Below are 50,793 nucleotides of genomic sequence, written 5' to 3' on the forward strand. Positions count from 1 at the left end.
CTCTGCCGGCGTTCTTCGGCGATTTGTTCTGGTTAGTTCGTTGCTGAGTTTTGTCCATCAGTGTCATCGGTTAGCGACGGGCAGTTGGTCCACTGGGCCGTAGTCCAGTCGGCCACACCCACTGGTTTCGGGCGCGCCGCCGGCTGGGGGGGGCGGGCCGGTCCGGCCCGCGGACCCGTCGTACCCCCGCAGCAGCGTTCGCCGCGGGACGCCGAGGTCGTGGCCTCCGTCCCGTCCGGCCCGTCGGCGCAGATCCAGCTCATCCCCGCTTCGGTGGACGGCGCCCTCGACGCCGCCGACGAGGCCGTCGACCTGCTGCTGGACAGCGGGCGCGCTCCGGGTGAGGTCCTGGTGCTCACCACCGGCGAGCAGCACCCCTGGGCCGCCCACGAGCTGAGCTTCGGCGAGACGTCCTACTGGGCCCAGCACGACGCCGGCGACGACGTGTTCTACGCCGCTCACGACGCCGACCGCGCCAAGGGCCGGCCCGTGGTGGTCGTGGCCGTCAACGGCGGCTCCGACGAGACCGTGGCGCGTGTCCTGCCCTCCGCGATGGCGCGGGCCGGAACCCTGCTGGTCGTCTGCGGCGACCCGCAGCGGATCAACGCGCTGCTCGGCGTCAACGCCTGATCAGCGCGCCGCCGCGCGGCGCAGGGGCGGCGTCCCACTGGGACGCAGGCTCACTGCGCCGCGGCTCGTGGCCGACCAGGAGGTCGCGTTCGGGGAACGACCCGAACGGTCCTCGCCCTGCACCCGCCAGCCGTCTTCGGTCAGGGTGATGTACGAACCGGGGCGCAGCCCGTACAGCGAGCAGGCGTCGCGCAGTCCCCACATCCACGCACCGTCCACCTCGGTCCACCCCGCTCCGCCGTCGCGGCAGACGAGCAGGACCGCGGTGCGCACGGGCCTGCGCCGCCGCAGGTCGTCCGCGGTGATCCGGCGCAGGTGGACGAGGATCGCGTTGCGCCGTTCCCAGCCGTCGGTGACGCCGGGGCGCTGCGCGAAGGACGCGCTGGCCGTCAGCCGTTCGTCCGGGGAGTAGACCGCGACCACAGCGGTTCCCGGGGCCGGGAGGTGGCGTGTGTGGAGGTCCGTGACCACTTCGCGGGGGTTGATCAGCAGGGGGATGCCCGCGGCCGTCCATTCGGCCGGCTCCAGGGTGCGATGGCGTCCGGCACGGCGGGAGGAATTCACGGAAGCGGTTTCCGGAGCGAAGCCGATGGCCACGGTCCTCCCTTCGGGTATGCGTCCGCGACCGGGCGTGCGAGGGCATGCCGGTCGTGGGGCTCCAAGAGCCGATGCGGGGATCCAGACTCAATTGTTCCTGTCGCACACGCAGGCGGCAACGGTCATTTTGTCGACCTGTCTGTTATCTGACCCTCCGCCGCTTAGATCCCGTCTCCGTCTCACATGGTGACTACCGGTCAGCCCTGCAAGGCCAGGACCAGCGGAAACACCGCCGTAACACCGGATCGGCGCAGCAACCGCGCGGCGACGGCCACGGTCCACCCCGTATCGGTGAAGTCGTCGACCAGCAGAACCGGTCCCGCGGCCGCGGCGAGGGCCTCGGAGAGGGCGGGTGGAACGGTGAACGCCCCGTGCAGCGCCCGCAGTCGCTGTGCGCTGTTGCTGCGCGGCACCCGCGAGGGCTCCAGGTCACCACTGTGCGCCACCTCCCCGAGCAGCGGCATGCGGCCGATCTCGGCGATGCGCGCACCGAGCGACGCGATGAGCTGCGGCCGGGTGTGCGAGGCGACGGTGACGACGCCGACCGGCCGCTGAGGGGCGTCGGGCTCACCGCTCGCCCAGCCGCCCGGGCCCTTCGCCCAGTCCGCGAGCACCTGCACCACGGCCTGCGCCACGTCGTCCGGAACGGGGCCGTCCGTCGCGTTCTCGGCGAACAGCGGGCGGAGCCGGTTGCCCCAGCCGATGTCGGAGAGCCGTCCCAGTGCCCGTCCGGGCGCGGCCTGTTCGCCCGGCGGGATCTTCCCCTTGAGGTCGATGCCGATCGCGGGCAGACCTGTCGGCCACATCCGGCGGGGCTCGACCTCGACCCCCGGGCGCCCGAGGGCGGCCCGTGCCGCCTCCAGGGCCTCGCGGGAGACCTCCGCGGTGAACCGGGGCCCGGCGCAGTTGTCGCAGCGGCCGCAGGGGGCGGCCTCCTCGTCGTCGAGCTGACGGCGCAGGTACTCCATGCGGCACACCGAGGTCGTGGCGTACTCACGCATCGCCTGCTGTTCGGTCTTGCGCTGCCGGTCGACCCACGCGTACCGCTCGGTGTCGTACGTCCAGGGCAGGCCCGTGGCCGTCCAGCCGCCGCGCACCCGGTGCACCGCGCCGTCCACGTCGAGGACCTTGAGCATGGTCTCCAGCCGGTTGCGGCGCAGGTCCACCCGGGTCTCGAGCGCGGGCACCGACATCGGGCCCCCGGAGGCGGCCAGCGTCTCCAGGGTGCGCCGCACCTGTTCCTCACGGGGGAAGGCGAGCGAGGCGAAGTAGCGCCAGATCGCCTCGTCCTCCGGCCCGGGGAGCAGCAGCACCTCCGCGTGGTCCACACCGCGTCCGGCGCGTCCCACCTGCTGGTAGTAGGCGATGGGGGAGGAGGGCGAGCCCAGGTGCACCACGAAGCCCAGGTCCGGCTTGTCGAAGCCCATGCCGAGCGCCGAGGTGGCGATCAGCGCCTTGACCTCGTTGTTCAGCAGCGCGGACTCTGCGGCCCGGCGGTCGGCGTCCTCGGTGCGCCCCGAGTAGGCGGCGACCCGGTGACCGCGCTGCCGGAGGAAGGCGGTGACCTCCTCCGCGGCCGCCACGGTCAGGGTGTAGACGATGCCCGAGCCCGGGAGGTCGCCGATGTGGTCGGCGAGCCAGGCGAGCCGGTGGGCGGCGTCGGGCATGCGCAGCACCCCGAGCGACAGGCTCTCGCGGTCCAGCGGCCCGCGCAGCACGAGGGCACCCTCGTGGTCGCCGGTCCCCAACTGCTCCGCGACGTCGGCCGTCACGCGTGCGTTGGCGGTGGCCGTCGTGGCCAGCACCGGAACGCCCGGAGTGAGATCGGCGAGCATCGTCCGCAGCCGGCGGTAGTCGGGCCGGAAGTCATGGCCCCAGTCGGAGATGCAGTGGGCCTCGTCGACCACGAGCAGGCCGGTGGTGGAGGCCAGCTTGGGCAGCACCTGGTCCCGGAAATCGGGGTTGTTGAGCCGCTCCGGGCTCACCAGCAGGACGTCGATCTCCCCCGAGGCGACCTCGGCCTGCACCGTGTCCCATTCCTCGGGGTTGGCCGAGTTGATCGTGCGGGCGCGGATCCCGGCCCGGTCGGCGGCCTCGATCTGGTTCCGCATCAGCGCCAGCAGCGGGGAGACGATCACCGTGGGACCGCTGCCCCGCTCGCGGAGCAGCGCGGTGGCCACGAAGTACACGGCCGACTTGCCCCAGCCCGTGCGCTGGACCACCAGGGCGCGGCGGCCGTGCGCGACCAGCGCCTCGACGGCACGCCACTGGTCCTCGCGCAGGCGGGCGGTGCCCGTCGGGTCCCCGACGAGCCGGCTGAGGATCGTGTCGGCGGCGGTGCGCAGTGCGGTGGTCATGCCCCCATGCAACCTGATGGCACCGACACCGCGCCAACCGTGGGGAGGCGGCCTGTGGACAACCCGCCCCGGATAATCGTGATGATATGCGCGAGTTATCCACAGGTTTTGGAGGGGTCTGGCGGAGATCCACGGCGTACGGGACCTTCGGATCATGACTCAGCACACCGAATCCCCCCGTCCCTCGGACGACCCGAAGGTCACGCTGCGCAGCCCGGCCGAACTCGCCGCCGCGCTCCCCTACCTGTGCGGTTTCCACCCCGACGACAGCATTCTGATGATCGCCCTGCACGGCGAGCACGGCCGTTTCGGCGGCCGGGCCCGGCTCGGCATCCCACGGGACGCCGCCGAGTGGCCCGGCGCCGCCCAGCAGTTGGCCGAGTGCCTCGTGAACGGCAGCGAGCAGCGCGGCGCGCGGCCGGACGCGATCGTGCTCTTCCTCGTCCAGGAGCCCGCTCCCGGCGAGGACCCCCACCAGGTCATGGAACGGCTGCGTCCACTGGCGCAGCGGCTGAGGATCGCCTGCGGCACGCTCGACATCCCCGTCGTCGAGGCGCTGTGCGTCTCCGCCGGCCGCTGGTGGTCGTACTGCTGCCCGGACACGGAGCGGTTCCCGCGTGAGGGCATCGGGATCACGCGGTCCGGCGATTCCGTGATGGCCGCGGCGGCCGCTTACGCGGGCCTGCGGATCAACGGCTCCCTCAAGGAGATGGAGGAGCGCCTCACCCCGCCGCCGCCCGGCGCACCGGCCTCCGCGGCCCGCGGGGACGCCCTGGACGCGGCGGCCGCCGCACTCGTCCCCCGCATGCTGGAGCGCGACGACTCCGAAGAGGTGCGGCGCACCACCCTGCGGCTGCTGCGGGAGGCGCTCGAGCGCTTCCGGGCCGCCACCCCGGTGGGGGACGGACCGGAGGCCGACCGCGGTGACGACGCTCTGCTGGACGACGACGAGGCCGCCACGATGATCCTCGGCCTGCAGGACCGCACCACCCGCGACGAGGCCGCCGAGTGGATGGACCCGCCGCACACCGACCCCGCGGTGCGCCTGTGGCGGGCGCTCGCCCGGCGCTGTGTCGAGCCGTACCACGAGCACGCCGCCGCGCCCCTGACCCTCGCCGGCTGGGTGGCCTGGTCCGCCGGGGACGAGGCGGCGGCGCGCGTGGCCTTCGGCCGCGCCCTGCACCTTGCCCCCGACTACACCTTCGCCCGGCTGCTCCACGCCGCGGTCAACAACGGCCTCTCTCCGGAGCCGCTCCGCCGTTACCTGCGGCGGCAGAGCATCGGACGGGCCCGCCGTGCAGCGCTCCTCACAGCTCGCCGTGGGCCAGGCGGATCAGCCGGTCGAGGACCCGGCCGCCGCTCACCCGGAGCCCGTCGTGCTCGTACTCGTCGGTGACCCAGGTGCGCAGGCCGCGGACCGAGCGTGCGGTGGCGAGCGAGTCGGCCGTGTCCACGTACATGTCGTCGTGGTAGACGGCCGCCGCCACCGGCACCTCGTTCCGCGCCAGCTGATCCGGGTCGTACAGGTCGGGCCACTCCTCGTGCTGCGCCAGGTGGTGCGCCGTCTCGCGCAGCGGCGCCAGTGCCGGGTCCGTGGCGAACATCCAGGGGTAGATCATCTCGCCGGTCAGCAGCACCGGCGCGTCGTCCGCCAGCGGCTTGTCGACGTCGAACTGGGGGAACTCGGCGCGGACCGACTCGGCGGCCCAGCCGGTGGCCCGCGGTGAGACCGAACGCTGGCCGTAGATCGACTCGTGCAGCACCGCGTAGAGCGGATTGCCCGCGAACGACAGATGGCCCTGGACCTCGGCGAGGAAGGAGTCGGAGAGCTGGAGGCCGGACCCTCCGGTCACGAAGGCGTCCTCGAGCAGGTAGTGCAGCGTGTGCGAGCCGGTGCCCGTGCCGAGCAGCATCCCGGTGGTCTGGAAGGCCTCCGCGGTCAGCAGTCCGCCGCCCGGGAGCCTGACCTCGCGCTCGCGCAGGTGCCGCACGATCGCGCGGACCGTCTCGACGTCCTCCGGGTAACGCGCGTAGTGCGCTGCTGCCTTCCGCTCCACACGGGGGTAGGCGGCCCGGTAGACGTCCTCGGCCGTGCTGCGCAGGCCGGCCAGCCCGCCGGTCACGAAGGCCTCGCGGACGCCCTCGGGGGCGAAAGACAGGTAGGTGAGCGTGCAGAAGCCGCCGTAACTCTGGCCGAGCAGGCTCCACTGGCCGTCCTCGCCGAGCAGCTCACGGCGGATCAGCTCGCAGTCGCGGACGATCGAGTCGGCCCGGAAGTGCTCCAGATAACGGGCCTGTGCCGAGGCGTCCCCGCGCAGCGGCAGGGTCTGCCGGTTCGCCGGGGCGGAACGGCCGGTGCCCCGTTGGTCGATCAGCAGCACCCGGTAGTCGTCCAGCGCCCGGGTGAGCCAGCCGTCGCGGCCCAGCGGCCGCGGCGACCGGCCGCCCGGCCCGCCCTGCAGGAACAGCAGCCAGGGCAGCGGATCTCGTTCCTTCCCGGCGGCCACGACCTCCCGTGCGTACACCTCGATCCGTTCACCGCCGGGGTCCGCGTGGTCGAGCGGCACCTGGAAGGTGTGGTCGGTGATGACGGTTCCCGGCTGACGGTAGACGGCCATGGCTCTCTTTCCGGTGATACGGACGGCTTCCCGATCAGGAACGGTAGACGGCGCGTGACCCGAGTGCCCACACGGCCGTTCTCGTGGGTAGTGGCGGCAGCGCCCGAGCGACCGATTCGACGAGGAGGTGGCATGAGCCCGCAGCCGGTCAACCGGCCGCCCCGGCAGGACCGGGGGCCGCAGCCGGTGCACGACGCCGTGATGTGCGTCGCGGCCCCGACCCTCGCGGTCTCGCCGGAGCACGGACAACTGGACGGAAGCGGCCTTGCCGGCTTCTACCAGGGCGGCCGCCGGGTCCTGGCCCGCTGTGAGCTGCGCATCGCAGGGGCGCCACCGGTCCCCGTACAGGGCGGGCTTGTCACGGCGGGTCGGGCGCGGTTCACCTCCGTCGCCCGCGTTCCCGGCGATACCGCACCCGACCCGGCCCTCACCGTCGAGAGGCTCCGCACGGCCGGGGGCACCGAGCGCATCACGGTACACAACACCGGTTCCCGTGCCCTGCGCATCCCGTTCGAGGTGGCCCTGGCGACCGACCTCGCCGAGCTGGCGGCGATCGCGGCCGGATCCTCCGGGCCCGAGCTGCAGCCCAGCGTCTGCGACGCAGGGCTGCTGTGGTCGGCGGAGGGCCTGCGGGCCCGGGTGACCGCCGTGCCGGCACCCGAGAGCGCCATGGCCTCCGCCGGGCTGCTGTGCTGGGAACTGGCGCTGCCCGCCGGGGCGTCCCGCACGATCGAGCTGCGCGTGACGCTGGAGCCCGCGGCGGCCGGCGTGAACGGCGGATCCGCCCCGGCGGTCCCCGTGCCCTGGTCGGCCCCGGAGATCCGCGGCGCCGGCGGCAGGGCGGAGACACTGCTGCGCGCCGCCCTCGACGACCTGCGGGCGCTGCTGCTGCGCGACCCGGAGCACCCGCTGGACGTCCATGTGGCGGCGGGCGCCCCGTGGCGGCTCGGTCCCGCCCCGGCCGACGCCCTGTGGGCGGCCCGCATGCTGCTGCCGCTCGGCACCCGCCTGGCGGCCGGCACCCTGCGGGCGTTCGCCCGCCGTCAGGACCCGGAGACCGGCGGCGTGCCGGGGCCGTTGCGCCATGCCGGTCCGCATCTGCCGCCCACCTGTTCCGGAGTGGAGGCGGGGCTGCTCTTCGTCACGCTGCTCGCCGAGGCACGACGGTGGGGACTTCCGGAGCGGGACACCGAACAGCTGCTGCCGGCCGCCGAGCGCAGTCTGTGGTGGCTGCGGTCCGTCGCGGGTGAGGGCGGATACGTCCCCGACCCCGCGCCGGGCGGCCCGCTGCGCTGCGACGTGCAGGCGCACGCCCACCGGGCCATGCTGCACGGCGCCGATCTGCTCCAAGCCCACGGACGCCCGGGCGCGGAGGAATGGCGGGAGCGGGCCGAGGCGCTGCGCCGGAGGTTCCGGGAGGACTTCTGGCTTGACGACCTGGCCGGCGGGAGCCCGGCCGCCGCGCTCACCCCTGACGGCAGACCCGTGCCCCACCTGGGCTCGGCAGCCGCCCATCTGCTCGACACCGGTCTGCTGGGAGGCTGCGAGCTCGCCCCCGGTCTGCTGGACAAGGTGCAGACGGAGCAGCTCGCCCGCCTCCTGGCGGCCCCGGAGCTCGACTCGGGATGGGGGCTGCGCACACTGTCCGCCAAGGCCCCCGGCTACAACCCCTTCGGCCACCGCGGCGGAGCGGTACGCGTCCACGAGACGGCCGTCGCGGTCGCGGGGCTGGCGGCCGCGGGCCACGAGCGAGAGGCCTCGGCGCTCCTCCTGGGCGTGCTGGACGCAGCCGGTGACTTCGGCCACCGGCTGCCCGAGATGTACGCGGGGGAGCAGCGTGACGGCTCCCGCCGTCCCGCCCCGCACCCGACGGCCTCGCGGCCCGCCGCGGTGGCCGCGGCCGGGGCCGTCCACATGCTGATGGCCCTCGCCGGGATCCGCCCCGACGCCCCCGAACGCATGGTGGCCGTACGCCCTCTGGTCACCTCCCCGCTCGGCGACCTCGGCCTCGCCGGGTTGCGGGTGGCCGAGGAGCCCTTCGCGCTGCGGATCGGCGCGTCCGGTACGGCCGTGATCGAGGAGGCGGCTCCGGGACTTCAGCTCGGTGCCTGAACCCGTCGGCGGCACCGGACGCCGGACCGGCGCCGTGACGTCGAACAACAGGCCGAAAGCAGCTCGCGTCATCCCGCCAACCTGCTGTTTATCGTCAGGCAGACGACTATGATCGCGGGCATGGCGCCCTACGACCCGTCAGCTTTCCCGCCCTTCGCCGTCACTGTCGATCTCGTCGTGCTCACAGTGCGCAGCCACGCCCTGTGCGCCCTCGCGGTCCGCCGCGGTGAACCGCCCTACCAGGGCCGGTGGGCGCTGCCCGGCGGCTTCGTACGCGGCGACGAGGACCTGTCCGGGGCGGCCGCCCGCGAACTGGAGGAGGAGACCGGACTGCGCGCGGGCAGCGGGGTCCACCTCGAGCAGCTGGCCACCTACGGCGATCCCAAGCGCGACCCGCGCATGCGCGTGGTGAGCGTCGCCCACCTCGTGCTCGCCCCGGACCTGCCCGCGCCACGCGCCGGCGGCGACGCCCGTAGCGCCCGGTGGGCCCCGGTCGAGGAACTGCTGCGCAACGGCGAGGAGGGTGCCCTCGCCTTCGACCACACGCGCATCCTGGCCGACGGCGTGGAGCGCGCCCGCTCCAAGCTGGAGTACTCGGCTCTGGCCACCGCCTTCTGCCCGCCCGAGTTCACCGTCGGCGAGCTGCGCCGGGTCTACGAGGCGGTGTGGGGCGTCGCCCTCGACCCGCGCAACTTCCACCGCAAGGTGACGGGGACGGTCGGCTTCCTGGTCCCCAGCGGCGGCACCACGACCCGTCAGGGCGGCCGCCCCGCGCAGTTGTTCCGCGCGGGTGGTGCAACCATCCTCAATCCGCCTATGTTGCGACCAGAGGTGTAAATTCCGGGCCATTTGCGCGTTATGGTGCAATGGTGATCCAGGCCATCGGATTGACCAGCGCGTCCCGGGGCGAAGAGCCCCCCGCCGTCGACGACCTCAGCTTCGACGCCCGTCCCGGCGAGATCACCGTCCTGCTCGGCGACGGCGGCGCCGGCAAGTCCACCGTCCTGCGGTTGATGCTCGAACTCGAACCGGGCCGCGGCATCACGCTGTTCGGCGGGCGCCCCTTGCACCGCCACACCCATCCGGCCAACGCGGTGGGCGTGCTGCTCGGCGAGGTCCCCGGCCACCCCTCCCGGACCGCGCGCGGCCACCTGCGCATGCTCGCAGCCGCGGCCGGGGCCCCAGCCGAACGCGCCGACCAGGTCCTGGAGATCGTGGGCCTGCGCGAAACGGCCGGACGCCGTCTGTCGACCTTCTCCCTCGGGATGGACCGCCGCCTGGGCGTGGCCGCGGCGCTCCTCGGAGACCCTCCCGCGCTGCTCCTGGACGATCCCGCCCAAGGGCTCTCCCCGCACGACACCGCGTGGTTGTACGGCCTGCTCAAGGCGTACGCGGCGCGCGGCGGCGCCGTCGTGGTCACCTGCGCCGACCCCAAGGCGGCGGGCCGGCTCGGCGACCGCGTCGTCACCCTCGACAAGGGCCGGCTCGTCGCCGACCAGTCCGCCCACGAGTTCGGCCGCCGCCGGCTGCGCCCGTACGTGGCCGTCCACTCGCCCCAGGCCGAACGCCTGGGCCTGCTGCTGACCGACGACGGGACCGAGATCACCCACGAGAGCGGCAGCCGCATCCGCGTGCACGGCGCGACCACCGCCCAGGTCGGCGAAACCGCCTTCCGCAACGGCATCCTGCTGCACCGCCTCGCGGACGAGGTCGCCGACACCGGTGTTCCGGAGGGTCCGCACGACGATCGCGACCGGCCTGCCGTGCCCCTGGCGGCCGCGCGCGCCGCGGTGCCGCCCGCCGGTCCCGCCCGGCCGGTCCGCTACGAACTGCGCCGCCTGACCGGCGTCCGCGGCCCCTGGCTCGTCGCGCTGGTCTCCGTCCTCGCCTCGGGACTGGCCACCCTGGCGCTGCTGCGCACCGGGCACGACGCCTTCTCCCTGCGCCTGCTGACCGGCTGGTCGCACTCCCTGCCCCTGCCGCCCGCCGCATTGGGCGGCGGGCTCCTCGGCGCGCTCGCCTACGGCCAGGAGTTCCGCTATCCCGCGCTGGCGCCCGCGCACGCGCCCGTGCCCCGTCAACTCCGTCTGCTGCTCGCCAAGCTCGTCGTCAACGGTTCCGCGGCGGCGCTGATCGCACTCCTGGGGGCGGGGCTCGGCCTGGTCGTGATGCACCTGGAGTTCGGGGCGGGCGGACTGCCCGCGCCGTTCGCGCTGGCCTCCACCACGGCGGCCTCGGTCGCCCTCGTGCTCGCCTGCTGCTGGGCCGGGGTGCTGGCGGCCGGGGTGTTCCGCACCACCGCGCTCGGGCTGGCCGGTGTCCTCGCGGTTCCGCTGCTGGTGGCGCCGGTGGTGAAGCGGGCGGCGTCCGCCCCGGCGATCGACGTGGTCCGCATGGCGACCCAACCTGTGCGCTATTCCTTCGGTTTGTCGCTCTTCGCTCTCTTGTGTGCCTATGCGGCAATGGTCTTGCGCCGGAGAAACCCCATTTCCTTCCGATAAAGCGTCAATTATCAGGTGATGAGTGCTCACCCTTTCGTGTGCTTTTCAGGAAAGCCCTCAAGGCCTCCCGCGCCATCGCCGACAAATGATGCGTGAGTACCCTTGCGCACACCATGATGACCGCGGCCCGCCCCGCCGACCCGAGTCTCGGCGGCGGGGACATCGACCGCTATCCGTACGCCGACGCCCCCGTCGGCCTCGACCGCCCCGGCCCCGCACCCTCCTGGGACGGCGGTGACACCGACATGGGCCGGGTCGGCCGCCGCGCCGCCGGGAGCCGTGGCCGCGGGCTGCACGGCCAACTCGTCCAGCAACTCGGCCAGATGATCGTCTCCGGCGATCTCGGGGCCGACCGCCCGCTCGTCCCCGAGGAGATCGGCCAGCGCTTCGAGGTCTCCCGTACCGTCGTCCGCGAGTCGCTGCGGGTGCTGGAGGCCAAGGGCCTGGTCAGCGCCCGGCCCAACGTCGGCACCCGGGTCCGCCCGGTCAGCGACTGGAACCTGCTCGACCCCGACATCATCGAATGGCGGGCCTTCGGCCCGCAGCGCGACGACCAGCGTCGGGAGCTGTTCGAACTGCGCTGGACGATCGAGCCCCTCGCCGCGCGCCTCGCGGCGGGTCACGGCCGGGAGGACGTCCAGCAGCGCCTCGTCGACATGACCGACATCATGTCCCACGCCGTGGGACAGGGTGACGGCCTCACCTTCTCCCGGGCGGACGCCGAGTTCCACGCCCTGCTGCTGCAGGTCGCGGGCAACCGGATGCTGGAGCACCTCTCCGGCATCGTCTCCTCCGCCCTGCAGGTCTCCGGCGGCCCCGTCACCGGCTGCGAGCGCCCCGGTGAACACTCGGTGGCCCTGCACACGCGGGTCGTCGAGGCGCTGGCCGCCTCCGACGGTGCCGAGGCGGAGACCGCCATGCGCCAGCTGCTCGCCGCCCACCCCGACCCGGGTGCCGGCGGCTCGACGGACCACGTCGTCCCCGCCCCCCGGGAGCACTGACCGCTCCCGCGCAGCACGAGACGGCACCGACTTCCGCCGCCGGCCCACGCCCTCCGGGCCCGGCGGCGGAGCCGTCCGCCATGTTTGACGCCCGCATCCGACCGGGCATGGTCGTGGCGTGCACGGGAGTGTCCCGCTATCGACGGGTTGGTGCCGATCCGGGGTGTGACCCGGCCCACGTACGGCCGGGCGTAACGCTCTCGGCGGCAGCGCGATGAGCTTAGAGGTGGCGGCCGTGCGAGGAATATCCGCGACGAACATGACGCTGAGTTGCTGAGCGGTTCCCACCGTAGTCGTTTTCCATCGTTCCGAGAGGTTGTTCGTGTCGGCCAGCACATCCCGTACGCTCCCGCCGGAGATCGCCGAGTCCGAGTCTCTGATGGCGCTCATCGAGCGGGGTAAGGCTCAGGGTCAGATCGCCGGCGACGACGTGCGCCGAGCCTTCGAAGCGGACCAGATCCCGGCAACCCAGTGGAAGAACGTTCTGCGCAGCCTCAACCAAGTCCTCGACGAGGAGGGTGTGACGCTGATGGTGAGTGCCGCCGAGGCGCCCAAGCGCACCCGTAAGAGCGTCGCAGCCAAGAGCCCGGCGAAGCGTACTGCCACCAAGACCGTCGCCACCAAGGCCGCCCCGGTCAAGAAGACCGTCGCTGCCAAGACCACCGCGGCCCCCGCCCCCACCATGGCGGCGGAGCCCGTGGCGGAGCCGGAGGACGATGCCGTGGCATCCGCGAAGAAGGCCGTCGCCAAGAAGACTGCGGCGAAGAAGACCACCGCGACCGCCAAGAAGACCGCGGCGAAGAAGACCACCGCGACCAAGACCAAGAAGGACGACGAGCTCGTCGAGGGCGAGGAGCTCATCGAGGACGCCGCCCCCGGCAAGGACGAGGACGTCCCGGCCGAGGCCGAGGCGGAGAGCTTCGTGCTGTCCGACGAGGACGAGGACGACGCGCCCGCGCAGCAGGTCGCCGCGGCCGGCGCCACCGCCGACCCGGTGAAGGACTACCTCAAGCAGATCGGCAAGGTCCCGCTGCTCAACGCCGAGCAGGAGGTGGAGCTCGCCAAGCGCATCGAGGCCGGTCTGTTCGCCGAGGACAAGCTGGCCCAGGCCGACAAGCTCGCCCCCAAGCTCAAGCGCGAGCTGGAGATCATCGCCGAGGACGGCCGCTGGGCCAAGAACCACCTCCTGGAGGCCAACCTCCGCCTGGTGGTCTCGCTGGCCAAGCGCTACACCGGCCGCGGCATGCTCTTCCTGGACCTGATCCAGGAGGGCAACCTCGGTCTGATCCGTGCGGTCGAGAAGTTCGACTACACCAAGGGCTTCAAGTTCTCGACGTACGCGACCTGGTGGATCCGCCAGGCGATCACCCGCGCGATGGCCGACCAGGCCCGCACCATCCGCATCCCGGTGCACATGGTCGAGGTCATCAACAAGCTGGCCCGCGTCCAGCGCCAGATGCTCCAGGACCTGGGCCGCGAGCCCACCCCGGAGGAGCTGGCCAAGGAACTCGACATGACCCCGGAGAAGGTCATCGAGGTCCAGAAGTACGGCCGCGAGCCCATCTCGCTGCACACCCCGCTCGGCGAGGACGGCGACAGCGAGTTCGGTGACCTCATCGAGGACTCCGAGGCCGTCGTGCCGGCCGACGCGGTCAGCTTCACGCTGCTGCAGGAGCAGCTGCACTCGGTGCTCGACACGCTCAGTGAGCGCGAGGCGGGCGTGGTCTCCATGCGCTTCGGCCTCACCGACGGCCAGCCGAAGACGCTGGACGAGATCGGCAAGGTGTACGGGGTCACCCGTGAGCGCATCCGCCAGATCGAGTCCAAGACCATGTCCAAGCTGCGTCATCCCTCGCGTTCCCAGGTGCTCCGCGACTACCTGGACTGATCCGGCAGGACGCCCGGACGGGCCCGCGACCGCCACGGCGGCCGCGGGCCCGTCGGATTTTCCGGACAGTTCTCCGGATGCGGCTCCCGTCCCGTCACGTCACTGTGGGTGTTCTGGGCATTCCGGAGGGTGAGGAGAATGCATGCGTTCCTCGATCAGCACGCTGATCGGCGGGCTCATAGCCGGGTCCGCGCTCGCGCTGTCGCTACCGGCTTCCGCCACCGCCGCGGCGGTGGAGTACGCCCCGGGCGCCCCGGGCGCCGACAACGGTGTCATAGGTGGCACGCCGGTCACCACGGAGCAGCACCCGTGGGCGGTGGTCCTGTCGAGCCGGTCCCGCTACGGTACGGCTCGCTCGGGGCAGTTCTGCGGCGGAGCGCTCGTCGGGCCGAACACCGTGGTCAGCGCGGCGCACTGCTTCAGTCCGACCGCACTGGGCGGGGACTGGGACCAGGTGCCCGACCTGCGCATCATCGCGGGGCGGACGGACCTCGCCGGTTCCGGCGGCCGGGAAGTGGCGGTCCGCAACGTCTGGGTCAACCCCGCGTACGACCCCACGACCAACAGCGGCGACGTGGCGGTCGTCACGACCGCGGAGCCGTTCCCCGTGGGAAGCGCGATACGCATGGCGGCACCGGGGGACGTGAACTCCTACGAGGCGGGCACGCCGGCACAGGTCTTCGGCTGGGGGGACACGGCGGGTCTGGGGACCTACTCGAACGTCCTGATGGCGGCGAACGTCTCGGTGCTCGCCGACTCGGTCTGTGAGCAGGCGTATCCGGGCAGTACGGAAGGCAAGTACCAGAGGAGCGACATGGTCTGCGCCGGCGACCTGGCCGGCGGGCACGACTCGTGCCAGGGGGACAGCGGCGGTCCGCTGGTGGCGGAGGGGCGGCTGATAGGGCTGGTGTCCTGGGGCGCGGGATGCGCCCAGGCGGGGCATCCCGGTGTGTACACCCGGGTCTCGGCGGTGGCGGGACTGGTCGGCCAGCACTCTTCGTGACGTGCGGCGGACAAGCCGACGGGCGGCCTCCCGGAAGGGGGGCCGCCCGTCGTGAGAGCTCGTCGCAGTGCTACGCGTCAGCGTTCGTCTTCGGCCGCGACGGCCGGGGTGGCGGTGAGCCGACCGGTCTCGTCCTGTATCTCCGTAGCGATCTTTTTCAATTCGGGCTCGAACTTACGCCCGTGGTGCGCGCAGAAGAGCAGCTCGCCGCCACTGATGAGTACGACGCGCAGGTAGGCCTGGGCGCCGCAACGGTCGCAGCGGTCCGCCGCCGTCAGCGGGCTCGCGGGGGTCAGAACTGTAGTCACGTCGCCTCTTCTCTAGCTCGACGAGCTGTCGTACCAGGGTCAACATCCAACCAGGCCCAAAGTGTTCCCGCTCAGGTCTTTTCCTTGGAAACGGTCGTTGTAGCGGCCGGATGCTACCGATTGGCGGCGAAAGATCCTCTGGCGTCTTATCTGTCGGCTTCGGGTCGTTCTGGCAGAACTGGTCAGATTGTTCGGTTGTGTCCCCCCGGCCCGGAAGCCGGTTGTTGAGGAGGACGTGCCCCGAGCCTAAATGGTTCATGCCTCCAGGGGAACGTGACATGTGTATCACTCGAACGAGGGATCGAACATGCCTTCGAAAAGGGGCTAGCATGATGCCCGTACCGGGTCGCGGCGAAACGGCCGTGCGTGACCTCGGTACCCTCTCACCGATACGGCTGAAGAACTTCATGAGGAGACGTTCGCGTGACCGCCGAAACATCCGTGCCGTCCACCGCGTTGCTGACCGGTGCAGATCGTGACGGCTCCAACTACACCGCGCGACACCTGCTCGTGCTCGAGGGCCTCGAAGCGGTCCGCAAGCGCCCCGGCATGTACATCGGTTCCACCGACAGCCGCGGCCTCATGCACTGCCTGTGGGAGATCATCGACAACTCGGTGGACGAGGCCCTGGGCGGCCACTGCGACCACATCGAGGTCGTCCTCCACGGCGACGCCTCCGTCGAGGTGCGGGACAACGGCCGCGGCATCCCCGTCGACGTCGAGCCCAAGACCGGTCTGTCCGGCGTCGAGGTCGTCATGACCAAGCTGCACGCCGGCGGCAAGTTCGGCGGCGGCTCCTACGCGGCCTCCGGCGGTCTGCACGGTGTCGGCGCCTCCGTCGTCAACGCGCTCTCCGCCCGGCTGGACGTCGAGGTCGACCGCGGCGGCCACACGCACGCGATCAGCTTCCGCCGCGGCGTCCCCGGCAGCTTCGCCAAGGGCGGCCCCGAGGCGGCCTTCGAGCCGGGCAACGGGCTGGACAAGGTCAAGAAGGTGCCGCGGGCCCGCACCGGCACCCGCGTCCGCTACTGGGCGGACCGTCAGATCTTCCTCAAGGACGCCAAGCTCTCCCTGGACACGCTCCACCAGCGCGCCCGCCAGACCGCGTTCCTGGTCCCCGGGCTCACGATCGTCGTCCGCGACGAGCGCCCCGACAACGGCTCGGAGGACGGGAAGCCGGTCGAGGACACCTTCCACTTCGACGGCGGCATCAGCGAGTTCGCCGAGTACCTCACCCCGGACAAGCCGATCTGCGACGTGCTGCGGCTGACCGGCAGCGGCACCTTCAAGGAGACCGTCCCGGTCCTCGACGAGCTCGGCCACATGACCCCGACCGAGGTCACCCGCGAGCTCGGCGTCGACGTCGCCCTGCGCTGGGGCACCGGCTACGACAGCACGCTGCGCTCCTTCGTGAACATCATCGCCACGCCCAAGGGCGGCACCCATGTGCGCGGCTTCGAGGGCGCCGTCACCAGGACGTTCAACGAGGTCCTGCGCGCCACCAAGCTGCTGCGCGTCGCCGAGGACGACATCGTCAAGGACGACGCCCTGGAGGGCATGACGGCGGTCGTCACGGTCCGGCTCGCCGAGCCGCAGTTCGAGGGCCAGACCAAGGAGGTGCTGGGCACCTCGGCGGCCAACCGCATCGTGGCCAACGTCGTGTCCCGCGAGCTCAAGGCGTTCCTCACCTCCACCAAGCGGGACGACAAGCAGCAGGCCCGCGCCGTCCTGGAGAAGGCCGTCGCCGCGGCCCGCACCCGGATCGCCGCCCGGCAGCACAAGGACGCGCAGCGCCGGAAGACCGCGCTGGAGTCCTCGTCGCTGCCGGCCAAGCTGGCCGACTGCCGCAGCGACGACGTGGACCGCAGCGAACTCTTCATCGTCGAGGGTGACTCGGCCCTGGGCACGGCCAAGCTCGCGCGCAACTCCGAGTTCCAGGCGCTGCTCCCGATCCGGGGCAAGATCCTCAACGTCCAGAAGTCCTCGGTCACGGACATGCTGAAGAACGCCGAGTGCGGCGCCATCATCCAGGTCATAGGGGCAGGCTCGGGCCGCACCTTCGACATCGACCAGGCCCGCTACGGCAAGATCATCATGATGACGGACGCCGACGTCGACGGCAGTCACATCCGCTGTCTGCTGCTGACGCTCTTCCAGCGCTACATGCGGCCGATGGTCGAGGCCGGCCGGGTCTTCGCGGCCGTGCCGCCCCTGCACCGGGTCGAGCTGACCAACCCCCGCAAGGGGCAGGACAAGTACGTCTACACCTACTCCGACCGGGAGCTGCGCGAGACGCTGCTGGAGTTCGAGCGCAAGGGCATCCGCTACAAGGACTCCATCCAGCGCTACAAGGGTCTCGGCGAGATGGACGCCGACCAGCTGGCCGAGACCACGATGGACCCGCGCCACCGCACCCTGCGCCGGATCAACATCAGCGACCTGGAGGGCGCGGAGCTCGCCTTCGACCTGCTGATGGGCAACGAGGTCGCGCCGCGCCGCGAGTTCATCGCCAACTCCGCCGCCACGCTCGACCGTTCGCGGATCGACGCCTGACGGACCGGTTCCCCGTGCCGGCGCCCTCCGCGGTCACCCACCCGTGGAGGGCGCCGAAGCCTCCCCACCCCCAGGAGTGGGGGACCATCACCCGATGAGGTGAAGGTTTCTGCTTGGAGGCTCCCGGATCTTCCCGCAATGTCCATGCTTGGGCGCACGGCCGATCGGCCCGTGAGGCGAGGAGAGTTCGTGAAAGAGCACGACCGGGCGGAAACCGGAGGGCTGTGGGTGGACGACCCCTGGTACGACGTCCTGGCCGCGGGGGAGTGGGAGGGCCCCGAGCCACCGCCGGTCTCCCTCCCGACGCAGGCCCGCCCGGCCGACGCGCACGCCCGGGTGTACCGCGAGGTGCAGGCCAGCGGCCCCTTCCAGGAGGTGCGTTCCCGGTACCGGCGGTTCGTCTTCCCGGCGGCCGCCGCCTTCCTCGCCTGGTACCTGCTCTACCTCGTCCTGGCGACGACCGCGCCGCGACTGATGGCCCGGCCGCTGGTCGGCGAGTTCAACGTGGCCATGCTCCTGGGCCTCGCCCAGTTCGCCACGACCTTCCTCCTGACCTGGGCCTACGCCCGGCATGCTCGGCTGCGCCGGGACCGGGCCGCCCTCGACCTGCGCTGGGACACCCAGGAGCGGATGCGGTGACCGGCAACCACCAGGGCCTGGCGCTGGTCCTCTTCACCGTCTTCGTCTCCGTCACCCTGGCGATCACCGCCTGGGCCGGCCGACGGCGCAGCTCGTCCGTGGAGTTCTTCGCCGGAGGCCGTCTCTTCTCCCCGCTGGAGAACGGATTCGCCATCGCCGGCGACTACATGTCCGCCGCCTCCTTCCTCGGCATCTCGGGGCTCATCGCGCTCTTCGGCTACGACGGCATGCTCTACTCCGTCGGCTTCCTCGTCGCCTGGCTGTTCGTGCTGCTGCTCGTCGCCGAACTGGTCCGCAACTGCGGCCGCTACACCCTCGCCGACGTCCTCACCGCCCGTATGCGCCAGCGCCCGGTCCGGATCGCCGCGGGCACCTCCGCGGTCACCGTCTCCGTGCTCTACCTGGTCGCGCAGATGGTCGGCGCCGGGAGCCTGGTCTCCCTCCTGCTCGGCGGTCAGGGATCGGCCGCCCGCACCTGGACCGTCATCGGCGTCGGCGCGCTGATGGTCTTCTACGTCGCCTTCGGCGGCATGCGCGCCACGACCTGGATCCAGATCGTCAAGACCGTGCTCCTCATGGGCGGCACGATCACCCTCACGGTCCTGGTCCTCGTGCGCTTCCACGGCGACCTCGGAGCGCTGCTGCGCTCGGCCGCCGACGGCAGCGGCCAGGGCCGGGAGTTCCTGGCCCCCGGCAGGCTGTACGGGCAGAGCTGGACCGACCGGCTGGACTTCATCAGCCTCGGCCTCGCCCTCGTCCTGGGCACCGCCGGGCTGCCGCACATCCTTTCGCGCTTCTACACCGTGCCCACGGCACGCTCGGCGCGGCGTTCGGTGGTCTGGGCGATCGGTCTCATCGGCGGCTTCTACCTGATGACGATCGTGCTGGGCTTCGGCGCGGCGGCGCTGGTCGGCTCGAACACCGTGCGCGCGTCCAACGCCGCAGGGAACACGGCGGTGCCGCTGCTCGCCCTCGACCTGGGCGGGGGAGCGGGCTCCACCGGTGGAACGGTCCTCTTCGCGGTCGTCGGGGCGGTCGCCTTCGCCACGATCCTGGCCGTCGTCGCCGGTATCACGCTCGCCTCGTCCGCCTCGGTCGCCCACGACCTCCACGCGACGCTGCGCCGTCGAGGGACCGCACCGGACGGCAGGCGGCGGGAGAACCAGGACGTGCGGGTGGCCCGGGTGGCCGCCGTCTGCATCGGCGGGGTGGCCATCGCGCTGAGCCTGTTCGCGCAGGGCCAGAACGTGGCCTTCCTGGTGGGGCTCGCGTTCGCGGTGGCCGCGTCCGCCAACCTGCCCGCGCTGATGTACACGCTGTTCTGGCGGAGGTTCACGACCCGCGGCACGGTGTGGGCGATCTACGGGGGTCTCCTCCCGGCGGTCGTGCTGGTGGTGCTGTCCCCGGTGGTGTCGGGCAGCCCGCAGTCGCTCTTCCCCGGCGTGGACTTCCAGTACTTCCCGCTGGAGAACCCGGGCCTGGTGTCCATCCCGCTGGGCTTCGCGGCGGGCTGGCTGGGCACGGTCCTGTCCCGCGAGCGCGCCGACGAGGACAAGTTCGCCGAGGTCGAGGTCCGTTCGCTCACCGGGGCCGGAGCGGTCTGACACCCGTTCCGCCTGGCGGAACGCTCTGATTGCCGCAGGCCCGCGGTGCCTCCACGCTGTGCGGCATGCCATCGAGCCGTGTGCGTCGGCTGCTGCGCGACGAGACGGGCGTGGCAGCGGTACTGGTCCTGCTGGTGCTCGTCGTGGGCATCGCCGAGCCCGAGTTCCTGACGCGGTCCAACCTGGCCGGGACCGCCCACAACGCCTGCTAGGTGGGGCTGATGGCGGCGGGATGGTCTTCGCCCTCGCCCTGCGCGAGGTCGACCTGCCGGCCGGCGGGGTGTACGCGCTCGGCGTGACCGTCGGCGCGGTCCACATCCGCGACGGCTGGTCCCCCTGGGCGGCGGCCGCAGCGGTGCTGGTGCTGTCGGCGCTGCCCGGGGCGGGCAACGCCCTCGTCGCGACGTATGTGGGGCGGGGCTGCCGACGTTCATCGTCACCCTCGCCTCCGTGATGATCAACTCCAGCGTCGCCGGACTCACCACCGACCCCGGCATCAGCGGCTACGCGGCGGCCAAGCACGCCCAGGCCGGGCTGATGCGCGTCGCGGCAGTGAGTGCGCCGCCCGCGGCATCCGCGTCAACACCATCCACCCGGCCCCCACCGACACCCCGTTCATGCGGCGCATCGAGACCGCCGCCACCGGGCAGCCTTCCGAGCACGCGGCCAGGGCGTTCGACGCGATGATCCCCCGCGGCCGGCACGCGGCACCCGAGGAGATCGCCCGCGCCGTGCTCCACCTCGCGGGCGACGACGCGAGCTTCACCACCGGAGCCACCGTCGCGGTCGACGGCGGCATGAGCGTATGAGAGGCGTACCCGCCATGACGACCGCCCTGCGGGCCCTGCTGGAGATCCTCGCCGACGAGGGGGTGGACCGGGTCTTCGGCAACCCGGGCACCACCGAACTCCCCTTCCTCGAGGCGCTGTCCGGGCCCGGCCCTTCGCCCGAGTACGTCCTCGGCGTCCAGGAGGGCTCGGTCGTCGCCATGGCCGACGGCTACGCCCGGGCCACCCGCCGTCCCGCCTTCGCCAGCCTGCACATCGCCGCCGGCACCGCCAACGGCCTGATCGGGATGCTCAACGCCCGGCGCTCCCGCACCCCGCTGGTCGTCATGGCGGGCCAGCAGGACCGGCGCCACCTGCTCCAGGACCCCATGCTCGCCGGGGACCTGGTCGCCCTCGCCTCCGGAGCGGCCAAACGGGCCGAGGAGGTGCACCGCCCCGAGGACCTGCCGCTCGTGCTGCGCCGCGCCTTCGCGCTGGCCCGGCAGCCGCCTCAGGGCCCGGTGTTCGTCTCCGTGCCGATGGACGTCCTCGAGGACGCCGCACCCGTGGAGGTCCCCGCACGCTCCCCCCTCGCGCCGCCCGGCCCGGCCGGCGGGCTCGACCGGGCGGCAGCCCTGCTGGCCGCCGCCGGACGGCCCGCGGTCGTCGCCGGTGACGGGGTCGGCAGGGACGGGGCTGTCGGGGCGCTGGTACGGGTCGCCGAGGCGCTCGGCGCGGTCACCTACCACCAGCCGATGAACGACCACCTGGACTTCCCCGGCTCCCACCCGCTCTACGCCGGACCGCTGCCGCCCGTCAACGCCCGCATCCATGAGCGGTTGAAGGGCCACGACGCGCTGCTCATCGCCGGCTGCCGGGCCTTCACCCCGCACCACTACACTCCCGGCCCGCCCGTCCCCGCGCACCTGACGGTCGTGCAGATCGACGCCGACCCCGCCGAACCGGGCCGCAACTTCCCCGTCGCCCTCGGCCTCACCGGGCCGCTGGACTCCTCACTGGCCGCGCTCGCCGGCCACCTGGCCCGCCTGGTCCCCGAGGACACCGCCCGCGAGCGGATACGGGAGGCGGGCGCCCGCCACGCCGAGGCGCGGGACCGGCTCGACCTGCGGGCCCGGTCCGCGGGGCGCCGTGCCCCGGTCGATCCGCTCGCCGCCGCGCACGCCCTGGCCACCGCACTGCCGGAGGAGGCGGTGCTCGTCGAGGAATCGATCACCGTCGGGGTGCACCTGCGCGGTGTGCTGCGCCGGGACCGGCCGGGCGGCTTCGTCCACACGGTCGGCGGGGGCCTCGGCTGGGGCATCGGCGCGGCCGTCGGCCACCGGCTCGGCGCGCCCGGACGCCCGGTGGTGGCCGTGCTGGGGGACGGCTGCGCGATGTTCGGGCTGCAGGGGCTGTGGAGCGCGGCGCACCACCGGGTGCCGGTCCTGTTCGTCGTGATGGCCAACGGCGAGTACCGCACCCTGAAGGACACCCTCGACACCCGTGGTGGCAGCCCCTCCGTCCCGCACCCCGGCCTCGACCTGGGCGAGCTCGACTGGCGGCTGGCCGCACGCTTCTTCGGCATCCCCGCGGTCCGTGCGGACGGGACGGAGGAACTGGCGCGGACGGTCGCGGCGGTGGGCGGGCTCGACGGCCCGCTGCTGGTCGAGGTGCCCTTGCGGGGGCACTCATGAGAGCCGAGGGTGCGACCGTGACGGAGAGCCGGTCGATGCTGGCCCGCGGGACCGCGCTGCTCGGCGCCTTCGCCGCGGGGGAGGACGGGATCGCGCTCGGCGAACTCGCCGCCCGCACCGGCCTGCCCAATTCGACCGTGCACCGGCTCCTCGCCGAACTGACCGCCGTCGGGCTCGTGGAGCGCGGGACGGACGGCTACCGGCTCGGCCTCGCCCTCTTCGAACTGGGCCAGCGGGTGCCGCACCGGCGGCTGCGCGAGGCGGCGCGGCCGTTCATGGAGGAGCTGTACGAGGCCACCCACGAGAACGTGCTCCTCGCCGTCGTCGACGGCGCCGACGCCGTCTTCCTGGAGAAGCTCACCGGCCGCCGCTCCCTGCGGATCATCTCCCGGGTCGGCGGCCGCCACCCGGCCTACTGCACCGCCACCGGCAAGGCGCTGCTCGCCTACGGGACCCCGCCCGGCCTGGCCGCGGTGCTCGGCGGCGGGCTGCGCCGTCGCACCCCGCGGACCATCGTCGTGCCGCGGCTGCTCCAGCAGGACCTCGTCCGCACCCGGACCCGCGGCTACGCCGTGAACCGGGAGGAGGCCGAGGTCGGCGTCTCCGCCGTCGCCGCCCCCGTCCACGGGCCGCGGCTGGGCCCGCGTCCCTTCCCCGTCGCCGCCGTCTCCGTCACCGGCGCCACGCGGGGGCTGCGGCCGGACCGCGTCGCGCCCGTGGTGTGCGCGGCGGCGCGGGCGCTGAGCCGTGAACTCGCCCGCCGGTGAACCGGGTCAGCCGGTGCGCGCCCACGCGTACCGGTGCTCGGGGCGGCCGGTGTCGCCGTACTTGAGGGTGAGGCTGATCCGGCCCTCGCGCTCCAGGAACTTCAGGTAGCGCTGCGCGGTGGAGCGGCTGATGCCCGCGCGTGCCGCGACCTCGTGGGCGGACAGCGGCTGCGCGGCCTCGGTGAGGACCTTGCGCACCAGGTCGGCGGTGGGTGCCGAGTGCCCCTTGGGCAGGTCCGCCGGTGCCGCACCGGCCGTGCGCAGCGCGCCGAAGATGCGGTCCACCTGCTCCTGGCCGGCCTCGCCGCGCCCGCCGACTCCGTCGAGCGTGCGGCGCAGCGCCGCGTAGGCGTCCAGCTTGGCCCGCAGCCCGGCGAAGCTGAACGGCTTGACCAGGTACTGCAGCGCGCCGAAGCGCATCGCCGCCTGCACGGTCGCCACGTCACGGGCGGCCGTCACCATGATCACGTCCGCGCTGTGGCCGAGCTGCCGCATGCGCCGCACCAGGGTGAGGCCGGTCTCGTCCGGCAGGTAGTGGTCGAGCAGGACGAGGTCGACGTGCATGCGCTCCAGCGTCGCCAGCGCCTGGGCAGCGGTGTGGGCGCGGGCAGTCACCCGGAAACCGGGGACCCTGGCGACGTAGGCCGCGTTGATCTCGGCGACGCGGAAGTCGTCGTCCACGACCATGACGTCGATCATCGTGCTTCCCCCGCGGACGCCCCGGAGGCCGCGGACGCGGCCGAGGTGAGTTCCGCGCCGGCCAGCGCCTCCGGCAGGACGACGGTGAAGACCGCGCCGCCGCCCGCGCGGGCGGTCACCCGGGCCATGCCGCCGTACCGTTCGGCGAGCCGCCGCACGAGCGCGAGGCCGAGCCCGCGGCCGCGGTGGGCCGGGGACCGCTTCGTCGTCCAGCCCTCGGCGAAGATCTGCTCACGGGCCTCGGGCGGTACGCCGGGGCCGTCGTCGGACACCCGCAGCACGACCGTCGTGCCCTCGGCGCGCAGCTCCACCTCGACCAGCGAACCCGCCGCGTCCAGGGCGTTGTCGATGAGGTTGCCGAGCACGGTGACCAGGTCCCGCGGGTCCACGACCCGGTCCGGGAGCAGGGTGACGGGGGAGACCGACAGGGCCACGCCCCGCTCCGCGGCGATCGCCGACTTGCCGACCAGCAGGGCGGACACCAGCGGGTCCCTGACCCGTTCCGCGACCTGCTCCGCGGAGGCCCGCTGGGCGTCGGCGACCTCGCCGACGAAGTCCACCGCCTCGTCGTACAGGCCGAGTTCGAGCAGCCCGAGCAGGGTGTGCAGGCGGTTGGCGTGCTCGTGGTCCTGGGCGCGCAGCGCGTCCAGCAGGCCGTGCGTGCTGTCCAGCTCCCGCCCCAGCCGCTCCAGTTCGGTGCGGTCCCGCAGGGTGGCCACCGCCCCGCCGTCCCCGGTCGGCATCCGGTTGGCGACCAGCACCCGCGCCCCGCTGACGGTGAGCAGGTCGGTGCCCGCGACCCGGCCGGCCAGCACGTCGGTCGTCCGCCCGGCGGGCAGCACCTCGTCCAGGGCGCGGCCGGCTGCGTCCGGACCGAGGCCGAGCAGCCGTTGCGCCTCGTCGTTGAGCAGCCGCACCCGTCCCCGGGCGTCCAGGGCGATGACGCCCTCACGGATGCCGTGCAGCATCGCCTCGCGCTCGTCGAGCAGCGCGGAGATGTCGGCGAAGGCGAGCCCATGCGTCCTGCGCTGCAGCCGCCGCGACACCAGCAGCGCCGCGAGTACGCCGACCGCGAGCGCCGCTCCCGCGTACAGCAGCAGCACCGGCACCGTGGCCAGCAGCCGCTCCCGCACGCTGTCGTACCCGATGCCCACCGACACGGCGCCCACGATCCTCCCGCCGGCCCCGTGCAGCGGCACCTTGGCGCGCGCGGAACGCCCGAGGGTGCCCCGGTCGATCTGCATGATCTCGCGCCCCGACAGGGCCACGCTGGGGTCGGTGGAGACGTGCCGGCCGATCTGGGCGACGTCCGTGTGCGACCAGCGCACACCGCGGGTGTCCATGACCACGATGTACAGGGCACCGGTGGCACGGCGGATCCGCTCGGCCTCCTCCTGCACCGGACCGGTGACGCTCGGGCGCGTGGTGACCAGGTCGTGGGCGAGCCCCGGGGTCGCGGCGGTGGTCTGGGCGATCGACAGCGCCTGCCGCATCGCCTGCTGGTCCAGCTGGGAGCTGAGCGGGGCGAGGAACAGCCCGGTGGCCAGGGTGATGACGCCGGTGGTGAGGACCACCTGGACGAGCAGCACCTGGGCGAAGACGCGGCGGGGCCAGCGGATGCGCATCTACGTCACCCCTGTCCTTCCCGGTCTTCCGCGCCCTTTGCGGAATTCGCCCGTCCGTTCGCCCGGCTGTGAACGCAACGTAAACGCGGCCGGGGCCCGCTGCCCAGCCCCCGTGGCCCTTTCGTTGTTGAAGCGCGAGCAAAACGAGCAGAACAGGGGGTTGTGGGCACAAGGCGCAGTTGTGACTGCAAGGGTGCCGCCGTGGCCGGGACCACGCCTACCGTCCCGGCGCATGAGCACACAGACCGGCCCCGCCATCGAACTGCGGGGAGCGAGCAAAGCGTTCCGGACCCCGTCCGGGGCCCTCCACACCGCCGTCCGCGACCTGGACCTGACCATCGGCCGCGGGGAGTTCGTGGCCGTCGTGGGCCCGACCGGCTGCGGCAAGTCCACGACCCTGACCCTGGTCAGCGGGCTGGAGGAGCCCACCGAGGGCGAGGTGCTGGTCGCCGGCGAGCCGGTGCGCGGCATCGGCGACAAGGTCGGCTACGTCTTCCAGCAGGACGCCGTCTTCCCCTGGCGGACCGTGCTGTCCAACGTCATGGCCGGCCCCCGCTTCCGCGGCGTGCCCAAGGCCGAGGCCAGGGAGCGGGCCCGTGAGTGGCTCGCCCGCGTCGGCCTGTCCGCCTTCGAGGACCGCTACCCGCACCAGCTGTCCGGCGGCCAGCGCAAGCGCGTCGCGCTCGCCGCCACCTTCGTCAACGACCCCGAGATCCTGCTCATGGACGAGCCCTTCTCCGCGCTCGACGTGCAGACCCGCGCGCTGATGTCCGACGAGCTGCTGGAGCTGTGGTCCGGCACGGGCGCCTCGGTCGTCTTCGTCACCCACGACCTGGAGGAGTCCATCGCGCTCGCCGACAAGGTCGTCGTCATGACCGCCGGGCCGGCCACGGTCAAGGAGGTCTTCGAGATCGACCTGCCGCGCCCGCGCCAGGTCGAGTCCGTGCGGCTGGAGCCGCGGTTCATCGAGATCTACCGGGAGATCTGGGCCTCGCTCGGCGAAGAGGTCCGCATCACCCGCGAGAGGGGTGCGGCCGATGTCGCCTGAGACCGTGGCGGCCCCCTCGGCCGCCGTCGCCAAGGACCCCGCGGGCACCGACCGCGCGCGCTCGCGCGCCCGTGCCGCCCGCAACCGGAGTTACCTCGTCCACGGCAGCCGCGTGCTGCTGCTGGTCGCCGTCCTCGGGCTGTGGGAGTGGCTGGCCAGGGCCGGGGCCGTCGACCCCTTCCACTTCTCGATGCCCTCCAGGATCTGGGAGCAGATCCGCACCTGGGCCGTGGACGGCACCGCGCAGGGCACCCTGTGGGAGCAGATCTGGTACACGCTCTACGAGGCCCTGCTCGGCTGGGTCATCGGCGTCGTCGCGGGCGTGGTGCTCGGCATCGCCCTCGGGCGGATCCATTTCCTCTCCGACGTCCTCGGCCCGTACATCAAGGTGCTCAACGCGCTGCCGCGGATCGTGCTCGCGCCGATCTTCCTGATCTGGTTCGGACTCGGCCCGGCCTCCAAGGTGGCCTCCGCCGTCGTCCTGGTCTTCTTCCCGGTGTTCTTCAACGCCTTCCAGGGTGCCCGCGAGGTCGACCGCAACCTGGTCGCCAACTCCCGCATCCTGGGCGCCCGCGACCGTCAGGTCACCTTCCAGGTCGTCATCCCCTCGGCCACCTCGTGGATCTTCACCAGCCTCCACGTGAGCTTCGGCTTCGCCCTCATCGGCGCCATCGTCGGCGAGTACATCGGCGCCACCAAGGGCCTGGGCCTGCTGGTCGCCGCCTCGCAGGGCACCTTCAACTCGGCCGGCGTGTACGCCGCGATGGCGATCCTGGCGGTCGTCGCGCTGCTCGCCGAGGGCCTGCTGACCTTCCTGGAGAAGCGGCTCTTCCGCTGGAAGCCGGGCGAGGCCGGCTCCGCCCGCTGACCCCGCCACCGCCTCCCGCCCACCCCCCTTCACAAGGACGTGAACCAGATGCGCGCAACCCTCAGGGCCGCGGCCGCCGTCGCCGCCTCCGCCGTCGCCCTCACCACGCTCACCGCGTGCGGCGGCGACTCCGCCTCCGCTTCCGGCGGCAAGGGCGACAAGGTCAAGATCATGGTCGGTGGCCTGGACAAGGTCATCTACCTGCCCGCGATGCTCACCGAGCGGCTCGGCTACTTCAAGGCCGAGGGACTGGACGTCGAACTGCTCACCGAGCCGGCCGGCGTACAGGCCGAGACCGCGCTCGTCTCCGGCGACGTGCAGGGCACCGTCGGCTTCTACGACCACACGCTCGACCTGCAGGTGAAGGGCAAGCAGGTGGAGTCCGTGGTGCAGTTCTCGCAGGCGCCCGGCGAGGTGGAGATCGTCTCCAACGCGGCGGCCGGCGACCTCACGGGCCCTGAGGACTTCAAGGGCAGGAAGCTGGGCGTGACCGGCATCGGCTCGTCCACGGACTTCCTCACCAAGTACCTGGCCGTCAGCAACGGCGTGAAGACCAGCGAGTTCACCCCGGTCGCGGTCGGCGCCGGGCAGACCTTCATCTCCGCGATGGAGCAGGGATCGATCCAGGGCGGCATGACCACGGACCCGACCGTGGCCACGATCCTGGACAAGGGGCTCGGCAAGGTGCTCATCGACATGCGCACGCCGGAGGGCTCGCGGCAGGCGCTCGGCGGGCTCTACCCGTCCTCCAGCCTCTACATGCAGACGGAATGGGTCAACAGCCACAAGGAGACGGTGCAGAAGCTCGCCAACGCCTTCGTGAAGACGCTCCGCTGGATGTCGACGCACAGCGCCGCGGAGATCGCCGCGAAGATGCCCGCCGACTACGCGCAGGGCGGCGGGCAGGAGCTCTACGTCAAGGCGATCGAGAGCACGCTGCCGATGTTCACCAAGGACGGCGTGATGCCCGAAGGCGGACCCGAGACGGTGGAACGGGTCCTCAAGGCCTTCAACCCCAACCTGCAGAACGCCCAGGTGGACCTGGGCAAGACCTACACCACGGAGTTCGTCAAGAGCGCCGGCTGAATGCCGCTGATCTCCATCCGCAGCGGCGCCCCCAGGGCCGCCCCGCAGCTCTCGGGCCGGGGCGGCTCCGCCGCGACCGGCGTCACCGCGACGTCCCAGGCCCGGCCGTCGCGGTGCCGCACGCGGGTACCGTGCTCGCCGTCCACGGTCAGCGCCTCGGCGTTCAGCTCGCCGGTCAGCCGCCGCACGGCCAGTTCGGCGGCCTGGCCCGGACGCTCCCACGCGGAGCGTCCGCGGCAGCCCTCCAGCACCATGCCGCCCTCGCGGGCGGCCGCCAGCACCTGCCGGGCCAGCGCGGCGTCGACCCGGCCGTAGGCGTAGCCGTACGGCAGCACCAGCATCGTCGGCGAGAACCGGTGCCCGCCCAGGTGGGTCACCTCCCAGACCTCACCGAGCCCCGAGGCGGCCAGCTCCGCGGCGAGCGGCCGGCCGTTGAGGGCGCAGCAGCGGTCGCGCTTGCCGTTGGTGCAGACGAGGGCGAGCGGGTCGCCCTCGTACGGCATCCCGAAGCCGCGGTGGTCGCCGCGGCCCAGCGCCTCGAAGTCCAGGCCCAGCAGTGCGGCCGGGTCCTCCACGACCGCGTCCCGCACCCAGGAGCCACCCGGCACGGTGTGCGCCACGTACGCCGTGCGCCGCCGCACGTCATGCCGGTCCGCGTGCCGCCCGGGCCGCCGGATCAGCCCGACCCGTACCCCGGTACCGGCCGCGGCCCGCTCCAGCGCCCTGCCCACCCGCGGATCCAGATGGCTCCCGGTCAGCGCCTTGGGACCCCACGGCCCCGGCTGCTCCAGCAGCAGCCAGGTCCGCGCGGTGGCCGCCGTCGCGGCGACGGGCTCCGCCAGCGAGCTGGACGCGGAGGTGCAGGTGCTCATGAAGGTAAGCCTAACCTTCCGCACCACCCCCGGCTCTCCCGCCCCTCCCGTATTACGTCGGGTGCTCGTCGAAGGGGCTCGGGATGGCCCGACACGGCATGGTGCGGCCTCCCCCTCCGAGCAGTTCGCGGGGGAGGCCGACAGTTCGCGAGCGGCGGATTAGAGGTCCGGGATGTCCTGTTTGGCGCGAAGGAGCGTGTCGCGAGTGATCACTACGATCCGCTCGTAGTCCGCCCGGGCCGCGTCGCCCGGAAGTTTGCCGTCCAGGTCAGCTGTGGCATCGGTGCCGATGACTGCAAAGTTGCCATCGGACAACTCGAAGATATCGGGGCATGTCGCGGCGGCGGTGCTTCCGCGTTCGCGAGGTGAGGCCCCGATTCTGCGCACGATCTCCACGCTGATCCATCCCGTTCCGGGAGGTCGCGCCGTTCCGTGAATGGCCCCTTCCCTCCCATGAGGCTTCGAAGATCCTTTCTCTCTAGTGGATCGAGTGCTTCCAGGGTGCAGTTTTGGTGTAGCCGTGACAGAAATTCAGCCGATCAGGGGTACCGACCTCCGCCATTGGCTTCCAGTTCTCTGATGAACGCGTCCACCATCGCCCCGAGCCGCGCTTCGTCGCCGGTGGGGTCTAGGCGTGCCTGACGGAACGGTCGGGACCACGTCCAGTACTCGCGGAACCGGCGGCTCTTCACCAGGTCGCGCAGCACCTGTTGGAACTCGATCGCGGACAGGCTGCCCAGGCGCAACACAAAGAGGTGATGGGTGAAGATCATGTTGGCGTACAACAGTTCTCGGGCCTGATCGGCGGGAACGGTCTCTAACTCCGGCCACACGGAAGCCAACTCCGGGTGCTCAATGCCGATCTTGAGGAGTTCGACGTGCAAGGTGCGCAGCTCCGCCTCGGCGGTGCGGTAGAGCTGGTTGTGCGTGCCACTCAACTCCTTCCGCTGGGCTGCCAGTTCCCGTCGCTGGAGGTGGGCCTTCCGCTGCTGCACACCGAAGGTCACGAGCACCGCCGCCAGCGCCAGTCCGGAGAACGCGGCGTTGGCGGCCATGAAGGTGGGGGCGGCGGAGTCCTGGCCGGGGCCCGAAGGGGAGGCGAGAGTCACCATGAGCTTGCCCAGGGCCACGGCGACGGCGGCCGTGAGCACCAGGACGGCGGTGACCCCGATGACCAGCAGGGCGGCGATTCCGCCCACCTCTCTGGAACGCGCCATGTGACCCCCCGATCGGCGCCCGCCCGCCCGTCATGGCGGCGGCAGCCCGAAGAAGCGAAGCTCCGGGCAGGTACGAGCGGCTCTGATCGACTGCCTCGGAGAGGTGAGAAGCACGCAGGGACGTACGGGTCCGGCACCCGCCGTCGAAATGAGTGTTACCCACAGGGAACGGTCGTGAAGCGCGCCATTCAGGACAGGTGGGTGTTGTATTGGCCCAGGTTGAGGGTGAGGCGACGCTTCGGTCCCTCCTGCCACGGCGGCACCCCCGGGTGCCGGGCGTCCCAACGGTCTTGCGCATGAACGCAAACCACTTGCACGCCATGTCGTATGCTTGCGCTCATGACGCGACGGCTTGCCGAAGTAGCGAAGAAGGTCGGGGTCAGTGAGGCCACCGTCAGCCGTGTGCTGAACGGGAAGCCGGGGGTGTCGGAGGGCACCCGGCAGGCGGTGCTCACGGCGCTGGACGTGCTGGGGTACGAGCGGCCGACGCAGTTGCGGGGCAACCGGGCCCGGCTGGTCGGGCTGGTGCTGCCGGAGCTGCAGAACCCGATCTTCCCGGCCTTCGCCGACATCGTGGGGGCGGCCCTCGCCCAGCAGGGCCTGACGCCGGTGCTGTGCACGCAGACCGCGGGCGGGGTGTCGGAGGCGGACTACGTCTCGCTCCTGCTGCAGCAGCACGTCTCCGGCGTGGTCTTCGCCGGCGGTCTGTACGCGCAGGCGGACGCGCCGCACGACCACTACCGCCTGCTGGCCGAGCGGAACCTGCCGGTGGTGCTGATCAACGCCGCGATAGAGGACCTCGGTTTCCCGCGGGTGTCGTGCGACGACGCGGTCGCCGTGGAGCAGGCCTGGCGGCACCTGTCCTCGCTGGGCCACGAGCGGATCGGCCTGCTGCTCGGGCCCACCGACCACATGCCGTCGCGGCGCAAGCTGACCGCGGCGCGGGCCGCGGCCGCCGCGGGCGGCGGGTCGCTGCCCGACGAGCACGTCGGGCGGGCGATGTTCACGCTGGAGGGCGGCCAGGCCGCGGCCGCCAAGCTCTGGGAGCGCGGGGTCACCGGGATCATCTGCGCCAACGACCCGATGGCGCTGGGCGCGGTGCGGGCGGCGCGCCGGCTGGGGCTGTCCGTGCCCGGCGACGTCTCCGTGGTCGGTTACGACGACTCGGCGTTCATGACCTGCACCGACCCGCCGCTGACCACGGTGCGGCAGCCCATCGAGGCGATGGGCCGCACCGCCGTCGAGCTGCTCGCACTGAAGATCGCGGGCAAGCAGGTGGCCTCCGACGAGCTGCTGTACGAGCCCGAGCTGGTCGTCCGCGGGACGACGGGGCCCGTGCGCGGCTGAGCGGCCGCGCGCCCCCGCGGACCGGGCGGTTCCGACGTCGTCGGAACCGCCCGGTCCGCGTTTGCGGCCTCGGGGTTCCCGCTCCGTTCCCGGTGTTCGCGTGCTTCGTTGCCGAGCTGCGCAAGGCCGTCAATCTTTTGCGAAATCTGCGCGAGATCTTGCGGACACCTGTTTGTGGTGCTTGAGTGTGCGACGCCCCCGCTGCGTGTGGTCGGGGGCTTCCACGCTCATGCCCGAAGGGGACCACCGATGAGAAGCTCCTGGTTCCGCCCCGCTCGCCGTGCCTCCGCGGCCACGCTCGTCTCCGTGATGGCCCTGGCCGTCCTCACCGCCTGCGGCACCAGCAGCAGTGCGGACAACGACAACGACGCGGGCGGCGGTTCGTCCGACCCCACCGCCCCGCTGGACCCGAAGGCCAAGGTCACGCTGACCATCGACTGCATGCCGCCGGCCGCGAAGAAGGCGGAGCTCAAGGAGTGGAAGGAGGACGTCGCCGCCTTCAACAAGAAGTACCCGAACGTGACGATCGACGGTAAGTCGACGCCCGGCCAGTGCGAGGAGCCGGCCCGCTTCACGGCCGCGCTGAAGGCCAAGTCCCAGCCGGACGTGTTCTACACGTACTTCACCGACCTGCAGCAGGTGCTCGACAACGACGGCGCCGCGGACATCTCCGCGTACGTCACCGACAAGACCGTCCCGGCCCTGAACGACATCGACCCCAACGTGCTGAACGTCCTGAAGAAGGACGGCAAGCTCTACGGCCTGCCCACCAGCAACTACACCATGGGCCTGCTGATCAACCGCAAGCTCTTCCAGCAGGCCGGCCTCGACCCCAACAAGCCGCCCACCACCTGGGAGGACGTGCGCACCGCGGCCAAGGCGATCGCCGGCCTCGGCAAGGGCATCGCCGGGTACGGCGACTACAGCGCCCAGAACACCGGCGGCTGGCACTTCACGGCCACGATGTACGGCCTGGGCGGCGACGTCGTCTCCGCGGACGGCACCAAGGCGGGGTTCAACACCGACCTCGGCAAGCAGGTGGTGCAGAACCTGCACGACATGCGCTGGACCGACAACAGCATGGGCCAGACGCAGCTGCTCAAGTGGGGCGACCTGCAGAAGCAGATGGCCACCGACAAGCTCGGCATGTTCCTGGCCGCGCCGGACGACATCACGTACATGGTCCAGCAGCTCGGCGCCGACTACGCCAACTTCGGCATGGGCCCGATCCCCGGCGGCAAGGCCACCCTCTTCGGCGGCAACGATTACATGATCAAGAAGGGCAGCTCGCCCGACAAGATCAAGGCCGCCATCGCCTGGCTGAACTTCAAGACGCTCAGCGTCGGCAAGGGCCAGTTCGAGTACGCGCGCTCCAAGGCGGACGGCCTGCCCGTCGGTCTGCCCCAGCCGGCCTTCTTCATCGGTGCCAGCAAGACCAAGGACGACCAGCTGAAGACCGAGAGCGCCACGATGCCGGTGGAGAACTTCCGCGCCTTCATGGACAACCCGATCCCCGGCAAGGCCGAGCCGCCGAAGGCCCAGGAGATCTACAAGGTCCTGGACAACGTGATGTCCGGTGTCCTCACCAACAAGAGTGCGGACCCCGCCAAGCTGCTGTCCACCGCGGAGACCCAGGTCAACCAGGTCCTCGCCAACCAGTAGCCCAGGCCCCCTCGGCACCCGGCACCCAGGAGCGACGATGTCGGCCCCCAGCGCCCCCACCCTGCCCACCAGCACTCCCGCGAAGAGCCGGTCGCGCCGTACGGTGCGCCGCCCCGCCCCGGACGGCCGCCGTCCGGGGCGGGCCGGCCGCGCCCTGCGCCGCAACCTCACCGCGCACGGCTTCCTGATCGGCGCCGTGCTCTGCTTCGGGTTCTTCTCCTGGTACCCGATGGTCAGGGAGGTCCTGCTGGCCTTCCAGAAGACCGAGGACGGGGCCACCACCTGGGCCGGCTGGTCGAACCTGAACTACGTCTTCCACGACCCCGCGTTCTGGCAGGCCTGGCGCAACACCCTGCTCTTCACCGCCCTGGCGCTGCTGCTCGGCTTCGCGGTGCCGTTCGTCATCGCCCTGCTGCTCAACGAACTACGGCACGCGCGGGGCTACCTGAGACTGCTGGTGTACCTGCCGGTGATGCTGCCGCCGGTGGCCTCGGTGCTGCTCTTCAAGAACTTCTACAACCCCGAGTACGGCCTGTTCAACCGCATCTTCGAGGTGCTGCACCTGCCCCAGCAGCAGTGGCTGCAGTCCACCAGCACCTCGATGCTGTCGGTGGTCATCGCCTCCACGTGGATGAACATGGGCGGCGCCACCCTGATCTACCTGGCCGCGCTCCAGGGCATCCCCGGCGAGCTCTACGAGGCCGCCGAGCTCGACGGCGCCGGGCTCCTGCGCAAGATCTGGCACGTGACGATCCCGCAGACCCGGCTGATCCTGTCGCTGATGCTGCTCATGCAGATCATCGCCACGATGCAGGTCTTCACCGAGCCGTTCCTGCTGACCGGCGGCGCCGGCCCGGAGGGCTCCACCACCACCGTCGTCTACCTGATCTACCAGTACGCCTTCAGCTTTAACAACTACGGCAGCGCCGCGGCGCTCGGCCTGGTCCTGCTCGTACTGCTGGCGGTCTTCTCCGCCGGGTACGTGCGGCTCAGCCGCGCCACGGACGAGTAGGGCGGGGAACCACCGATGAGCAGCAGCACCCGAACGCTGATATCACCGACGCAGCTGGCCAGCCGCCGCGGCAGGATCGTCTACCGGACCGTCCTCGCCCTGGTACTGGTCGCCTTCACGCTGGTCTTCCTCGGCCCGCTGTACTGGATGGCCTCCAACGGCCTGAAGTCCACCCAGGAGTTCGCGCAGATCCCGCCCACCGCCTTCCCGCAGGCCCTGCACCCCGAGAACTACAAGAGCGCCTGGGACGTGATGGACCTGTCCCACCTGCTGCTCAACACCCTCTGGTACGCCTTCGGGGCACTCGCCTTCCAGCTCGTGTTCGACGTGGCGGCCGCCTACTCGCTGTCCAAGCTCCGTCCGGTGCTGGGCAACGTGATCCTCGGGATGATGCTCGCCACGCTGATGATCCCGGCCACCGTCCTGGTCGTACCGCAGTACCTGACCGTGCTGGACGTGCCGATCTTCCAGCGCAACCTGCTCAACTCGCCCTGGGTGATCTGGCTGCCGTCGGTCACCAACGCCTTCAACATCTTCCTGCTGAAGCGGTTCTTCGACTCGGTGCCGCAGGAACTGCTGGACGCCTCCGCCATCGACGGGGCCTCCCAGCTGCGCACCCTGTGGTCGATCGTCCTGCCGATCTCCCGCCCGATCCTCGGAGTGGTCTCCATCTTCGCGATCGTCGGGGTCTGGAAGGACTTCCTCTGGCCGATGCTCACCCTGCCCGACCCGACGAAGCAGACGCTCAACGTCGGCATCTACTCGCTCGCCAGCGGGGTGCCGGAGAACTGGCTGGTCGCGGCCATCGCGATGGCCTCGGTGCCCACCCTGCTGATCTTCCTGATCTTCCAGCGCAACATCATGAGCGGCCTCACCGCCGGCGGCCTCAAGGGCTGAGGCCCGGCCCCGACGGCCTCCGGCCGCACCCGTCCAGCACCACGCCGCCCGCCACAGGGCGGGCGGCGCGGTCCCAGCTGCCCGAAAGGACCAGTCACGTGGCAGACACCCACCCGGCCGAGGCCACCGACGCGTGGTGGCGCGGCGCCGCCATCTACCAGGTGTACGCACGCAGCTTCGCCGACGGAGACGGGGACGGCACCGGCGACCTCGCCGGGGTGCGGTCCAGACTGCCGTACCTGGCCGCGCTGGGTGTGGACGCGCTCTGGTTCAACCCCTGGTACCCCTCGCCGATGGCCGACGGCGGCTACGACGTCGCCGACTACCGGGCCATCGACCCGGCCTTCGGGACCCTGGCAGACGCCGAGAAGCTGATCGCCGAGGCACGCGCCCTGGGCATCCGCACCATCATCGACATCGTCCCCAACCACATCTCCGACCAGCACGTCTGGTTCCAGGCGGCCCTCGAGGCCGGGCCCGGCAGCGCCGAGCGCAAGCTGTTCCACTTCCGCACCGGCCGTGGCGAGGACGGCGAGCTGCCGCCCAACGGCTGGCGTTCGCAGTTCGGCGGCTCAGCCTGGACCCGGCTCCCGGACGGCGACTGGTACCTGCACCTGTTCGCCCCGGAGCAGCCCGACCTCAACTGGGCCCACCCCGCGGTGCGAAGGGAGCACGAGGACGTCCTGCGCTTCTGGTTCGAGCGCGGCGTGGCCGGGGTGCGCATCGACTCGGCGGCCATGGTCGCCAAGGACCCGGACCTGCCCGACTTCGTGGAGGGCACCGACCCGCACCCCTACATCGACCGCGACGAGTTGCACGACATCTACCGTTCCTGGCGCAGCGTCGCCGACCCCTACGACGGCGTGCTGATCGGCGAGGTGTGGCTGCCGGACACCGAGCGCTTCGCCCGCTACCTGCGTCCCGACGAGCTGCACACCGCCTTCAACTTCGACTTCCTCGCCTGCCCGTGGGACGCCGGCCGGCTGCGCGCCTCCGTCGACGCGACGCTCGCCGCGCACGCTCCGGTCGGTGCCCCCGCGACCTGGGTGCTGGCCAACCACGACGTGACGCGTACGGTCACCCGGTACGGCCGCGCCGACACGGGCTTCGACTTCAAGACCAAGGCCCACGGCATCCCCACGGACCTGGAGCTCGGCACCCGGCGCGCCCGCGCCGCCGCCCTGCTGACCCTGGCCCTGCCCGGCTCGGTCTACCTGTACCAGGGTGAGGAACTGGGGCTGCCCGAGGTCGAGGACATCCCGGCCGAACTGCTGCAGGACCCGATGTACTTCCGCTCCGGCGGCACCGACCCGGGCCGTGACGGCTGCCGGGTGCCGCTGCCCTGGTCGGGGGACGCGCCGCCGTACGGCTTCGGGGGCGAGCACCCCTGGCTGCCGCAGCCGGCGGACTGGGCGCGCTACACCGCCGAGGTGCAGGAGACGGACCCCGGTTCCCTGCTGAGCCTGTACCGGACGGCGCTGGAGCTCCGCCGCGCGGAACCCGGCCTCGGCGAGGGCCCGATGGACTGGCTCGACGGTCCCGGCGACGTGCTCGCCTTCCGCCGTGCGGGCGGGTTCGCCTGCGTGGTCAACCTGTCCGCGGACCCCGCCGCGCTCCCCGCGCACCGGCAGCTCCTGCTGGCCAGCGGACCGCTCGCCGAGGACGGCCGGCTGCCCCGGGACACCTGCGTGTGGCTGCGCCTGGACGACCCGGCCGGACCCGGCGGGGCGCAGGCGTACGCGTCCTGACACCGCGTACGCCGAGGGGCGCGGCACCCGTACCGGGTGCCGCGCCCCTCGGCGCTGTGGACGTGCCGGTCACACCGGGCCGGCGACCACCGAGACCCGCTTGGTGAGGGCCACGCCCGAGCCGTCCCGGCGCGGGTCCTTGGGCGGGAGGTCGGCCGGCGCGCCCGTGGAGGTGGCGGCACGGGCCGGGGTGCAGCCGGCCCAGGCGAGGAGCAGCATGTCCTCGCCCTTCAGGAAGCGCTGGCAGCGCACGCCGCCGGTCGCCCTTCCCTTGCGCGGGAACTGGTCGAACGGCGTGAGCTTGGCCGTGCCCTCCTCGGCGCCTGCGAGCGTCTCCCGGGCCCCGGCGAGGGTGAAGACCACGGCGTCGGCCGAGGGGTCGACGGCGGTGAAGGAGATCACCTTCGCGCCGTCCGTCAGCTTGATGCCGGCCATGCCGCCCGCCGGGCGGCCCTGCGGACGGACCTGGCCCGCCGGGTAGCGCAGCAACTGTGCGTCGTCGGTGATGAAGACCAGGTCCTCCTCGCCGGTGCGCAGTTCGACCGCACCCACGATGCGGTCGCCCTCCTTGAGCGCGATGACCTCCAGGTCGTCCTTGTTCGCCGGGTAGTCCGGCACGACGCGTTTGACCACGCCCTGCTCGGTGCCGAGCGCCAGACCCGGCGAGGACTCGTCGAGCGTGGTGAGGCAGAGCACCTGCTCGTCCGGTTCCAGCGACAGGAACTCCGCGAGCGGCGCCCCGCCCGCCAGGTTCGGCGCACCGGAGGTCTCCGGCAGGATCGGCAGGTCGATCACGGCGATCCGCAGCAGGCGCCCGGTGGAGGTGACCATCCCGATGTCGGCCCGCGCCGTCGTCGGGATCGCCGAGACGATCACGTCGTGCTTGACGCGCTTGCCGTCGCCCGGGGCCAGGGCCTCGCCGTTCGCCGTACGGGCCAGCAGCCCGGTGGAGGAGAGCAGCACGCGGCACGGGTCGTCGGCGACCTCCAGCGGCACGGCCGCGACGGGGGCCGCGCCCGGCTCCATCAGCAGGGTGCGGCGCTCGGTGGCGTACTTCTTGGCGACCGCCGCCAGCTCGGCGCCGACCAGCTTGCGCAGCTCGGCGTCGGACTCCAGGATCCGGGTGAGCTCCTCGATCTCGGCGGTCAGCCTGTCCCGCTCGGACTCCAGTTCAATCCGGTCGAAGCGGGTCAGCCGGCGCAGCGGGGTGTCGAGGATGTACTGGGTCTGGATCTCCGACAGCGCGAAGCGCTCGATGAGGCGCTCCTTGGCCTGGGCGGCGTTGTCGCTGGAGCGGATGATCGAGATGACCTCGTCGATGTCGACCAGGGCGACCAGCAGGCCCTCCACCAGGTGGAGGCGGTCCCGGCGCTTGCCGCGGCGGAACTCGCTGCGCCGCCGGACGACCTCGAAGCGGTGGTCGAGGTAGACCTCCAGCAGTTCCTTCAGGCCCAGCGTGAGCGGCTGGCCGTCGACCAGCGCCACGTTGTTGATGCCGAAGGACTCCTCCATGGGGGTCAGCTTGTACAGCTGCTCCAGGACGGCCTCGGGGTGGAAGCCGTTCTTCACCTCGATGACCAGCCGCAGTCCGTGCTCGCGGTCGGTGAGGTCCTTGACGTCCGCGACGCCCTGCAGCTTCTTCGAGCCGACCAGGTCCTTGATCTTGGAGATGACCTTCTCCGGGCCGACCGCGAACGGCAGCTCGGTCACCACCAGGCCCTTGCGGCGGGCCGTCACGTCCTCGACGGCCACCGTGGCGCGGATCTTGAACGTGCCGCGGCCGGTCTCGTACGCGTCCCGGACGCCGTCCAGGCCCACGATCCGGCCGCCGGTCGGCAGGTCCGGGCCGGGGACGTACCGCATCAGCGTCTCGAGGTCCGCGTTCGGGTAGCGGATCAGGTGGCGGGCGGCCGCGATGACCTCGCCCAGGTTGTGCGGCGGCATGTTGGTTGCCATGCCGACCGCGATGCCCGAGGCGCCGTTGACCAGCAGGTTCGGGTAGGCGGCGGGCAGGGCCACCGGCTCCTGCTCCTGGCCGTCGTAGTTCGGCGTGAAGTCGACGGTGTCCTCGTCGATCGACTCGACCATCAGCATCGCGGCGGGCGTCGTGCGGCACTCCGTGTACCGCATCGCGGCCGGCGGGTCGTCGTTGCCGAGCGAGCCGAAGTTGCCGTGGCCGTCGACCAGCGGCACGCGCATCGAGAACGGCTGGGCCATGCGCACCAGCGCGTCGTAGATCGAGGAGTCGCCGTGCGGGTGGAGCTTGCCCATCACCTCGCCGACGACGCGGGCGCACTTCACGAAGCCGCGCTCGGGGCGCAGCCCCATCTCGTTCATCTGGTAGACGATCCGCCGGTGCACCGGCTTGAGCCCGTCGCGGGCGTCCGGGAGGGCGCGCGAGTAGATGACCGAGTAGGCGTACTCGAGGAAGGACCCCTGCATCTCGTCGACGACGTCGATGTCGAGGATGCGCTCCTCGAAATCGTCCGGCGGCGGGGTCTTCGTGGTGCGGCGGGCCATCAGGGCGCTGCTCCTTCGGCTGGACCTCATCGGATAAGGACACGGGACTGTCGCGGACCATTGTGGACCGCCCCACCGACAGCCCGGACCACCCCCCCGCCTCATACGTGGCGGTGACGGGAACTTCGCGGGCCGTTTGTCCGCTGCCTAGAGTGGCAGGTCTCAGCACAAAACAACGAGTACGCGACCGGAAGGACAGCTTGCCCATGGGTCACACGGCCACGCCGGAGGCAGAATCCGGCGGCCTCACCGCGACCGAGCACCGCCTGGCCAACGGCCTGCGCGTCGTGCTCTCCGAGGACCACCTCACCCCGGTCGCCGCGGTCTGCCTCTGGTACGACGTCGGTTCCCGCCACGAGGTGAAGGGCCGTACCGGACTCGCCCACCTCTTCGAGCACTTGATGTTCCAGGGTTCGGCGAACGTCAAGGGCAACGGCCACTTCGAACTGGTCCAGTCCGCCGGCGGCTCCCTCAACGGCACCACCAGCTTCGAGCGCACCAACTACTTCGAGACCATGCCGGCCCACCAGTTGGAGCTCGCGCTCTGGCTCGAGGCCGACCGCATGGGCAGCCTGCTGTCCGCACTGGACCTGCAGAGCCTGGACAACCAGCGTGACGTGGTCAAGAACGAGCGCCGCCAGCGGTACGACAACGTCCCCTACGGCACCGCCTTCGAGCGGCTGACCGCGATGGCGTACCCGGACGGCCACCCGTACCACCACACCCCCATCGGCTCGATGGCGGACCTGGACGCCGCCTCCCTGGAGGACGCGCGCGCCTTCTTCCGGACCTACTACGCTCCGAACAACGCCGTCCTCGCGGTCGTCGGGGACATCGACCCGGAGCAGACGCTGGCCTGGATCGAGAAGTACTTCGGCACCATCCCGTCCCACGACGGCAAGCCGGCGCCCCGTGACGGTTCACTCCCCGGGGTGATCGGCGGGGAGCTCCGCGAGGTCGTCGAGGAGGACGTCCCCTCGCGCGCCCTGATGGCCGCCTACCGGCTGCCGCACGACGGCACCCGCGAGTCCGACGCCGCGGACCTGGCGCTGACCGTCCTCGGCGGCGGTGAGTCCTCCCGGCTGCACAACCGCCTGGTGCGCCGGGACCGCAGCGCCGTCGCGGCCGGGTTCGGCCTGCTGAGGCTGGCCGGGGCGCCGTCGCTCGGCTGGCTCGACGTGAAGACGTCCAGCGGCGTCGAGGTGCCCACCATCGAGGCCGCCGTCGACGAGGAACTGGCCCGCTTCGCCGAGGAGGGCCCGACCCCGGAGGAGATGGAGCGGGCGCAGGCCCAGCTCGAGCGCGAGTGGCTGGACCGGCTCGCCACCGTCGGCGGCCGTGCCGACGAACTGTGCCGGTACGCCGTGCTGTTCGGCGACCCGCAGCTCGCGCTGACCGCCGTCAAGCGCATCCTGGACATCACCGCGGACGAGGTGCGCGCCGTCGCCGCGGCCACCCTGCGGCCCGACAACCGCGCCGTGCTGGTCTACGAGCCCACGGGTTCGGCGGACGCGTCCGGCGAGGACTCCGACGAGGACGAGGAGGGCGCGGACCAGTGACCGACGTCCACACCACCATGACGTTCCACCCGCAGCCACGGCCGGGACAGCCCAAGCCCTGGGACTTCCCGGCCCCCGAGCGGTCCACGCTGCCCAACGGGCTGACGGTGCTGCGCAGCCGGCGCCCCGGCCAGAAGGTCGTCGCCGTCGAGGTGCTGCTCACGGCGCCGCTCGACGCCGAGCCCGAGGGCCTGGACGGCGTCGCCACGATCATGGCCCGGGCCCTGTCCGAGGGCACCGACAAGCACACCGCCGAGGAGTTCGCCGCCGAGCTGGAGCGCTGCGGGGCCACCCTCGACGCGCACGCCGACCACCCCGGCGTCCGGGTCTCCCTGGAGGTCCCCGCCTCCCGTCTCGACAAGGCCCTCGGCCTGCTCGCCGACGCGCTGCGCGCCCCGGCGTTCCCGGACGGCGAGGTCGAGCGGCTGGTGCGCAACCGCCTCGACGAGATCCCGCACGAGCTGGCCAACCCCGCGCGGCGCGCCGCCATGGCGCTGTCCAAGGAGCTGTTCGCCGCCGACCTGCGCTGCTCCCGGCCGCGCCAGGGCACCGAGGAGACGGTCGCGCGCATCGACGCCTCCGCCGTCCGTGCCTTTTACGACACGCACGTACGGCCGTCCACCTCGACGGCCGTCGTGGTCGGCGACTTCACCGGGATCGACCTGGAGGCGCTGCTCGAGAGCACGCTGGGGGAGTGGAGCGGCAAGCCCGCCGAGCGCCGCCCGCTGCCCGCGATCACCGCGGACGACACCGCGCGCGTCGTGATCGTCGACCGGCCCGGGTCCGTCCAGACCCAGGTGCTCATCGGCCGCGCCGGCGCGGACCGCCACGATCCCGTGTGGGCCGCCCAGGTGCTCGGCACGTACTGCCTCGGCGGCACGCTGACCTCGCGCCTGGACCGCGTCCTGCGCGAGGAGAAGGGTTACACCTACGGCGTGCGGGCCTTCGGCCAGGTGCTGCTGTCCACGCCCGAGGGCACCGGCGTCTCCCTGCTCGGCATCAGCGGGTCCGTGGCGACCGACGTCACCGCGCCCGCGCTGGCCGACACCTGGCAGGTGCTGCGCACCCTGGCGGCGGAGGGGCTCACCGACGAGGAGCGCGACGCCGCCGTGCAGAACCTGGTGGGCGTCGCGCCGCTGCGCTACGAGACCGCCTCGGCGGTGGCCGGGACCTTCGCCGACCAGGTCGAGCAGTCCCTGCCGGACGACTTCCAGGCCCGGCTCTACGAGCGGCTGGCCGTCACCGGCACGGTGGAGGCGACGGCCGCGGCCGTCAACGCCTTCCCCCTGGACCGGCTCGTGGTTGTCCTCGTCGGCGACGCCTCCGTCATCGCGGACCCGATCCGCGAGCTGGGCATCGGCCCGGTCGAGGTCGTCACGGGCGGCTGACCGGTAGCTCCGCACCGCGGCCCCGGATGCCCTTGCGGCACCCGGGGCCGCGGTGCGCGGGGCTACCCGTTCAGCGGTCCAGCCGGGCCGCCGCCACGTTGATCCGCATGCCGCACGGAACGCGTCCGCCGGCTCCGCTCAGGCCTGCGGCCCGGTCCAGGAACACGGCGCGCAGCTCCTCGGCCGGCTCCTCGTCCAGGACCTCCATGTCGTAGAACGTCCCGGTGAGGGCGGACCAGACCTCGTGGGGCGTCCCGTCCATGCCGATGACGACCGTCTCCCAGGACAGCGGTGCGAAGCCGAGGGGTGCGAGGAGCCCGTCGAGCCCCTCCCGGCTCCGTGTCCTGCGGTCGCCCAGCCGCGGAAGACGCCGCTGCGCCGCCTTGAAATACGGCACGGCCAGCGTCAGGAAGAGCTCCACGGCCTCGCCGGGGACGGGCCCGCCGCCGACGGCGACGGCGAACGTGCCGCCCGGTGCGAGCACCCGGGCGGCCTCGGCCACGACCCGGTCGGCGTCCGACATCAGCATGAGCGCCATGTGGGAGACCACGGCGTCGAAGGAGCCGTCGGCGAAGGGCAGCTCCTGCGCACGTCCCTGCCGCAGGTCGGCGCCGGCCAGCGCGGGCCGCCGGCGGGCGAGGGCCAGCTCGCCCTCCGACAGGTCGACGCCGGCGGGAACCTCGGCCCCGCGCCCGGCGAGCAGTTCCAGCAGGGCGCCGTCCGCGCAGCCGAGGTCCAGGACCCGCCGGGCGCCGGCGACACGCTCGGCGAGCACCTCGTAACTCGTCCGCCCGTCGCGGGTGGGGGCGGCCTCGGTCCCCTCCGACTGACGGCCGGGCATCCGGTCGTGGAAGGCGCGCAGGAAGTCCTCGGCGGCGCGGGCGGCGTCGGTGGCCGCCCCTGGTGTCGTGGTCACCCCGTGACCCTACGTACGCGGTGCCGCCACCGGGTCCCGTTCGGCCGGGCCGGACGGTGACGCCGGTCACCGCGGCCCGCGCCACGGCCGTGCGGGGGCTTCCGGGAGGGGTGCGCACCGCCGGGGAGCTGCGGCATCGCGGTATTGCGGACGGTTGCGACCGGTTGGCGGCCGGTGTGGCATCCCGCACATATTGCCGGATTTTTTTGGAACCGGGAGCAACGCCTGGTTAACGTCCTCGGGTTGCCCGGCGGAAGCAGCCGCCTCCCGCGGCACCGGAGCAACGATCGCCGAGTCCCCGTCAGGCGTGAGCCTGGGGAGCCGGGGACCCACCTGAGATGTCCCTGGGGTGAATCGGGCGGCCTGCCGCCGCCCGTAGGAGACCTTCCTGCTCCGAACCCGTCAGCTAACCCGGTAGGCGAGAAGGAAGGAAAGGATCCCCGCCTGCCCATGGCGTCGTTCTCCATACGTTCCACCCTGGCCGGCGCCGCCGCGCTGACCACCGTCACCACCGGCGCGTTCGTCGTGCCCGCCGCGGCTGCCGACGCCAGGGCCGAGGGTTCCGCCTTCGCCCGCTGCGCCGCGGTCGCCGGGGACCTCGCCGCGCACCTCGCCGACCAGGCCTCGGCCCAGCACCGGGCCGCCGTCGTCGCGCAGAAGCGCCACGACGCCCTTGTCGCGCGCGCCAAGCGTGCCGCCAAGGAGGCCGCCGCCAAGGAGGCCGCCGCCAAGGCGGCCAAGGCCAAGGCGGCCCGGGAGAGCGGCACCGCGCACGCCTCCCGGAGCGCCGCCAAGGGCCGCGGCACGCTCGGCGGCTGGATGCTGCCGGTCGCCGGCTCCATCGGCACGCCCTACCACGCGACCAGCAGCCTGTGGTCCTCCGGTTACCACACCGGCGTGGACTTCCAGGCCTCCGTCGGCACCCCGGTGCACGCCGCCGGCGCGGGCACCGTCGTCGAGGCGGGCTGGGGCGGCTCCTACGGCAACAACGTCGTGATCCGCCACGCGGACGGCATGTACACCCAGTACGCCCACCTGTCCTCGCTGGGCGTGTCCGTGGGCCAGACCGTCTCCGCGGGGCAGCAGATCGGCCTGTCGGGCGCCACCGGCAACGTGACGGGGCCGCACCTGCACTTCGAGGCCCGTACGGCACCGTCCTACGGCGCCGACGTGGACCCGCTGGCGTACCTGCGTTCCAAGGGCGTCCGCATCTGAGCCATTCCCCTCCCCCCACACGAAGGCCCCGGTTCCCCCGCCGGGGCCTTCGGCATGCCGGCGCTTCCCGGCCGCGGGGTGTCCAAAAATGCTCCATGAATTCAGGGCAGCCGTCGGAATCGGCGGCGTGCTGGAATAGAGTCGCGGCAGAAACGCCGGCTCCTCCGTTACACGGGGATTAAAGGACGGCCGTCGGCGCGCACCGAAAGGAACCTGCGATGTGGGGTCGTACGTGAAGGGGGCCGGCGGCGCGGGCCGCCCGATTTCGGCCCGGGCGGTGTGCACCGCGATCCGTGACGACATCATCAGCGGGTTCTTCGCGCCGGGGAGCCGGCTGACCGAAGAGCAGTTGGCCAAGCGCTACGGGGTGTCCCGGGTCCCGGTGCGCGAGGCGCTGCGCACCCTGGAGTCCGAGGGCTTCGTGCGGACCCGCCGGCACGCCGGGGCGTCCGTGGCCGAGCCGACCGAGCAGGAGGCCGCCGACCTGCTGGACATCCGTGCCCTGCTGGAGCCGCTGGGCGCCGCGCGGGCGGCGCAGCGGCGCACCGAGGCCCATGTGAAGGTGCTGCGCGGGCTCGTCCGGCTGGGCCAGGAACGTTCCCTCCGGCGCCAGTTGTCCGACCTGCCCGCGCTGGACGGCTGGTTCCACGAGACGCTGGCCCAGGCTTCCGGCAGCCCGACCCTGGTGGCGCTGCTGACCCAGCTGCGGCACAAGATCGCCTGGGTGTACGCGGTGGACACCCCTGGGCGGGCCGTGGAGTCCTGGGAGGAGCACGGGGCGGTCGTGGACGCGGTGGCACGCGGTGACGCGGAGCGGGCCCGGCGGCTGATGGCGGCCCATGTGGAGCGGGCGACGGCGGTGCACCGGCTGCGCCGTCCGGAGAGCACGGGGCGCGGCGCCGCGTCGCGGTGAGGAATCGGAAACACGCCGTACACACTTCGCGCGGCCGGGTTTAACAGAAGTGCCGTATACAACTTGGGGAATTGTGCGCGGGGTATTTCCGTGCCCTATTGTGCTGCGCGCTGCCCGAAAATGACCTCGCAATGGCGAAGGGGCGGGTCCGCGAAATCCGGCCGGATTTCACGCGCAGGCCCGCCCCTTTTGCCGCACCGCGGCTCCGCGCGCTGTCAGACGGTCTCGGGGAGTTCGTCCAGGCCTTCGGAGACGAGCTTGGCGAGGCTGTCCAGAGCGGCGTCCACCCCCTCCGCGTCGGAGGCCAGCACGACCTCCTCGCCGCCGGCCACGCCCAGGCTCAGCACGGCGAGCATCGAGGCGGCGTTGACCGGGGCCCCGTCCGCCTTCGCGATGGTGACGGGGGCGCCCACGGCGGTGGCGGCGCGGACGAAGATCGAAGCGGGACGTGCGTGCAGGCCCTCGGCCCAGCCGATGGTGACGCGGCGCTCAGCCATGGTGTTGCCCTTCGGGTCGTTCCTGGGAGGTCTAGACCAGTCTGCCATGCCTCGGACACCGGTCCGTCCCCACATCGTCGCACCGGTCCCGCGACCGGCAGGTGCCCGTACGCTTGGGCCATGACGACGCCGTCCGCCGCAGAGCGCGACTACCCGGTCCACTGGGAGGCGGACGTGGTCCTGCGCGACGGCGGGATCGCCCACGTCCGGCCCATCGCGCCGGACGACGCGGGACGGCTGGTCAGCTTCTACGAGAAGGTCTCCGACGAGTCCAAGTACTACCGCTTCTTCGCGCCCTACCCCCGGCTCTCCGACCGGGACGTGCACCGCTTCACCCACCACGACTACCGTGACCGCGTCGGCCTGGCGGCCCTGGTCGGCGGCGAGTTCATCGCGACCGTCCGCTACGACCGCACCGACGACGGCGAGGCCGAGGTCGCCTTCCTGGTCCAGGACGCGCACCAGGGCCGCGGGGTGGCCTCCGCCCTGATGGAGCACATCGCGGCGGTGGCCCGCGAGCGCGGCATCCGTCGCTTCATCGCCGAGGTGCTGCCCTCCAACCGCAAGATGATCAAGGTCTTCACCGACGCGGGCTACACCCAGCAGCGCAGCTTCACCGACGGCGTCGTCCGGCTCGAATGCGACCTGGAGCCCACCGAGCAGTCCCTCGCCGTCATGCGCGCCCGCGAGCAGCGCGCCGAGGCCCGCTCCGTCCAGCGACTGCTCGCCCCCGCCTCCGTGGCCGTCATCGGCACCGGCCGCCGGCCGGGCGGCGTCGGCCGCGGAGTGCTCCGGAACATCGTCGCGGGCGGCTACACCGGCCGCGTACACGCCGTGAACCGCTCCTTCCCCGAGGACCTGCGCACCCTCGACCCGGAGGGCGTCCCCGCCCACCGCTCCGTCGCCGAGATCCCCGACACCGTGGACCTCGCCGTGATCGCCGTGCCCGCCGACGACGTCGCCGAGGCCGTCGACGCATGCGGCCGGCACGGCGTCCTGGGCCTGCTGGTGATCTCCTCCGGCTACGCCGAGTCCGGCGCCGAGGGCCGCCGCAGGCAGCGCGCACTGGTGCGGCAGGCCCACTCGTACGGGATGCGCGTCATCGGCCCCAACGCGTTCGGCATCCTCAACTCCGCCGAGGACGTCCGGCTCAACGCCTCGCTGTCGCCGCAGACCCCGGACGCCGGACGGCTCGGCCTGTTCACCCAGTCCGGCGCCATCGGCATCGCCCTGCTGTCCGGGCTGCGCCGGCGCGGCGCCGGACTGTCGTCCTTCGTCTCCGCCGGCAACCGGGCGGACGTCTCGGGCAACGACATCCTGCAGTTCTGGTACGACGACCCGGCCACCGACGTCGCCCTGCTCTACCTCGAAACCCTCGGCAACCCGCGCAAGTTCTACCGCCTCGCCCGGCGCACCGCCGCCGTCAAGCCGGTCGTCGTCGTCAAGGGCGCCCGGCACTCGGCGGCCGCCCCGCCCGGACACGCGGTGCCCCCCGCCCGCATCGCGGACAGCACGGTCTCGGCCCTGCTGCGGCAGGCCGGCGTCATCCGCACCGACACCGTCACCGAGCTCCTCGACACCGGACTGCTGCTGTCCTGCCGCCCGCTGCCCGCGGGCCCCCGCGTCGCGGTCCTCGGCAACTCGGAGTCGCTCGGCCTGCTCACCTACGACGCCTGCCTCACCGCCGGGCTGGAACCGGGCCTCCCGCTCGACCTCACCACGGCCGCCGGCCCCGAGGACTTCCGGGCCGCCCTCTCCGCCGCCCTCGCCGACCCCGCCCACGACGCCGTCGTGGTCACCGCCATCCCGCGCGTGGGCTCCGACCTCGGCGAGGCCCCCGCGAGCAGCGACGACCCCGCGCTGGCCGAAGCCCTCCACGCCGCCGCGGACGAGGCCGGCACCGGCAAGCCCGTCGTGATCGTCCACACCGCCCTGGAGGCCATGGCCACCCGCCTCGCCGCCGTCCGCATCCCCGCGTACGGCGCCGCCGAGCGCGCCGTGAAGGCACTGGCCAGGGCCGCCGCGTACGCCCAGTGGCGCAGGGACGCCCAGGTTCCCGGCAGGGTGCCGGAGTTCGAGGACGTCGACGAGGCGGGCGCCTGCCAGGACGTCACCCGGCTGCTCGACGAGGCGGCGGAGCCCGTCGGGGACACCCACGGCGTCCCCCTCGACGACTCCGCGGCCGCCGCCCTGCTGGCCCGCTACGGCATCACGGTCCGGCCCACGCTGCCCGCCCCCGGGATCGACGCGGCCCTGGAGGCGGCCCGGCGGCTCGGCTACCCGGTCGCCCTCAAGACCACCGCGCCCCACCTGCGGCACCGCGCCGACCTCGGCGGCGTACGCCTGGACATCGCCGGCCCCGACGACATCAGCCGCGCCTTCGAGGAGCTGACCGCCCGGCTGGGCAAGCCGGAGGAGCTGCACCTGGTCGTGCAGGCCATGGCACCGCGCGGCGTCGACACGGTCGTACGCGCCACCGTCGACCCGGCCGCGGGCGCCGTGCTCTCCTTCGGCATCGCCGGCGCCCCCTCCGAACTCCTCGACGACATGGCGCACCGGCTGGTCCCGGCCACCGACCGGGACGTCGCCGAGCTGGTCCGCTCCATCAAGGCCGCCCCGCTGCTGTTCGGCTGGCGCGGCGCGGAGCCGGTGGACACCGGCGCCCTGGAGGAGCTGCTGCTGCGGGTGTCGCGGCTGGTCGACGACCTGCCCGAGGTGGTCTCCGTCGACCTCGAACCGGTCGTGGTGGCCCCCGCCGGCCTCACCGTGCTCGGCGCCTCCGTGCGCCTCGCGCGGCCCCCGGCCCGCACGGACCTCGGGCCTCGTGCACTGTCGTCCTTCTGAACACGTGCTCCGCACTAGGATGGTCGCCATGGCGAAGACCGGTACGACGACCCAGGGGCTGCGCGCGGCGATCGAGCGCAGCGGCTACTACCCCGCCCTCGTGGCCGAGGCCGTGGAGGCCTCCGTCGGTGGGGAGGCGGTCGCCTCGTACCTGGTCCACCAGGAGACCACCTTCGACGCGAACGAGGTCCGCCGGCACGTCACCGTCCTGGTCCTGACCAGCACCCGCTTCATCGTCAGCCACACCGACGAGCAGAGCGCCGACGACACCTCCCCGAGCCCCTACGCCACCACCTCCACCGAGTCGGTCAAGCTGGAGCGGATCTCGTCGGTCGTGCTGAGCCGGGTCGTCGCCAACCCCGAGTCGTACACCCCGGGCACCTTGCCCCGCGAGGTCGTGCTGACCATCGGCTGGGGCGCGGTCAGCCGCATCGACCTGGAGCCCGCCGCCTGCGGCGACCCCAACTGCGAGGCCGACCACGGCTACACCGGCTCCTCCAGCGCCGACGACCTGAGCCTGCGGGTCAGCGAGGCGGGCGACGGCCCCGAGACCGTCCGCCAGGCCCTCGCCTTCGCACAGGCGCTCTCCGAGGCGACCGCGGGCGCGGCCTCCTGATGGTCCATCCCGCCCCGTCCTACGAACCGCTCGATCCGTACGCCGCACCCGCCCCGCGCTACGGCAGCGCTTCCCTGAGCGACCTGCTGCCCGCGGTCGCCGCCGGGCTCGGCATCACCGGCGCCCCGCGGACGGCGCTCGACCTGGTGCCCGCCGACCGGGTCTGCGTGTTCCTCGTCGACGGCATGGGCTGGGAGCTGATCCGCCGGCATCCCGACGAGGCGCCGTTCCTCACCTCCCTGATCGCCGGCTCGGCCACCGGCAGCGGCCGGCCGATCACCGCGGGCTTCCCCTCCACCACCGCGACCTCGCTCGCCTCCGTCGGCACCGGGCTGCCGCCCGGCGCGCACGGCCTGGCCGGGTACACCGTGCTGAACCCGGACACCGGCGAGCTGATGAACCAGCTGCGATGGCAGCCGTGGACCGACCCGTACGTCTGGCAGCCGTACCCCACGGTCTTCCAGCTCGCCCAGGCCGCCGGCATCGAGACCTGCCAGGTCACCTCGCCGACCTTCCAGCACACCCCGCTGACGAAGATCGCCCTCAGCGGCGGCACCTTCCACGGGCGGCTCAGCGGCGAGGAGCGCATGGACCTCACCGCCGAGCGGCTCGCGGCGACCGACCGGGCGCTGGTCTACACGTACTACAGCGAGCTGGACTCCATGGGCCACCGGCACGGGGTCGACTCCGACGCCTGGCGCGGCCAGCTGATGATGGCCGACCGGCTCGCCCAGCGGCTCGCCGAGCAGCTCCCGCCGCGCAGCGCGCTCTACATCACCGCCGACCACGGCATGATCGACATCCCCTTCGACCCGGAGTCCCGGATCGACTTCGACGAGGACTGGGAGCTGCGCGCCGGCGTCGCCGTCCTCGCCGGCGAGGCCCGGGCCCGTCATGTCTACGCCGTGCCAGGCGCCGCAGCCGACGTGCACGCGGTGTGGAGCGAGGTGCTCGGCGAGCAGATGTGGGTGGCCTCCCGTGAAGAGGCGGTCGCCGCGGGCTGGTTCGGGCCCGTCGTGGAGGACCGGGTGCTCGGCCGCATCGGAGACGTCGTCGCCGTCGCCCGGGACGACGTCGCGATCGTCGCCACCCGCTCCGAGCCGGGGGAGTCCACCATGGTCGGCCTGCACGGCTCGATGACCCCCGTGGAGCAGTTGGTGCCGCTGCTGGAAGTCCGCACCTGACGCACCGCCCTCCCTGCCCAC

At 72.4% G+C, this 50,793-nt stretch carries 43 protein-coding genes and 1 riboswitch; of the genes, 31 read left to right on the forward strand and 12 right to left on the reverse strand.

The annotated features are described in order from the left end of the window. Positions 1–219: 219 nt before the first annotated feature. Positions 220–630, forward strand: a complete 411-nt coding sequence (locus PV341_RS10225; RefSeq protein WP_500357418.1) for a hypothetical protein — start codon at positions 220–222, stop codon at positions 628–630. On the opposite strand, the gene PV341_RS10230 is transcribed toward PV341_RS10225, so the two are convergent. Then, positions 631–1,227, reverse strand: a complete 597-nt coding sequence (locus PV341_RS10230; protein WP_500321971.1) for a hypothetical protein — start codon at positions 1,225–1,227, stop codon at positions 631–633. 197 nt (positions 1,228–1,424) lie between these two features. Continuing rightward, complete coding sequence (locus PV341_RS10235) at positions 1,425–3,584, reverse strand: RecQ family ATP-dependent DNA helicase (RefSeq protein WP_500321970.1); 2,160 nt, start codon at positions 3,582–3,584, stop codon at positions 1,425–1,427. 154 nt (positions 3,585–3,738) lie between these two features. Between PV341_RS10235 and PV341_RS10240 the strand changes: the two genes are divergently transcribed. Next, positions 3,739–4,980, forward strand: coding sequence for a DUF4192 domain-containing protein (locus PV341_RS10240; protein ID WP_500357420.1), 1,242 nt, complete (start codon positions 3,739–3,741; stop codon positions 4,978–4,980). On the opposite strand, the gene PV341_RS10245 is transcribed toward PV341_RS10240, so the two are convergent. Continuing rightward, positions 4,892–6,202 carry an alpha/beta fold hydrolase gene (locus PV341_RS10245; RefSeq protein WP_500357422.1) on the reverse strand — a complete coding sequence of 437 codons (1,311 nt, stop codon included), beginning with the start codon at positions 6,200–6,202 and terminating at the stop codon, positions 4,892–4,894. The two genes, PV341_RS10240 and PV341_RS10245, sit on opposite strands and share 89 nt — an antisense overlap. 132 nt (positions 6,203–6,334) lie before the next feature. On the opposite strand from PV341_RS10245, the gene PV341_RS10250 reads away from it, so the two are divergent. The 6 genes from PV341_RS10250 to PV341_RS10275 all read left to right on the forward strand — a co-directional run bounded on the left by PV341_RS10250 (position 6,335) and on the right by PV341_RS10275 (position 14,707). Beyond that, the gene (locus PV341_RS10250) at positions 6,335–8,314 is read left to right on the forward strand and encodes a glycogen debranching N-terminal domain-containing protein (protein ID WP_500357424.1); all 1,980 of its coding nucleotides are present in this window, start codon (positions 6,335–6,337) and stop codon (positions 8,312–8,314) included. 120 nt (positions 8,315–8,434) lie between these two features. Next, positions 8,435–9,151, forward strand: coding sequence for an NUDIX hydrolase (locus PV341_RS10255; protein WP_499514463.1), 717 nt, complete (start codon positions 8,435–8,437; stop codon positions 9,149–9,151). A 29-nt stretch (positions 9,152–9,180) separates the two neighbouring features. Beyond that, complete coding sequence (locus tag PV341_RS10260; protein WP_500357425.1) at positions 9,181–10,815, forward strand: ATP-binding cassette domain-containing protein; 1,635 nt, start codon at positions 9,181–9,183, stop codon at positions 10,813–10,815. Positions 10,816–10,907: 92 nt separating this feature from the next. Beyond that, on the forward strand, positions 10,908–11,816 hold the full coding sequence (locus tag PV341_RS10265; protein WP_499514465.1) for a FadR/GntR family transcriptional regulator: 909 nt from the start codon (positions 10,908–10,910) through the stop codon (positions 11,814–11,816). 322 nt (positions 11,817–12,138) lie between these two features. Continuing rightward, complete coding sequence (locus PV341_RS10270; protein ID WP_499514466.1) at positions 12,139–13,704, forward strand: RNA polymerase sigma factor; 1,566 nt, start codon at positions 12,139–12,141, stop codon at positions 13,702–13,704. A 142-nt stretch (positions 13,705–13,846) separates the two neighbouring features. Continuing rightward, on the forward strand, positions 13,847–14,707 hold the full coding sequence (locus PV341_RS10275; protein ID WP_500357427.1) for a S1 family serine peptidase: 861 nt from the start codon (positions 13,847–13,849) through the stop codon (positions 14,705–14,707). A gap of 77 nt (positions 14,708–14,784) precedes the next feature. Here PV341_RS10275 and PV341_RS10280 read toward each other — a convergent pair whose 3' ends face one another. Then, positions 14,785–15,015: a DUF7455 domain-containing protein gene (locus PV341_RS10280; protein WP_499514468.1), complete on the reverse strand. Its 231-nt coding sequence runs from the start codon at positions 15,013–15,015 to the stop codon at positions 14,785–14,787. A 423-nt stretch (positions 15,016–15,438) separates the two neighbouring features. Between PV341_RS10280 and PV341_RS10285 the strand changes: the two genes are divergently transcribed. The 8 genes from PV341_RS10285 to PV341_RS10320 all read left to right on the forward strand — a co-directional run bounded on the left by PV341_RS10285 (position 15,439) and on the right by PV341_RS10320 (position 23,039). Then, positions 15,439–17,568 carry a DNA gyrase/topoisomerase IV subunit B gene (locus tag PV341_RS10285; protein ID WP_500321961.1) on the forward strand — a complete coding sequence of 710 codons (2,130 nt, stop codon included), beginning with the start codon at positions 15,439–15,441 and terminating at the stop codon, positions 17,566–17,568. A 189-nt stretch (positions 17,569–17,757) separates the two neighbouring features. After that, the gene (locus PV341_RS10290; protein WP_500357429.1) at positions 17,758–18,207 is read left to right on the forward strand and encodes a DUF485 domain-containing protein; all 450 of its coding nucleotides are present in this window, start codon (positions 17,758–17,760) and stop codon (positions 18,205–18,207) included. Next, a complete protein-coding gene (locus tag PV341_RS10295) occupies positions 18,204–19,811 on the forward strand; it encodes a monocarboxylic acid transporter (protein WP_500357430.1) in 1,608 nt (535 codons plus the stop codon). The genes PV341_RS10290 and PV341_RS10295 overlap by 4 nt, the downstream gene beginning before the upstream one ends. 65 nt (positions 19,812–19,876) lie before the next feature. Next, positions 19,877–20,023 carry a hypothetical protein gene (locus PV341_RS10300; protein ID WP_500357432.1) on the forward strand — a complete coding sequence of 49 codons (147 nt, stop codon included), beginning with the start codon at positions 19,877–19,879 and terminating at the stop codon, positions 20,021–20,023. Between the two features lie 20 nt (positions 20,024–20,043). Further along, positions 20,044–20,265 (forward strand): hypothetical protein, encoded by a 222-nt coding sequence (locus PV341_RS10305; RefSeq protein ID WP_500321955.1) that lies wholly within the window; start codon positions 20,044–20,046, stop codon positions 20,263–20,265. Continuing rightward, positions 20,219–20,620 (forward strand): SDR family oxidoreductase, encoded by a 402-nt coding sequence (locus PV341_RS10310; protein WP_500357434.1) that lies wholly within the window; start codon positions 20,219–20,221, stop codon positions 20,618–20,620. The genes PV341_RS10305 and PV341_RS10310 overlap by 47 nt, the downstream gene beginning before the upstream one ends. A gap of 14 nt (positions 20,621–20,634) precedes the next feature. Further along, positions 20,635–22,272, forward strand: a complete 1,638-nt coding sequence (locus PV341_RS10315) for a thiamine pyrophosphate-binding protein (RefSeq protein WP_500357435.1) — start codon at positions 20,635–20,637, stop codon at positions 22,270–22,272. Between the two features lie 17 nt (positions 22,273–22,289). After that, positions 22,290–23,039, forward strand: a complete 750-nt coding sequence (locus PV341_RS10320) for an IclR family transcriptional regulator (protein ID WP_500357436.1) — start codon at positions 22,290–22,292, stop codon at positions 23,037–23,039. Positions 23,040–23,045: 6 nt separating this feature from the next. On the opposite strand, the gene PV341_RS10325 is transcribed toward PV341_RS10320, so the two are convergent. Further along, complete coding sequence (locus tag PV341_RS10325) at positions 23,046–23,738, reverse strand: response regulator (RefSeq protein WP_500357438.1); 693 nt, start codon at positions 23,736–23,738, stop codon at positions 23,046–23,048. After that, positions 23,735–25,363 (reverse strand): ATP-binding protein, encoded by a 1,629-nt coding sequence (locus PV341_RS10330; RefSeq protein WP_500321948.1) that lies wholly within the window; start codon positions 25,361–25,363, stop codon positions 23,735–23,737. The genes PV341_RS10325 and PV341_RS10330 overlap by 4 nt, the downstream gene beginning before the upstream one ends. Before the next feature lie 232 nt (positions 25,364–25,595). Here PV341_RS10330 and PV341_RS10335 point away from each other — a divergent pair, with 232 nt between their 5' ends. Genes PV341_RS10335 through PV341_RS10345 form a run of 3 tightly spaced genes read left to right on the forward strand, consistent with a single transcriptional unit; the run spans position 25,596 to position 28,365 of the window. After that, complete coding sequence (locus PV341_RS10335) at positions 25,596–26,411, forward strand: ABC transporter ATP-binding protein (RefSeq protein ID WP_499514476.1); 816 nt, start codon at positions 25,596–25,598, stop codon at positions 26,409–26,411. Next, positions 26,401–27,279: an ABC transporter permease gene (locus tag PV341_RS10340; protein WP_500357440.1), complete on the forward strand. Its 879-nt coding sequence runs from the start codon at positions 26,401–26,403 to the stop codon at positions 27,277–27,279. The genes PV341_RS10335 and PV341_RS10340 overlap by 11 nt, the downstream gene beginning before the upstream one ends. Before the next feature lie 48 nt (positions 27,280–27,327). Then, complete coding sequence (locus tag PV341_RS10345) at positions 27,328–28,365, forward strand: ABC transporter substrate-binding protein (protein ID WP_500321945.1); 1,038 nt, start codon at positions 27,328–27,330, stop codon at positions 28,363–28,365. Here PV341_RS10345 and PV341_RS10350 read toward each other — a convergent pair. From PV341_RS10350 to PV341_RS10360, 3 genes are all read right to left on the reverse strand, one after another. Further along, positions 28,332–29,237, reverse strand: a complete 906-nt coding sequence (locus tag PV341_RS10350) for a ferredoxin family protein (RefSeq protein ID WP_500321943.1) — start codon at positions 29,235–29,237, stop codon at positions 28,332–28,334. The two genes, PV341_RS10345 and PV341_RS10350, sit on opposite strands and share 34 nt — an antisense overlap. A 159-nt stretch (positions 29,238–29,396) precedes the next feature. Further along, a complete protein-coding gene (locus PV341_RS10355; RefSeq protein WP_500321942.1) occupies positions 29,397–29,633 on the reverse strand; it encodes a hypothetical protein in 237 nt (78 codons plus the stop codon). 143 nt (positions 29,634–29,776) lie between these two features. Beyond that, the gene (locus PV341_RS10360; protein ID WP_500321940.1) at positions 29,777–30,454 is read right to left on the reverse strand and encodes a DUF6082 family protein; all 678 of its coding nucleotides are present in this window, start codon (positions 30,452–30,454) and stop codon (positions 29,777–29,779) included. 339 nt (positions 30,455–30,793) lie between these two features. Between PV341_RS10360 and PV341_RS10365 the strand changes: the two genes are divergently transcribed. The 5 genes from PV341_RS10365 to PV341_RS10385 all read left to right on the forward strand — a co-directional run bounded on the left by PV341_RS10365 (position 30,794) and on the right by PV341_RS10385 (position 37,120). Next, positions 30,794–31,801 carry a LacI family DNA-binding transcriptional regulator gene (locus PV341_RS10365; RefSeq protein ID WP_354796787.1) on the forward strand — a complete coding sequence of 336 codons (1,008 nt, stop codon included), beginning with the start codon at positions 30,794–30,796 and terminating at the stop codon, positions 31,799–31,801. Between the two features lie 249 nt (positions 31,802–32,050). After that, complete coding sequence (locus tag PV341_RS10370) at positions 32,051–33,463, forward strand: ABC transporter substrate-binding protein (protein WP_500321939.1); 1,413 nt, start codon at positions 32,051–32,053, stop codon at positions 33,461–33,463. Positions 33,464–33,500: 37 nt separating this feature from the next. Then, positions 33,501–34,475, forward strand: a complete 975-nt coding sequence (locus PV341_RS10375) for a carbohydrate ABC transporter permease (protein ID WP_500321938.1) — start codon at positions 33,501–33,503, stop codon at positions 34,473–34,475. A 15-nt stretch (positions 34,476–34,490) separates the two neighbouring features. Beyond that, positions 34,491–35,372 (forward strand): carbohydrate ABC transporter permease, encoded by an 882-nt coding sequence (locus PV341_RS10380; RefSeq protein ID WP_500357442.1) that lies wholly within the window; start codon positions 34,491–34,493, stop codon positions 35,370–35,372. Between the two features lie 98 nt (positions 35,373–35,470). Further along, on the forward strand, positions 35,471–37,120 hold the full coding sequence (locus tag PV341_RS10385) for a glycoside hydrolase family 13 protein (protein ID WP_500321936.1): 1,650 nt from the start codon (positions 35,471–35,473) through the stop codon (positions 37,118–37,120). Positions 37,121–37,189: 69 nt separating this feature from the next. Here PV341_RS10385 and PV341_RS10390 read toward each other — a convergent pair whose 3' ends face one another. Beyond that, entirely contained in the window at positions 37,190–39,640 is a 2,451-nt protein-coding gene (locus PV341_RS10390) for a DNA gyrase/topoisomerase IV subunit A (RefSeq protein WP_500321997.1), read from the reverse strand. Between the two features lie 206 nt (positions 39,641–39,846). Between PV341_RS10390 and PV341_RS10395 the strand changes: the two genes are divergently transcribed. Next, positions 39,847–41,199, forward strand: coding sequence for a M16 family metallopeptidase (locus PV341_RS10395; protein ID WP_500357444.1), 1,353 nt, complete (start codon positions 39,847–39,849; stop codon positions 41,197–41,199). A 17-nt stretch (positions 41,200–41,216) separates the two neighbouring features. Next, positions 41,217–42,587: a M16 family metallopeptidase gene (locus tag PV341_RS10400; RefSeq protein WP_500321996.1), complete on the forward strand. Its 1,371-nt coding sequence runs from the start codon at positions 41,217–41,219 to the stop codon at positions 42,585–42,587. A 70-nt stretch (positions 42,588–42,657) separates the two neighbouring features. On the opposite strand, the gene PV341_RS10405 is transcribed toward PV341_RS10400, so the two are convergent. Then, entirely contained in the window at positions 42,658–43,503 is an 846-nt protein-coding gene (locus PV341_RS10405; RefSeq protein WP_500357446.1) for a class I SAM-dependent methyltransferase, read from the reverse strand. A 278-nt stretch (positions 43,504–43,781) separates the two neighbouring features. Then, positions 43,782–43,938, forward strand: a riboswitch (cyclic di-AMP (ydaO/yuaA leader). A 15-nt stretch (positions 43,939–43,953) separates the two neighbouring features. Between PV341_RS10405 and PV341_RS10410 the strand changes: the two genes are divergently transcribed. Together PV341_RS10410 and PV341_RS10415 are read left to right on the forward strand one after the other, a co-directional pair. Beyond that, on the forward strand, positions 43,954–44,718 hold the full coding sequence (locus PV341_RS10410; RefSeq protein WP_500321932.1) for a M23 family metallopeptidase: 765 nt from the start codon (positions 43,954–43,956) through the stop codon (positions 44,716–44,718). Positions 44,719–44,938: 220 nt separating this feature from the next. Further along, a complete protein-coding gene (locus tag PV341_RS10415; protein ID WP_500357447.1) occupies positions 44,939–45,631 on the forward strand; it encodes a GntR family transcriptional regulator in 693 nt (230 codons plus the stop codon). A gap of 215 nt (positions 45,632–45,846) precedes the next feature. On the opposite strand, the gene PV341_RS10420 is transcribed toward PV341_RS10415, so the two are convergent. Further along, positions 45,847–46,128 (reverse strand): HPr family phosphocarrier protein, encoded by a 282-nt coding sequence (locus PV341_RS10420; RefSeq protein ID WP_499514490.1) that lies wholly within the window; start codon positions 46,126–46,128, stop codon positions 45,847–45,849. 120 nt (positions 46,129–46,248) lie between these two features. Between PV341_RS10420 and PV341_RS10425 the strand changes: the two genes are divergently transcribed. From PV341_RS10425 to PV341_RS10435, 3 genes are read left to right on the forward strand one after another with little or no spacing between them, the layout of a single operon-like run. After that, a complete protein-coding gene (locus PV341_RS10425) occupies positions 46,249–48,972 on the forward strand; it encodes a bifunctional acetate--CoA ligase family protein/GNAT family N-acetyltransferase (RefSeq protein WP_500357448.1) in 2,724 nt (907 codons plus the stop codon). 28 nt (positions 48,973–49,000) lie between these two features. Further along, complete coding sequence (locus PV341_RS10430) at positions 49,001–49,588, forward strand: DUF5998 family protein (RefSeq protein WP_499514492.1); 588 nt, start codon at positions 49,001–49,003, stop codon at positions 49,586–49,588. Beyond that, entirely contained in the window at positions 49,588–50,772 is a 1,185-nt protein-coding gene (locus PV341_RS10435) for an alkaline phosphatase family protein (RefSeq protein WP_500357450.1), read from the forward strand. The genes PV341_RS10430 and PV341_RS10435 overlap by 1 nt, the downstream gene beginning before the upstream one ends. The last annotated feature ends 21 nt before the right edge of the window (positions 50,773–50,793 follow it).

Origin of the sequence: Streptomyces sp. PA03-1a, from assembly GCF_033792805.1 — a bacterium.
Taxonomy (GTDB): domain Bacteria; phylum Actinomycetota; class Actinomycetes; order Streptomycetales; family Streptomycetaceae; genus Actinacidiphila.

Excerpts from the sequence above, each read along its gene's own strand:
- PV341_RS10235 (WP_500321970.1), bottom strand. The coding sequence starts at position 3,584 with ATGACCACCGCACTGCGCACCGCCGCCGACACGATCCTCAGCCGGCTC.
- PV341_RS10240 (WP_500357420.1), top strand. The coding sequence starts at position 3,739 with ATGACTCAGCACACCGAATCCCCCCGTCCCTCGGACGACCCGAAGGTC.
- PV341_RS10245 (WP_500357422.1), bottom strand. The coding sequence starts at position 6,202 with ATGGCCGTCTACCGTCAGCCGGGAACCGTCATCACCGACCACACCTTC.
- PV341_RS10250 (WP_500357424.1), top strand. The coding sequence starts at position 6,335 with ATGAGCCCGCAGCCGGTCAACCGGCCGCCCCGGCAGGACCGGGGGCCG.
- PV341_RS10255 (WP_499514463.1), top strand. The coding sequence starts at position 8,435 with ATGGCGCCCTACGACCCGTCAGCTTTCCCGCCCTTCGCCGTCACTGTC.
- PV341_RS10260 (WP_500357425.1), top strand. The coding sequence starts at position 9,181 with ATGGTGATCCAGGCCATCGGATTGACCAGCGCGTCCCGGGGCGAAGAG.
- PV341_RS10275 (WP_500357427.1), top strand. The coding sequence starts at position 13,847 with ATGCGTTCCTCGATCAGCACGCTGATCGGCGGGCTCATAGCCGGGTCC.
- PV341_RS10300 (WP_500357432.1), top strand. The coding sequence starts at position 19,877 with ATGCCATCGAGCCGTGTGCGTCGGCTGCTGCGCGACGAGACGGGCGTG.
- PV341_RS10305 (WP_500321955.1), top strand. The coding sequence starts at position 20,044 with ATGGTCTTCGCCCTCGCCCTGCGCGAGGTCGACCTGCCGGCCGGCGGG.
- PV341_RS10310 (WP_500357434.1), top strand. The coding sequence starts at position 20,219 with ATGTGGGGCGGGGCTGCCGACGTTCATCGTCACCCTCGCCTCCGTGAT.
- PV341_RS10315 (WP_500357435.1), top strand. The coding sequence starts at position 20,635 with ATGACGACCGCCCTGCGGGCCCTGCTGGAGATCCTCGCCGACGAGGGG.
- PV341_RS10325 (WP_500357438.1), bottom strand. The coding sequence starts at position 23,738 with ATGATCGACGTCATGGTCGTGGACGACGACTTCCGCGTCGCCGAGATC.
- PV341_RS10330 (WP_500321948.1), bottom strand. The coding sequence starts at position 25,363 with ATGCGCATCCGCTGGCCCCGCCGCGTCTTCGCCCAGGTGCTGCTCGTC.
- PV341_RS10335 (WP_499514476.1), top strand. The coding sequence starts at position 25,596 with ATGAGCACACAGACCGGCCCCGCCATCGAACTGCGGGGAGCGAGCAAA.
- PV341_RS10340 (WP_500357440.1), top strand. The coding sequence starts at position 26,401 with ATGTCGCCTGAGACCGTGGCGGCCCCCTCGGCCGCCGTCGCCAAGGAC.
- PV341_RS10345 (WP_500321945.1), top strand. The coding sequence starts at position 27,328 with ATGCGCGCAACCCTCAGGGCCGCGGCCGCCGTCGCCGCCTCCGCCGTC.
- PV341_RS10350 (WP_500321943.1), bottom strand. The coding sequence starts at position 29,237 with ATGAGCACCTGCACCTCCGCGTCCAGCTCGCTGGCGGAGCCCGTCGCC.
- PV341_RS10360 (WP_500321940.1), bottom strand. The coding sequence starts at position 30,454 with ATGGCGCGTTCCAGAGAGGTGGGCGGAATCGCCGCCCTGCTGGTCATC.
- PV341_RS10365 (WP_354796787.1), top strand. The coding sequence starts at position 30,794 with ATGACGCGACGGCTTGCCGAAGTAGCGAAGAAGGTCGGGGTCAGTGAG.
- PV341_RS10370 (WP_500321939.1), top strand. The coding sequence starts at position 32,051 with ATGAGAAGCTCCTGGTTCCGCCCCGCTCGCCGTGCCTCCGCGGCCACG.
- PV341_RS10375 (WP_500321938.1), top strand. The coding sequence starts at position 33,501 with ATGTCGGCCCCCAGCGCCCCCACCCTGCCCACCAGCACTCCCGCGAAG.
- PV341_RS10380 (WP_500357442.1), top strand. The coding sequence starts at position 34,491 with ATGAGCAGCAGCACCCGAACGCTGATATCACCGACGCAGCTGGCCAGC.
- PV341_RS10390 (WP_500321997.1), bottom strand. The coding sequence starts at position 39,640 with ATGGCCCGCCGCACCACGAAGACCCCGCCGCCGGACGATTTCGAGGAG.
- PV341_RS10395 (WP_500357444.1), top strand. The coding sequence starts at position 39,847 with ATGGGTCACACGGCCACGCCGGAGGCAGAATCCGGCGGCCTCACCGCG.
- PV341_RS10400 (WP_500321996.1), top strand. The coding sequence starts at position 41,217 with ATGACGTTCCACCCGCAGCCACGGCCGGGACAGCCCAAGCCCTGGGAC.
- PV341_RS10410 (WP_500321932.1), top strand. The coding sequence starts at position 43,954 with ATGGCGTCGTTCTCCATACGTTCCACCCTGGCCGGCGCCGCCGCGCTG.
- PV341_RS10420 (WP_499514490.1), bottom strand. The coding sequence starts at position 46,128 with ATGGCTGAGCGCCGCGTCACCATCGGCTGGGCCGAGGGCCTGCACGCA.
- PV341_RS10425 (WP_500357448.1), top strand. The coding sequence starts at position 46,249 with ATGACGACGCCGTCCGCCGCAGAGCGCGACTACCCGGTCCACTGGGAG.
- PV341_RS10430 (WP_499514492.1), top strand. The coding sequence starts at position 49,001 with ATGGCGAAGACCGGTACGACGACCCAGGGGCTGCGCGCGGCGATCGAG.
- PV341_RS10435 (WP_500357450.1), top strand. The coding sequence starts at position 49,588 with ATGGTCCATCCCGCCCCGTCCTACGAACCGCTCGATCCGTACGCCGCA.